This window comes from Micromonospora sp. DT227 (assembly GCF_049841835.1).
Taxonomy (GTDB): Bacteria; Actinomycetota; Actinomycetes; order Mycobacteriales; family Micromonosporaceae; genus Micromonospora.
In genome coordinates, this window is record NZ_JBNCLA010000005.1 from 422,182 (window position 1) to 462,594 (window position 40,413).

Below are 40,413 nucleotides of genomic sequence, written 5' to 3' on the forward strand. Positions count from 1 at the left end.
GCGGGTCGGCGCCGGTGTAGGTGGCGTACCGGTCCAGCAGCATCCGCAGCCGTCGGTCGGACAGGTAGCTGCGGCCCAACCCGCGCAGCGTGCGGCCGGGACCGATGGCGGCGAGGTCACCCAGCCGCCAGGCCAGCGCGGCCAGGTCGCGCGGCGAGTCCACGGTGCGGCGCAGGATGTCCCGGTGCGAGGCCGCCCAGACCCGCTCGGCCCGGCGCCACAGCCGCCGCCAGTCGGCGGCGGACCGGTCGCCGAACACGGCGCCGATCCGCGCGGCGAACTCGTCCGGGTCGGCGCACGAGTCCAGCGCGGGACCGCCGCCGGGGAAGACGTGCCGCACGATCGGGTCCAGCGGGACCAGGTCGAGGTACTCGTCGAGCTTCGCGCCGGTGGCCTCGAACAGGTCGGCGAAGACCTGCGGCAGGGTGACCAGGCTCGGCCCGGTGTCGAAGCGCCACGCCCCCTCCGGGGTGTGGTGCGTGTAGCGGCCGAGTTTGCCGCCGACCGTGCCGGCCCGTTCCAGGACGGTGACCTCGTGCCCGGTGACCGCGAGCCGGGCGGCGGTGGCGAGCCCGCCCACGCCGGCGCCGATGACCACGATGCGCGCCATGGGGTGCCCCTCCTAGGTGACCGGGCGACCCCGCCAGGTGAGCCGGCGTCGCTTCCGCAGATGGTACGACCGGACGGTCAGCCAACCCAGGACCACGACCGACACGGGGTGCGCCAGCGCGTCGGGCCAGGCCCGGCCGCCGGTGGCCCGGGCGCTGACCACGCGTCCCGCGACGCCGGCCAGGTAGGCGCCGAACGCCACCCCGGCCACCGCCGGCGCGCCGGCCACCAGCGCGGCCACGGCCAGCAGCGGCGGCGCGGTGTAGAGCAGGAGCAGCAGGGCCAGCACGACGGCCGCGCCGGCCGGATGCCCGAACGAGGCCCAGAGCGACTTGGTGTAGCCGTCGCGTAGCTGCGGCCAGTCGTCGTACATCCGGCAGGAGGCCAGCCGGGAGCCGTCGGCCAGCGCGATCCGGCCGCCGGACCGCTTCACCGCCCGGGCCAGCTCGATGTCCTCCAGCACCTTGTCGGCCACCGCCGCGTGCCCGCCGGCCCGCAGGTAGCCGGCCCGGTCCACGACCAGGAACTGCCCGCCCGCGGCGGCCAGCGAGGGCCGCCGCGAGCGTTCCATCGCGCGCAGCGGCAGGAACGTCAGCCACAACCACTGCAACAACGGCTGCACCAGTCGGTCGGCCGCCGTCCGCACCACGATCCGGGGGTACGGCGACAGCAGCGTCGCGTCGGCCGCGCGCAACCCGGTCACCGCCGCCGCGACCGCGTACGGGGTGAGCACCACGTCGGCGTCGACGAACGCCAGCACGGTCGGCGCCGGGTCGGCGCGGGTGGCGAGCTGCCAGCAGGCGTGCGGCTTGCCCAGCCAGCCGGGCGGCGGCGCGACGCCGGTGAGCAGCGTGACCCGACTGTCGGCGCCGGCCACCGCGCGGACCACGTCGGCGGTGCCGTCGGTGGACCCGTCGTCGAGCACCACGATCCGCAGCCCGGGCACGCCGCGCTGGGCGAGCAGCGCGCGCAGGCACGGGGTGACCCGGGCGGCCTCGTCGCGCAGCGGCAGCAGCACCGCCACCGGCTCGGTCACCTCGGCCGGGCCGCCGGTCGGGCGGCGCAGCCAGGCGACGGCGTTGACGAGCGTGTGCCCGGTGAGCGCGGCGACCGCCACCACCAGCGCGAGCGCGGCGGTCATGCCGGCGCGTCGACCCGGGGCGCGGGATCCGGGGCGGCGGCGCGGTCGCGTCGGGCCCGCCACAGCACCACCGCCAGCGGCACCGCGGCCACCGCCATGCCGGCCGCGCCCCACAGCGCGGACGCGGGCAGCCGGAGGAAGACCGCGTGCGCCAGCACGCTGGAGGCGTACGTCCAGAGGTAGAGCGCGAACATCGGGCCGTCCCGGCGGTCCACCCGGTCGACGGACGGCCCGGCGAGCGGGGGCAGCGCGGCGGCGAGCAGCACCGCGAAGCCCAGCCAGCCGAGATAGTTGCTGACCGGGATGCCGGGCAGGCCGGGCAGCGCCGGGGTGGCGTCGAGCCAGGTCCAGTAGCCCTCGGCCACCATCTGCGGGTCGAGGAACAGGTCCCACGCGGCGAGCCCCACCGCCGCGAGCGCGACCCGGGCGGCGCGGGAACGGGTGAGCCGGACCGCGGTGAGCCACGCCGGCCAGGCCATCCAGGTCCAGGCCAGCGGGATGATCAGCGGTACGCCGGCCAGCTTCGGGCCCAGCTCGCCGGAGTAGTCGTAGCTGCCGAACGGGAACCCGGTGGCCACGCCGAGCGCCTCGACCGCGAACCCGCCGCCGGTGACGAGCGCGACCAGCGCGGCGGCGACCCGGGTGCCCCGGGTGAGCAGCGCGTGGCCGACGGAGAGCAGCCAGCCGAGCACCACGGTGGCCACGGTCAGCCCGGCGCGGGTCGTGCCGCCGGTGAGCGGGTAGCAGATCTGGGCGAGGACCAGCACGGCCAGCAGCGCCCAGGGCACCCGGGCGCGGCTCATGTCCCCGGCTCGGGGGCGGGCAGCGGCAGGTCCCGGCCGAGCACGCCGAACGGCCGCTCGTCGCCGGGGAAGTGGAAGTGCCGCAGCACGTCGACGAAGCCGAACCGGCGGTAGAGCCGCCACGCCCGCGACGCCTGCTCGTCCGCCTCCGGGGTGGAGAGCAGCGTGGTGTCGCCCTCGGCCATGGTGAGCAGCGCGCGGAGCTGACGGGCGCCCACACCGTGCCCCTGCGCGGGCGGGCGGACGTGCAGCTCGACCACCTCGAACGGGCGGGCCAGCCAGCGTTGCCGGGCCTGCGCGTTCAACGCCCGGTACACCTGGTCGTGCCACCACTGGCCGGTGGCGCCGAGGTAGCCGTACCCGAAGCCGGCCAGGTGCCCCTCGGTGGTCAGGCTGGCGACGGCCCGGAACCCGGGTCGGCGGACGTGGGTGGCGATGTAGCCGCGCCGGGCCTCCAGCAGGTCGGCGCGGTAGCCCATCGCCTCGCCGTAGACGGCGACCACGTCGTCCAGCCGCCGGACCAGGTCGTCCGGCGTCCACCGCACCAGCCTCATGCGTTCCCTCTCGCGGAGTCGGGGTCGCCCTCGGCGGCGACCCAGCCGAGCACCGTACGGTCGCCGCGGACGTCGCCCACCGCGAACCGCGCGAACAGTTCCTCCGCGTACCAGCCCTCGGTGGGGGTACGGGTGATCGCGGCGCGGTGCTCGGGGGAACGGTACGCGAACGCGACGAGGTCCGCCGGATCACGCCACACGCTCACCGTGCCCTGCCAGCCCAGCGGCGCCTCGCCGACGCCGAACCGGGCGAGCAGCCCCGGAGCGGCGTGCAGCTCACCGGCGACCGGCGGGATGGCCCGCCAGAACGTGGCCGCCCGACGGGCCCGCAGTCGGGCCCGGGTCAGCGCCAGCACCGGCCCGGTGACCCGCCCGCCGGCCGGGGCGCCGAACGGCTCCCGGCCGGACCACCGGCCCCGGCTGGTCAGCGGGCGCAGGTCCACCCGGACGGCGGCGTCGGCGATCCGGGCCCAGGAACGGGCGACCGGGGAGGTGTCGAAGCGGGTCGCGTCGGCCGGGGAGTCCCAGACCACCAGCGCGGCCCACCGGGTCAGGTCGGCGTCGCCCGGCCCGAAGCCGGTGCCGGTCCCGGTGCCGAGCAGCTTGGCGAAGCGGACACCGGACAGCCGGCGCAGCCGCGCCGGGTGGGTCGCCATCCGGGCCAGCGCCCCGGGCACGGCCCGCCGGGGGACGCGCCACACGTGCAGCGTGACCAGGTCGGGGTTCACGCCACCCCGGCCGGGTCGCCGCCGGTGATCCGCAGCAGTTCCGCGTACGTGGTGGGGAACACCGCCTGCGGCACGCCGCCGGCCGCCCACAGCTCCGGGTACCCCTCGAGGGCGGTGTCGACCAGGGTGCGCAGCGGCCCGGGGTGGCCGACCGGGGCGACCCCGCCGATCACCTGCCCGGTGTGCCGCCTGACGAAGTCGGGGGTGGCCCGGCGCAGGTGGGTCACGCCCAGCGTGGCGGCCAGCCCGGCGGTGTCCACCCGGTGCGCGCCGGAGGTGAGCACCAGCAGCGGCTTGCCGTCCGCGTCGAAGACCAGCGAGTTGGCGATGGCGCCGACGGCGACGCCGAGCGCCGCGGCCGCCGCGGCGGCGGTGTGCACCGCCTCGGGCAGCAGCCGGACGGCGCTGCCCCGGCCGGACCCGTCCCGTGCTCCCGCGTCGTCGAGCGCCCGCTGCACCGCCCGCACGTTCGGATGTGCCTGTGACTGCATGCCCCGATTCTCCCCCACCCGATCCCCACCCGGTCCCCACCCGGACCCGGGTGTGTTGATCATGAGGTTGGCGGTGTCGCCCCTCGGCGTGTCGGACCGTCAACCTCATGATCGACCGGTGGGTGGGGGTGGGAGTGGGAGTGCGGGTGCGGGTGCGGGGTGCGGGTGTGGAGCAGGGTCTGGATGCCGTCGAGGATGCGGGCTAGGCCGAAGTCCAGGGTGGGGTCGGGGGTGGTGGTGGGGGAATCGCGGGGGGCGGGGGCGGACAGGGCGGCGGCGAGGGCCGGGAAGCGGTCCTCGCGGCCGTGCACCAGCGCGCCGAACGCCGCCTCCCGGCCGGACCCGGGCGGGAGGCCGGCCAGGTTGCGGGCGTGCCCGACCAGCAGCGTGGCCACGTCGAGCCGCTCGGACGCGGTGAGCCCGGTGCCGGCGAGCGCGGCGACGACGCGTTCCACCCAGGCCAGCTCGTTCGGGCCGGGCAGCCGCGCGCCGACGGCTGCCGCCTGCGCCCAGGGATGCCGGCGGAACCGCTCGACCAGCCGCCGGGTCCAGTCGTCGAGCTGCCCGCGCCAGCCCGCCCCGGCCGGCGCCGGAACACCGGGCGCGGCCGGGTCGGCCGTCGGGACCGGCGTCGGCTCACCCAGCGCCCCCGGCGCCGTGACGTCGGGTGCGGCCGGGTCGACGGCCGGGGCCGGGGGCGGCTCGCCCAGCGCCGCGTCCAGCATCAGGGCGACCAACTCGGCCCGGCCCGGCACGTAGCGGTAGAGCGCCATCTTGGTCACCGCCAGCGACTCGGCGACCCGCTGCATGGTCAGCCCGTCGAGCCCGTCCGCGTCGGCGACGGCGATGCCGGCGCGGGCCACGACGGCGGGTGAGAGCGTGGGACGCGGCCCGCGCCGGGGCCCGACGGGGGTGCCCCAGAGCAACTCGAACAGCCGCTTCTTGTCGACCTCACCGGTCCCCACGAGTTCATCCTCCCCGGCATCCGTCCGTCAGCGGAGAAGATACGGCTCGGGAGCCGGGCCAGCCCGGGGTGGCCCGGACCCGGCCGGCGGCGTCCACCAGCAGGGCCGCGTACCCGTCCAGGGTGGCCAGCCAGTCCAGCGCGTCCGTGCCGCGGGCGACGGCCGCGGTCGCGTACACGTCGGCCCAGAGCAGTTCGGGACCGACCACGGTGACCGACCGGACCGCCTCGGCCGGCCGCCCGGCGCGCGGGTCGGTGATGTGCGCGCCGCGCCGCGCGGTGCCGGAGGTGGCGACCGCGCCGGCGGCCCGCTCGACCACGTCGAGCACCAGGTCCGGACGGTCGGGGTCCTCGATCCCGATCCGCCAGGCCGGCCGGCCCGGCCCGGCCCGCAGCAGCACGTCCCCGCCGGCGTTCAGGCACAGGTCGTGGTCGGCCAGGTCGGTCAGGTGCCGGGCGGCCCGTTCCACCGCCCAGCCCTTGACCAGGCCGGACGGGTCGTAGCCGGTGCCGCCCCGCGGCAGCGGCAGGCGGCGGGCGTCGAACCAGCCGCCGGTCCGCACGCGGGCCGTCTCGCAGAGCCCGGCCACCTCGCGCACCAGCGGGTCGGCGGTGGCCGCCGGGCCGGGCGGCGCACCGCGCAGGCGGCCCAGCACGCTGTCCGGCCGGTACGTGCTGAACACCGCGTCGACCGCGCGCAGCTCGGCGAAGAGCCGGGCCACCCGCTCCTCGACCACCCCGGTACGCACCCGCGGGCCGCGCAGGTGCACGCTCACCGGCAGCCCCATCACCTGGGCCACCCAGGCCCGCCGGTCGCTCATCCGAGGTGCGCCGCGTCGATGGCGGACTGGAGTGATTCCCGGTAGCCGTCGCTGGTGACGGTGGCTCCGGAGACGCTGTCGATCCGGGCGCTCTGCGCCGCGAGCGCCTCCTGCCGCAGGATCGGCACCGCGTAGTCGTTGATCTCCTGGTCCCGCCGGTTGCCGTCGGGCACCTGCACGGCGGTGACGTCGGTGATCTTCCCGCCGGAGACGGTGATCTTCACCTGCACCGGTCCCCACCGGGTCTGCGCCACCGACCCGGTGGCCGTGCCGCTGTCGCCGCCGGTGCCAGTGCCGGTGCCGCTGCCGCTGCCGCTGCCGCTGTCGCCGGTGCCGGTGCCGCCGTCGGTGGTGGCGCCGCCGGCGGACGGGTCGGTGCCGGTGCCGCCGTCCGTGCCGCTCCACGAGCCGCCGCCCGGGTCGGTCCTGGCCGCGACCGCGCCGCTTTCCCCGGCGCCCATGGTGCTGGTCCGGTAGCTGAACAGCAGCACCAACGCGGCCACGGTGGACAGCAGCCAGATGGTGATCCGTCGCACGGATCCTCCCTTCGCGCCTGTCACCAGGCGAAACGTTCGTGATGGACGTGCGCGTCGGGCACTCCGGCCGCGCGGGTCGCGGCGCGGACGGCGTCGACCCAGCCGTCCGGGCCGCAGAGGAAGACGTCGTGTCCGGCCACGTCGGGGGAGAGCCGGCGCAACGCCTCGGCCTCGGCGAGCCCCTCGGCGTACGCCGGCAGCCAGGACGGCCGCGCCGCCCGGGGGCCGACCAGGTGGTGCACCACCAGCCCGCGCTCCGCGACGAGCCGGTCCAGCTCGGCGGAGAAGGCCAGGTCCTCCCCGGTACGCGCGCGGTAGGCGAGCACCGCCTGCCCCGGCGCGTACGGCAGCTCCCAGAGCAACGCCAGCAGCGGGGTGAGGCCGACGCCGCAGGCCAGCATGGTGATCCCGCCGCCCCGCCAGTGCTGCCCGGTGAGCCGCCCGTACGGCCCCTCGATCAGCACCCGGGTGCCGGGGCGCAGGGCGGCCACCCGGGCGCTGCCGTCGCCCAGGTCCTTGACCGTGATCCGCATCAGGTCGCCGCGCGGCGGCGCGGACAGCGAGTACGGGTGGGCCCGGGACCAGCCCGGCCCGTCCAGGAACCGCCAGAGCAGGAACTGCCCGGCCCGGACCGGCAGCCGGTGCAGGTCCCGCCCGCGTAGCCAGACCGAGGTGACCCCGGGTGCCTCGGGCACCACCGCGGCCACCTCGATCCGGTGCCGCAGCGAGCGCCAGGCCGGCAGGCCGAGCCGCCAGATCAGCACGCTGGCCAGCGCCAGCAGGTAGACCGTCCACCAGTAGGCGCGGGCGAGCGGCGAGGCGACGAAGTCGGCGCCGGTCCAGAGCTGGTGCGGCAACGCCAGCGCGACGCCCAGGTAGGCGTAGAGGTGCAGCAGGTGCCAGGACTCGTAGCGCAGCCGCCGTCGGGCCGCGCGGACCGAGGTGACCACCACCAGCACCAGCAGCGCCAGCGCCGCGGTGGCCAACAGCATCCCCGGGTACGTGACGACCAGGTCCCAGGCCTCGGCGAGCACCCCCTGGCGGGCGGTGCCGGCGTACCCGAGGACGGTCAGCAGCACGTGCGCCAGGAGCAGGTGGAACGAGGTGAAACCGGCGAGCCGGTGCCAACGGGCGATCCGGTCCTGGCCGAAGCGACGCTCCAGCAGGGGCACCCGGGCCATCAGCACCACCTGGATCAGCATCAGGTCGGCGCTGACCAGGCCGGTGAGCCGGCCGAGCGAGGTGAGCCCGGTGGCCGTGCCGGCCCACAGCTCCTGCACGCCACGGTCGGCGGTCCAGAGGGCGGTGACGACCAGCAGGCTGAGCGCCGCGAGACCGCCGACGACGTCGGCCCACCAGGCGGGGGCGGCCGGCGGGGTGCGGCGCACCGTGCGCCGGTCGGCCACGGCGGCGGTCACCGGAGGAGCTTTTCGGTACGGCTGACGTTCATGGGGGTAACCCTGGTCCGACGAGTTCCGGGCCGCCTTTGCCGCGGCTGTGCGCCGGCTGGGAATCCGGCCGCCCACCCGGCGTGTCCCGGCACGTCACACGTTGCGTTTTCGTCGGTGGGGAGGTGTACTGTCAGGGTAGTTAGAACGAGTGTTCGATTGGATCGCGTTTGACGCGGGTCGCGGTTGACCCCTCCGCACGCGCTCGGGTCGCCCACCCGTTCCCCAGCTCCGGAAGCGGTGTTTCGCGGCGCCGACTTCCGGACAAGGTGCGGCTCCGCGGGCCGCACCGGGCTTCGGACAGTCGCGAGTCCGAGCCCGTCAGGCAGGTCGTCGCCCGCCGCCCACGACCCCCGGGCGGCGGGCGACGGACCCGCCGGCACGTCGGCCGGGTGTGGGTGTGGGGAAGCGTCCACATCCGGCCGGCCGCCACCTGAGGTGCGTCTTCCTCCGCACCGACCGCTCCGGGCGACCGGGCGACGGTTCCCCCGTCGCGCGACCGCCCGCCCCGGCCACACGCGGAGGAGAGACCCATGCCGACCAGTCCGGCCCAGGCGCCCACGGTGCCCGCGCACGTGCTGCCGCACCGCACCCCCGCCCAGTTGCTCGCGGTGGCCCGCGAGGGGTTGGCCGAGGCCGCCCGCACCCGCCCCGACGGTCTCCGGTACGCCGCCGCCCATCTCGCGGCGCTGCGCGCCGCCGCCGCCGTGCTGGCCGCCCGGGCCCGGCCCGCGCCCGCCCGACGCAACCGGATCACCAGCGTCTGGGTGCTGCTCGCCACCGTCGCCCCCGAGCTGGACGAGTGGGCCGCCTACTTCGCCGCCGGCGCCGGCAAGCGAGCCGCCGCCGAGGCCGGCATCCCCCGGGTGGTCACCGCCCGGGAGGCCGACGACCTGCTCCGGGCCGCCGAACAGTTCGTGACCGTGGTGGAGACCGCACTCGGCCGACCGCACCAGCCGGCACTCGACGGCCTGCCCCGGCCCCTGCACCTCGGCGGCTCCGACACCGCGCCGCGCCCCGGGTCGGCCGCCGCGCCGCGCCCCGGGTCGGCTGCCGCGCCGCGAGCCGGGGCGGCCGCCGCCTGAAGTCGTGGCGTCCGGCCGCCATCGGCGGGACCCGGGGGGCCGGACGCCGCACCACACGGTCCAGCGCACCACATGATCCACAGCACCAACCACGGGCCGGCCCGTGGCGAAAACACGACGGGGGGTTGGTCCGATGGCGGGCCGCATGGTGGTCGGCTCCGCCGCCCTGGCCGAGCTGGTGCGTCCGGCGAGCGCGCCCGACGCGGCCGGTGGCCACCGGGTGCTCCCCGTCCGGGCCGAGCTGACCGGGCTGCTGCCCAACCGTGGGCTGCGACGCGGCAGCACCGTCGCGGTCGGCGTCGGCCGACCCCGGCACAGCGGCGCCACCTCGCTGATCCTCGCGCTGCTCGCCGAGGCGTCCCGGGCCGGCTCGTGGTGCGCCGTGGTCGGCGTGCCCACGTTCGGGGCCGGCGCGGCGGCCGAGGCCGGGATCGCCCTGGACCGGCTCGCCCTGGTGCCCGATCCCGGGCCGGAGTGGCCCACCGTCGTCGCCGCGCTCATCGACGGGGTCGACGTGGTGGTCACCGCCGTGCCGGCCGCGGTCTCCGCCTCGGTCTCCGCCCGGCTGGCCGCCCGGGCCCGGCAACGTGGCAGCGTGCTGGTCCCGTACGGCCGGTGGGACGGTGCGGACGTGACGCTCCAGGTGGTCCGGGGCGTCTGGCAGGGGCTCGGGCCGGGGCGCGGGCGGCTGCGCCGCCGCGAGGTGACCGTCTCGGCCCGTGGCCGGGGTGCCGCCGCCCGGCCCAAGGAGATCAAGGTGTGGCTGCCCGGCGACGAGCTGACCCGGGTGATTCCCCGCTCGGTCGGGTCCGGCATCCCCGCCGCCCCGGGCCGCCGGCTGCGCGTGGTCGCCCCGGTGGCCGGGCCGTGAGCGCCCCGGCGCGGGCGCTGCTGCTGTGGTGCCCGGACTGGCCCGTCCTTGCCGCCGAGATCGTCGACGGCGTGCCCGCCACCGACCCGGTCGTGGTGCTGCACGCCAACCGGGTGGTGGCCTGCTCCGAGCGGGCCCGGGCCGAGGGGATCCGGCGCGGGCTGCGCCGGCGGGAGGCCCAGGGCCGCTGCCCGCAGGTCACCGTGGTCGACCACGATCCCGGGCGGGACGCGCGGGCGTTCGAGCCGGTGGTGGCCGCCGTCGAGGAGGTGGTCGCCGGCGTCGAGGTGATCCGTCCCGGCGCCTGCGCGACCGCCGCCCGGGGGCCGAGCCGCTACCTCGGCGGTGAGGAGGCGGCGGCCGAACGGATCGTCGAGCACGTGGCCCAGAGCTGCGCGGTGGAGAGCCAGGTCGGCATCGCCGACGGGGTCTTCGCGGCCGGCCTGGCCGCCCGGGAGGGGCGGATCGTGCCCCCGGGCGGCACCGCGGCGTTCCTGGCCACCCGGCCGGTCGAGGCGCTCGGCCGGCCCGCCCTGGTCGACCTACTGCGCCGCCTCGGCGTACGCACCCTCGGTGACTTCGCCGCGCTGCCCGCCGGGGACGTCCTGGCCCGGTTCGGCTTCGACGGGGCGCTGGCGCACCGGCTCGCCGCCGGGCGGGACGACCGACCGCTCGCGGTCCGGCAACCACCCGCCGACCTGACCGTCACCGCCGAGCACGACGAGCCGATCGACCGGGTCGACGCCGCCGCGTTCGCCGCGCGGACGCTGGCCGAGCGACTGCACGAGCGGCTCGCCGCGTACGGGCTGGCCTGCACCCGGCTCGGGATCGAGGCGGTCACCGCGCACGGCCAGGAACTGCACCGGGTCTGGCGGCACGACGGCCTGCTCACCGCCGCGGCCATCGCCGACCGGGTCCGCTGGCAGCTCGACGGGTGGCTCTCCGGCAGCAACGGCCGGGGTGGGGCCCGCCCGGCCCGCCCGACCGCCGGCATCATCCGGCTGCGGTTGGTGCCGGACGGGGTGCTCGCCCAGGCCGGCCTGCAACCGGGGCTGTGGGGGGAGACCGGCGCGGAGCGGGAGCGGGCGCACCGCGCGTTGAACCGGGTGCAGGGCATCCTCGGCCCCGAGGCGGTGGTCACCGCCGTCCTGGGTGGGGGGCGCTCCCCGGCCGACCAGGTGCGTCTGGTCCCGTGGGGCGACGAGCGGGTGCCCGCCCGTCCCGGCCCGCCACCCCTGCCGGCCCTCCCGCCGCCGGGCGCCACACCATCCGTCGGGTCCGCCGATTCGGGCCGGAGGGCGGTGCGGGCCGGTCGCCGGGCCGGCCGGGCCAGGGCGGTGCCCGAGCCGCCGTGGCCGGGGCGGATCCCGCCGCCGGCGCCGGCCGTGGTGCTGCCCACCCCGTTGGCGGCCGAGGTGCACGACGCGACAGGTGAACCGGTCGTGGTGAGCGCCCGGCTGGCGGTCAGCGCGGCACCGGCCCGGCTGACCGTGGGCACCGGCCGGCCGGCCGAGATCACCGGATGGGTCGGCCCGTGGCCGGTTGACGAGCGCTGGTGGGCGCCGGCCGAGGCGCGTCGCCGGGCGCGGTTCCAGGTCTGCCTGGTCGACGGCACGGCCCTGCTGCTCGCCGTCGAGGGCGGGCAGTGGCTGGTGGAGGCCATCTATGACTGAGCGGCCCGCCCCGGCCCGGTGGCGTGCCGCCGTGCCGCGCCGACTTCCGCTCGCCGGAGGCTACGAACTTGATGGCGTAAACGGATCGCGGTGCCCGGCTGCTGCCGTGCCTGCCGTCACTGTCGCCGTGGCTGCTGTTCCCGCTGTCGCCGTGACTCGTCCGTGCCATCAAGTTTGTAGGCAATCGTGGGTCGGCCTTCGGACGACGCGTCTGGTCGGCACGGGAGATCTTGGAAGTTTGTGGCCCTCCGGGGGGCCGGCATCTTCCAAGATCTCGGCAGGCAGCGGGCGAGGGAGCGTGGGGTGAGCTTCCACAACCCGAAGATGCCCTGGACGACGCTGGAGCGGGTGCTCTCCGGGCGGGGCACGGGTGAGCAGGACACGGGCGAGCAGGACAGGGGTGAGCGGCACCTGCACGTGGTGGACCCGCTCGCGGTCGACGCCGACGGCGGTGACGCCCCGGCCTGGAGCCGCAGCCGTGCGGAGTACCGGCCGCCGGAGCTGACCCGCCCGGACGGCACGGTGCCCTACGCCGAGCTGCACGCGCACTCCAACTTCAGTTTCCTCGACGGGGCCAGCCATCCCGAGGAGATGGCCGAGGAGGCGGCCCGGCTGGGGCTCACCGCGCTCGCCGTCACCGACCACGACGGCTTCTACGGCGTGGTGCGCTTCGCCGAGGCGGCCCGCGCGCTGCGGCTGCCGACGATCTTCGGGGCGGAGCTGTCGCTCGGGCTGCCCGGCCCGCAGAACGGCGAACCCGACCCGCTCGGCCGGCACCTGCTGGTGCTCGCGCACGGCCACGAGGGGTACGCGCGCCTCGCCGCCACCATCTCCCGGGCCCAGTTGCGCGGCGGGGAGAAGGGCCGCCCGGTCTACGGCGAGCTGGAGCAGATCGCCGCCGAGCTGAAGGACCACGTGCTGGTGCTCACCGGCTGCCGCAAGGGGCACGTGCCGGCCGCGCTGCTCACCGACGGGGTCGACGCGGCGGCCCGGGAACTGGACCGGTTGACCGCGTTGTTCGGCGCGGAGACGGTGGCGGTGGAGCTGACCGACCACGGCCACCCGGTCGACGCCGACCGCAACGACGCGCTGGCCGAGCTGGCCGCCGCCGCCGGGCTGCCCACCGTGGCCACCAACAACGTGCACTACGCCACGCCGGGGCGACGTCGGCTGGCCACCACCCTGGCGGCGGTGCGGGCCCGGCGCAGCCTCGACGAGATCGACGGCTGGCTGCCCGCCGCGGCCACCGCCCACCTGCGCAGCGGCGCGGAGATGGCGGCGCGGTTCGCCGCGTACCCGGGGGCGGTGGCGCGGGCCGCCGAGTTCGGCGCGGAACTCGCGTTCGACCTGCACCTGGTCGCGCCGCAACTGCCGGCGTACCCGGTGCCGGCCGGGCACACGGAGATGAGCTGGCTGCGGCGGCTGACCATGGACGGCGCCCGGGAGCGCTACGGCCCGCCCGAGGCGCACCCGGAGGCGTACGCGCAACTGGAGCACGAGCTGCGGATGATCGACGAGCTGGGCTTCCCCGGCTACTTCCTGGTGGTCTACGACATCGTCACGTTCTGCCGCGAACAGGACATCTACTGCCAGGGGCGGGGCTCGGCGGCCAACTCGGCGGTCTGCTACGCGCTGCGCATCACCAACGTGGACGCGGTCCGGCACCGGCTGCTGTTCGAGCGGTTCCTCGCCCCGGAACGGGACGGCCCGCCCGACATCGACGTGGACATCGAGTCCGACCGGCGGGAGGAGGTGATCCAGCACGTCTACGCCCGCTACGGCCGGGAGCACACCGCCCAGGTCGCCAACGTCATCTCGTACCGGCCCCGGTCGGCGGTGCGGGACGTGGCGAAGGCGTTCGGCTTCTCGCCCGGCCAGCAGGACGCCTGGAGCAAGCAGATCGACAGGTGGGGCTCGGTCGCCGCGGTCGACGTGGCGGACATCCCCGAGCAGGTGGTCGCGTACGCGAACGAGTTGCAGACGTTCCCCCGGCACCTGGGCATCCACTCCGGCGGCATGGTGATCTGCGACCGGCCGGTGATCGAGGTGTGCCCGGTGGAGTGGGGCCGGATGCCCGGCCGCAGCGTGCTCCAGTGGGACAAGGACGACTGCGCCGCTGTCGGCCTGGTCAAGTTCGACCTGCTCGGCCTCGGCATGCTGTCCGCGCTGCACTACGGCTACGACATGATCGGGATGAGCCTGGACCTGGGCGGGATGACGCTCGACGACCCCGAGGTCTACGACATGCTCTGCCGGGCCGACTCGGTCGGCGTGTTCCAGGTGGAGAGCCGGGCCCAGATGGCCACGCTGCCCCGGCTCAAGCCCCGCGAGTTCTACGACCTGGTGGTGGAGGTGGCGCTGATCCGGCCCGGCCCGATCCAGGGCGGCTCGGTGCACCCGTACATCCGGCGCAAGAACGGCCAGGAGCCGGTCACGTACGCGCACCCGCTGATGCGCAACGCGCTGGAGAAGACGCTCGGTGTGCCGCTGTTCCAGGAGCAGCTCATGCAGCTCGCCATCGACCTGGCCGGCTTCGACGCGGCCGGCGCGGACCAGTTGCGCCGGGCCATGGGCGCGAAACGCTCGGTGGAGCGGATGGCCCGGATCGCCGACCGGCTCTACGCCGGGATGGCCGAGCGGGGCATCACCGGGGAGCTGGCCGACGACGTCTACCGCAAGCTCACCGCGTTCGCCAGCTACGGCTTCCCGGAGAGCCACGCGATGAGCTTCGCGTACCTGGTCTACGCCAGCTCGTGGCTGAAGCGCTACCACCCGGGCCCGTTCCTGGCCGCGCTGCTCAACGCCCAGCCGATGGGCTTCTACTCGCCGCAGACGCTTGCCGACGACGCCCGCCGGCACGGGGTGGAGGTGCGCCGGCCGGACATCAACGCCAGCGGCGCCAAGGCGGTACTGGAGTCGATGCCGGAGACCCGGTGGGGGAGCCTGCCGGGGGAGCCGCCGCACGCCTGGGGGCTGGGCGGGCCGGCGGTCCGGCTCGGGCTGGGCAGCGTCCGTACCCTCGGCGACGACGCGGCCGAGCGGATCGAGGCGGAGCGGGCCGCGCACGGGCCGTACCGGGACATGCCGGACCTGGCCCGACGGACCGGTCTGACCGCCGCGCAGCTGGAGGCGCTGGCCACCGCGGACGCGTTCGCCGGTTTCGGGCTGACCCGGCGGCAGGCGCTCTGGGCCGCCGGCGCGGCGGCCCAGGACCGACCCGGCCGGCTGCCCGGCACGGTGACCGGCGCGGACCCGCCCACGCTGCCCGGCATGGCGGCGGTGGACCGGCTGGTCGCCGACGTCTGGGCCACCGGCCTGTCCCCGGAGAGCCACCCGGCCCGGTTCATCCGGGGCCGGCTGGACGCGCTGGGCGCGGTGCCGATCGCCCGCCTCGGCCAGGTGCCGCCCGGGCAGCGGATCCGGGTCGGCGGGATCGTCACCCACCGGCAGCGGCCGGCGACCGCCGGCGGGGTCACGTTCCTCAACCTGGAGGACGAGACCGGCATGCTCAACGTCACGTGTTCGCCGGGGCTGTGGCAGAGATACCGTCGAATCGCCCGCACCAGCGGCGCGCTGGTGGTGCGGGGCCGGTTGCAGCGGCACGAGGGCGTCACGAACCTCACCGCGGACCGGCTGGACGCGATCGAGCCGCCCGTCACGCCGGCGTCCCGGGATTTCCGTTGACCGTAGTGATCCACATTACGGTTTCCCGGGGCCGGACACGGGAGACTCCCGGACACGGGTGGGCAGAGCGGCCCACCCGGGTATGGGGGATGAACCAGATGACCTTTCACAGCACGTACCCCGGTGGCGTGGCCAACGCCCGACGGACCCGGCTCGGCGCCGGGTGGGCGCCCACCCACGAGATCGAGCCGCGCGAGCACCAGGTGACCGACGGCCCGGTGGCCAACGCCCAGCGCTCCCGCGCCGAGGAGGACCCGGCCGGCGGCGGCGAGTCCTGACCCCTAGGCTCGGCGGGGTGGAGCAGACCCGAACCCTCACCCCCCGCACCGCCGTGATCTGGTCGGTGCTCCGGGCCGAGCTGAGCCGGCGGGCCGACGAACGGCTCGCCGTGCTCGACGTCGGCGGCGGGACCGGCGGCTTCGCCGTCCCGCTCGCCGAGGCCGGCCACCGGGTCACCGTGGTCGACGCCAGCCCCGACGCGCTCGCCGCGCTGACCCGCCGGGCCGCCGAGGCCGGGGTCGCCGATCGGGTACGCGCGACGCAGGGCGACGCCGACGCGCTCGCCGGGCTGGTCGAACCGGCCTCGGTGGACCTGGTGCTCTGCCACTCCGTCCTGGAGGTGGTCGACGACCCGCAGCCGGTGACGGCGGCGCTGGTCGCCGCGCTGCGTCCCGGCGGCGCGGCCAGCGTGCTGGTCGCCGCGCGGGCCGCCGCGGTGCTCGGCCGGGCGATGAACGGGCAGCTCGACGCCGCCGCCGCGCTCGCCGCCGACCCGCACGGCACCGCCGGGGGCCGGGACACGCTGCGCCGCCGCTACGACGCCGACGGCGCGACCGCGCTGCTCACCGCCGCCGGGCTCGTCGTCGAGGAGATCCACGGCGTACGCGTGCTCGCCGACCTGTTGCCGGCCGCCGTGGCCGACGGTCAGCCGGCCGCCCTGGTGGAGTTGGAACGGGCCCTGGCCGGACGGTCGCCGTACCGGGACCTGGCCGCCCAACTGCACCTGTTCGCCCGCCGCCCGGCATGACCGGCCCGGTCCCGGCCCCACTGGACCGGGTCGCGCCCCGCTACGACGGCGGCGGCCTGGTCGACGTGCTGCCCAGCGCGCTGTCGCTGCTCGGCGTGCCCGGTGCGGTCGACCGGCTCGACCTGACGCCCCGGCTCGCCGGGGTCCGCCGGATCGCCGTGCTGCTCGTCGACGGCCTCGGCTGGCACCAGATCCCCACCGCCGCCCGGTACGCGCCGACGCTGGCCGGGCTGGCCGCCACCACCGGCACGCCGCTCACCGTGGGTTTCCCCTCCACCACCCCGACCAGCCTGGTCGGCCTCGGCACCGGCGCCCCGTCGGGCGCGCACGGCGTGCTCGGCTTCACGGTCCGGGTGCCCGGCACCGACCGGGTGCTCACCCACGTCGACTGGGCCGGCGACCCCGACCCGGTCCGCTGGCAACCGGTCCCCACCTGGTACGAGCGGGCCCGCGCCGCCGGCGTGGCGGTGACCGTGGTGAGCCGCCCCGAGTTCGCCGGCAGTGGCCTGACGCTGGCCGCCAACCGGGGCGGCGACTACCGGGGCGCGGCCGGGATCGACGCGCTCGCCACCCGGATGCTCACCGCGCTGGCCGCCGGCGTCGGGCCCACGCTGGTCTCCGGCTACCACCCCGACCTGGACCGGCACGGGCACCTCAGCGGCGTCGACTCCGCGCCCTGGCGGACGGCGGCCACCGAGGTGGACGCGCTGCTGGCCCGCCTGCTGGACGGGTTGCCGCCGGACGCCGCGCTGCTGGTCACCGCCGACCACGGCCAGCTCGACATTCCCGTGGGGCACCGGATCGACCTGGACGCCGATCCCCGGCTGCGGGCCGGGGTGCGGGTGGTGGCCGGCGAGCCCCGGGTCCGTTACCTGCACGTCGAGCCGGGCGGCGAGGCCGACGTGGTGGCCGCCTGGCGTGGGGTGCTGGGCGGGGCGGCCGACGTGCTGACCCGGGCGGAGGCGGTGGCCACCGGCTGGTTCGGGCCGGTGCCGGAGGCACACCTGGCCCGGATCGGTGACGTGGTGGTGGTCTGCCGGGACACGTACGCGGTGGTCGCCACCCGGTCCGAGCCGCCGATGGTGTCGCGGCTGGTGGCGTACCACGGCGCGGACACCGCCGCGGAGATGACCGTCCCGCTGCTGGTGGTCCGGGGCTGACCGGTCCGGCCGCGCCCGGCCGGACGGGGCTGACCGGCGGGGTTGTCGGACCGGCGGGCTAGCCTGCGGGGCATGGGCCGCAGCCAGTCGTTGCCCCGGGGCGGCGGTGACCCGCGCTTCGGGCCGGACGCCGACGACACCGGCTGTTCCATCCTGCACGTCGACATGGACGCGTTCTTCGCCTCGGTGGAGGTGCGTCGCCGCCCCGAGCTGCGAGGCCGGCCGGTGGTGGTGGGCGGCGTCGGGCCACGCGGCGTGGTCAGCTCCGCCAGCTACGAGGCCCGGGAGTTCGGGGTCCGCAGCGCGATGCCCACCGCCCGGGCGCGGGCGCTCTGTCCGGGCGCGGTCTACCTGCCGCCCGACTTCACCGCCTACTCGGCCGCGTCCCGGGCGGTCATGCAGATCTTCCGGGACGTCACCCCGCTGGTCGAGCCGCTCTCCCTGGACGAGGCGTTCCTCGACGTGGCCGGTGCCCGCCGGCTGTTCGGGCGACCGGCGGCCATCGCCGCGCTGATCCGTCGCCGGGTGGCCGAGGAACAGCGGCTGACCTGCTCGGTCGGGGTGGGGCCGACGAAGTTCGTGGCCAAGCTGGGCTCCACCCGGGCCAAGCCGGACGGCCTGCTCGTGGTGCCCGCCGACCGGGTGCTGGACTTCCTGCACCCGCTGCCGGTGTCGGCGCTGTGGGGGGTGGGGGAACGCTCGGCGGAGGCGTTGCGCCGGCTCGGCCTGCGTACGGTGCGCGACCTGGCGGAGGCGCCGGCCGGTCTGCTGCGCCGGGCGGTGGGCGAGGCGTCCGCGACGCACCTGCACGAGCTGGCCCGGGGGCGGGACCCGCGCGGGGTCTCCCCGGAGCAGGTGGAGAAGTCGATCGGGGCGGAGGTCACGTTCGACACCGACGTCACCGACCCGGTCGAGATCCGGCGCGCGCTGCTCGCCCTGGCCGAGAAGGCGGGCGCCCGGCTGCGGGCGGCCGGTCAGGTGGGTCGCACGGTGTCACTGAAGGTCCGGTTCGCCGATTTCCGCACGATCAGTCGTTCCCGCACGCTCGGCGTGCCGACCGATACCGCACGGGAGATGTTCGACACGGCCTGGGCGCTCTGGCTCGCTCTCGCCCCTGGCGAGGCGGTTCGCCTGGTCGGCGTACGGATGGAGGGGTTGGCCGCGGCGGAGGAGACGCCGCAGCAGCTCACCCTGGGTGCGCCGGAGCGGGGGTGGCGGGAGGCGGAAGCGGCGGCGGACGCGGCGGCCGCCCGTTTCGGGCGGTCCGTCATAGGTCCGGCCAGTCTTCTCGGCCGGCGCGATCCACGACAAGTCGAAAAACCGACCCGGCCGTAGGTCGTCCCGCTTTCCGACGCGCGAGCCCCCTCGTAGACTTGCGGGTAAGCAGCCGGTTGGCTGCCACGGTCTGTCGGCCCGACCGGGCCGACCAACGTGACCGGGGAGGAGTGCCGTGCCGCTCTCGGAGCACGAGCAGCGGCTGTTCGAGCAGATCGAGCGGTCGCTTGCCGAGGATCCCAAGTTCGCCTCGGCCGTGCGCGCCAGCGACCCGCGTTTCCACGCGCGGCGTCGCGTGCTCGTCGCTGCCGGCGTGGTCGTCGCTGGTCTGGCACTGTTGATCTACGGTGCCGTGATCAAGATTCCTGCGGTGGCCGTGGCGGGCTTCGTCGTCATGCTGGCCTCGTTGGGTTACGCGGTGCAGTCGCACCGCAAGTCCCAGTCGCCCGACCTGCACGTGGTGGGCGGCACAACGACAAGTCGGCGTCGTCCCCGTGGCCGCAGTGGCCGCCGGGGCTCCTTCCTCGATCGGATGGAGGACCGCTGGCGGCAGCGCCCGGAGGGCCACCGCTGACCACGCCCCGCCCCTGACCCGGGCGGGGCCGCGACGGACGCTTGCCGGCGTGTGCCGGCAAGCGCATTCGCCGCGTCACCCCCACCCCGTGCGTTGTTCCCCTGATTCACGGAAAGAGTGGTTATCCGGGCCCGGATAACCACTCTTTCCGTGAATCTGCGAGGGGAGGGGAGGGGAGGGGTCAGCGGGCGGGGCGGTTGGCCAGCAGGCGACGTGGGTTCCAGCGCAGCATTCGCTGCCGGGCCTGCCCGGTGACGGTGACCAGGCGGGCCGACCGCTCGGCCAGGGCGTTCTGCCACCGCGCGAGCACCGACGGCGGCAGCACCGCCGCCAGCAGTCGGGTCCGCCGGTCCGCCCGGGCGGCGAGCGCTCCCCGGACCGTCCGCAAGGCCGGCTGCAACTCGGCGTCGGTCAGCGGGTCACGGGCGTACCGGGCCCGCTCCTCGGCCCGACCCAGCAGCCGTACCCCGGTCACCGCGCCGGCGTCCTCGACCAGCGCCTCCCGGCTCAACCGCTCGGCGGTGGCCCGCGGCGTCTCCGTGCCGTCCACCGGCACTTGGAAGTCGACAAGCGTGTCGAGCAGTTCGTCCCACGCGGCGTGCGCGTCGGCGCGGGCCGCCTCGGCGTCCACCCCGACCACCATCTCGGGGTCGCGGCCCCGCTGCCCGGGCACGGCCACCGCGGTGGCCGCCGGCAGGGTCGCCCGGACCCGCCGCCGACGACGCAGCGCGGAGCGGCGCAGGGCCGGCACGGCCAGCAGCGCCAGCAGCGCGAGCACCCCGGCCAGCCACCACGGCCAGACCCGGTCCTGCCGGGTCGGCCCGTTCTCACCGACCGCCAGGCCCTGGTCGGCGTCCTTGTCCAGGCGGTCCGGTTCGTTCGGGCCGGCCGACGGGTCGGTCGCGTCGGGTGCGGCGCTGCTGCCCGGCGCGGGGGTGACCTCCTCCGGGGCGTCGGTGTCCGGGGCCCAGGCCGACCGCACCGAACCCGGGATGCTCGCCGCCGGGGTGGCGTCGAACGGCACCCAGCCGATCCCACCGAAGTAGACCTCGGTCCAGGCGTGCAGGTTCTGGTTGGTCAGCACGTAGGAGCCGTCGCCGCCGTTGCTGCCGTTGGTGAACCCCACCGCCACCCGGGCCGGTACGCCGGCCGCCCGCACCAGCCAGGCCATGGCCGCCGCGTACTGCTGGCAGTAGCCGACCTTGGTGGCCAGGAAGTCGGTGATGTCGTCCCCGCTGCTGCCGGCGCGGGTGGAGAGCGCGTAGGTGAACCCGTTCTCCACCGAGAAGTAGTCGTAGACCGCCCGGACCTTGTCGTAGTCGGTCTGCCGGCCCTTCACCAGCCGTTCGACCAGCCGGTCGACGGCCGGGACCGACGGGGTGACGGTCTGCTGGCGCAGCACCGCGCTGTCCGACGGCAGGGACGGCGCGGCGCGCAGCGCCGCCGGGCTGAACGTCGACCGTACGTAGTCGAAGGAGTAGCGCTTGCCGCGGGCGTTGTCGCGGCTGGAGAACACAATCTGCTGCTGCGGGTCGTAGCGCCAGTTGCCGGCCAGGTCATCGGTCTTCACCGGCTCGGCGTAGACCGGCATCAGTGGCATGTTCAGGTTCTTCGTCACCTCGACGGTGGCGCGGTAGCGCTGCTGCTCGACCCCGCGGGGCGCGCGTTCGGCCGGGTCGGGCAGGCCGCGGGTGACCGGCTGCCCACTGGGCACGCGCGCCTGGAAGCCGCTCGGCCGCAGATCGTCCACCACGCCGAGGCGCAGGTAGAACGGGTTCGGCTCGTTGGTGGTGACCTTGACGAGGTCGAACCGTTCGCTCTGGTTGAGCTGCCCGCTGAGCGCGGCGAACAGGTCGATCCGGCCCGTGCTGCCGCCCTGGCCGGGCCGCCCGTTGCCGTCGCCGGGGCCGGCGCCGAGGTTGTTCATCAGGCCGCCGGTCATCCCCGGCACGGCCAGCGGCAGCGCCACCGCCACCACCACCCCGACCACGGCCAGCCGACGGCCGGCCGCGGCCAGCGGCGACGCCTCCCAGACGTCGACGTCGCGGCCCTCGCCGGTGAACCGGCGACCGAACCGGCGCACCCGGTCGACGTTGTCGGTGACCAGCAGCCACAGGTAACCGGCGGCGCCCACAACGAACGGGGTGGCCGGGACGCTGTCCACGTAGACCGCCACCGGCACCGAGTAGATGGCCAGCATCGGCAGCCCGGCCAGCGCCGGCCGGCGCAGCCCGACCGCGAGCACGTCCACCACCACGGCCACCGCGCCGATGCCGAGCACGGCGAGGAAGAGCAGCGAGTCGACGTCGGGCACCTTGACGCCGTAGCCGCGCATGTCCTGCAACGAGGTCTGGAGCAGGTCACCGAAGTGGGCGAACGTGGCCGGGGTCGGCACGAACGCGAACGCCTCGGTGCCGCCCGGGAAGACCCACGTCAGGCCCAGCGTCAGGCCGGCCAGCATGGCCAGCAGCTGGCCCCAGAGCGGGGCCCGCCCCAGCCGGGCCAGCGTCGCCGCGCCGGCCACCACGGCGACCACGATGGCCGCCTGGACCAGCCAGGTCCAGCGTTCGAAGATCGCCGACAGCGGGGCCGCCGCCAGCAGCGTCGCCGCCGCGGCGACGAAGCCGATGTTGCGGTGCGGGATCACCGAACCACCCTTCCGGTCATCGCATGCCTCCGGCGACGGTCTCGGCCAGCGCCGCCCGCAGGGCGAAGCCCTGGGAGCCGCGCCCGGCCTGCGGCCACAGCGCCGGCAGCCGGCTGCCGTGCTCCACCCCGATCACCCGCCAGCCGCTCTGCAGCAGGGCGAGCGCGGCACTGCCGTGCGCCCGCTCCGCCTCGGCCCGTGCCTTCGGCGCCAGGTTCAGCCAGGTGTTGCTGTCGAGCAGGAACGCCACGCAGGTGGCGCCGTTGCCACGCAGCCCGGCCAGCAGCTCCGCCTCGGCGTCGCCGAGCGTGCCGAGCAGCGCGATGATCAGGCCGCCGTCGGCCCGCTGCCGGACCTGCTGCACCAGCGTGGTGATCTCGCCGCGTCGGTCGAGGTGCACCTCGGCGAGGTGATCGAGGAGCACCCCCTCGCCGCCGGCCTCGGTGGCGCCCACGTCGGCGCCGTTGCCGGTGACCAGGCGCAGCTTGTAGCCGGCCTGGCGCAGGTGCACGGCGATGCTGGCGGCGGCCGAGACGGCCCACTCGAAGCTGGCCGTCGGACCCTCGCCGCGATGCCCGGCGGCGCGGGTGTCCAACACCACCGTCGCCCGGCTCTCCCAGGGCTGCTCCTCGCGGCGCACCATCAGCTCGCCGGTGCGCGCGGTCGACTTCCAGTGCACCCGGCGCAGGTCGTCGCCCATCCGGTACTCCCGGGTGGCCGCGTCGTCCTCGCCGTGCACGGCCACCGAGCGGGCCCGGCTGTCGCCGCTGCCGGCGTACTCGCCGGGCAGCCGCACCGCGGGCAGCGGGGTGACCTGGGGGATCACCGTGAGGTGGTCGGTGCTGGGGAACGAGCGGGTCAGCTCGCACAGCCCGAACGGGTCGGTCAGCCGGATCACCAGCGGGCCCACGTCGTAGCGGCCCCGCACGTCGGCCCGGACCGTGTACGCCACGGAGCTGGCCTGGTGCGCGCCGAGCCGTTCCAGCACCACCCGGGGCCGGCTGCCCAGCGCGTAGGGGAGCCGGTCCTCCAGCAGCAGCGTGCCGGTGGGCAGCCGGGACAGGTTCTGCAACCGCAGCACCACCCGGGAGCTGGCGCCCACCGGCACCCGGTGCGGATCGAGCGTGCGGTTGCAGGCCAGCTTGTAGCGGCTGCGGCCGACGTACGCGGCGGCCAGCAGCGGCAGGACGGCGAGCAGGACGGCCACCCGGAGCAGGTCCTTCTCACCGAGGATGGCGGCGGAGAGCGCGGCGGCGACCGCCGCCGCCAGGAAGGAGCGCCCGCGGGTGGTCAGCCCACGCAGCCCGTCGCGCACGTCACGGCCTCCGCGGCTCGTACGGCCCCCGGCCGTTGCCGTTGCCGGTGCCACCGCCGGGCCGGGTGTCGTACGGGGAGCGCTGCCGGTCGTGCGGCAACGGCAGGCGGTGCACCAGCTCGGCGACGATCGCGTCGGTGGTGCGCCGGGCCAGTTGCGCGTCCGCGGTCGGGATGATCCGGTGTGCCAGCACCGGCACCGCGAGGGTTTGGAGGTCGTCCGGCAGGACGTAGTCGCGGCCCTCCAGCGCGGCCACCGCGCGGGCGGTGCGCAGCAGTTGCAGCGTGGCCCGCGGGGACGCGCCGAGTCGCAGGTCGGGCGCCTCCCGGGTGGCGGTCACCAGGGCGATCGCGTACTGCTTGACGGCGTCGGCGACGTGCACCTGGCGGACGTGGCCGATCAGCCGCCGCACGGTGGCCGCGTCGGAGACCGGACGCAGGCCGGACAGCGGGTCGGTGGCGCCGTGTCCGTCCAGCATGGCCAGCTCGGCGTTCGGGTCCGGGTACCCCATCGCGATGCGGGCGGTGAACCGGTCCCGCTGCGCCTCGGGCAGCGGGTAGGTGCCCTCCATCTCGATCGGGTTCTGCGTCGCGATCACCATGAACGGCGTCTGGAGCTGGTAGGTCACCCCGTCGACCGTGACCTGCCGCTCCTCCATGCACTCGAGCAGGGCCGACTGGGTCTTCGGCGAGGCCCGGTTGATCTCGTCGCCGACCACCAGGTTGGCGAAGACCGCGCCGGGGCGGAACTCGAAGTCGTGGGTCTCCTGGTTGTAGACGCTGACGCCGGTGACGTCGCTGGGCAGGAGGTCGGGGGTGAACTGGATGCGGCGGACCGAGCAGTCGATGGAACGGGCCATCGCCTTGGCCAGCTTGGTCTTGCCGACGCCGGGAACGTCCTCGATGAGCAGGTGGCCCTCGGCGAGCAGCACCGCCAGGGCGAGCCGGACGGTGGCCGTCTTGCCCTCGATGACCTGCTCGATGTTGGCCACGACGGCCTCACTGGCGGCACGGAACTCGTCGTGCGGCAGCAGACCGCCCACCTCGTCCCAGGTCTGTTGTGTCACGGGCCTCCTCCTCGTCGCCGGAACGGCAGCTCTGTATAGAGCACCTGGACCCGCCGTTGGGTTCGCGACGCCGAGCCTCGTCTGCCGCACGCATCTCACTGGCCTCTCAGGCTAACCATGTTTGCCGGGAACGCCGACTCCCGCAGGTGGTCGGTCGGTTACGCCCGGAATATTCGCCGGACGGGGGACCGGGGTACACTGCGACCCATGGCCGGAGTCTTCCTGCTTCTTACCGAGCCGTGCTGATGCGCTGAACGCGCGACAGCACGGCCGCCCCTCCTGCGCGAGGGGCTTTTTTGTGCCCCCAGCAGACCTGAGGAGACGCCATGAGTGAGGCAGCCGCACCGGCCACCGACATTCCCCCGTTCCGGTACACCGCCGCCCTGGCCGAGGAGATCGAACACCGCTGGCAGGACACCTGGGAACGGGAGGGCACCTTCCACGCCCCGAATCCGACCGGCCCGCTGGCCGACCCGGGGCACCCCCGAGCCGGCGCCGAGAAGCTGTACGTGCTGGACATGTTCCCGTACCCGTCGGGCGCGGGCCTGCACGTCGGCCACCCGCTGGGCTACATCGGCACCGACTGCTACGCCCGCTACCAGCGGATGGCCGGCCACAACGTGCTGCACGCGATGGGCTTCGACGCGTTCGGCCTGCCGGCCGAGCAGTACGCGGTGCAGACCGGCACCCACCCGCGGACCACCACGGTGGCCAACATCGAGCGGTACAAGGCGCAGCTGCGCCGGCTGGGGCTGGGCCACGACGAGCGGCGCTCGGTCGCCACCATCGACACCGAGTTCTACCGCTGGACGCAGTGGATCTTCCTGCAGGTCTACAACTCCTGGTACGACGCGGACGCGCGCCGGGCCCGCCCGGTGGCCGAGCTGATCGCCGAGTTCGAGGGCGGCACCCGGCCCACCCCGGACGGCCGCCCCTGGGCGGAGCTGACCGTGGCCGAGCGCCGCCGCGTCGTCGACGACCACCGGCTGGCGTACGTCTCGGAGGCGCCGGTGAACTGGTGCCCCGGGCTGGGCACCGTGCTGGCCAACGAGGAGGTCACCGCCGACGGTCGCTCCGAGCGGGGCAACTTCCCGGTCTTCAAGCGCAACCTGAAGCAGTGGATGATGCGGATCACCGCGTACGGCGACCGGCTGCTGGACGACCTGGACACGCTGGACTGGCCCGAGCCGATCAAGCTGATGCAGCGCAACTGGATCGGCCGGTCCACCGGCGCGCACATCGACTTCCCGACCGACGCCGCCGCGGTGCGGGTGTTCACCACCCGGCCGGACACCATCTTCGGCGCCACCTACCTGGTGCTGGCGCCCGAGCACGAGCTGGTCGACGCGCTGGTGCCGGCGGCCTGGCCGGCGGGGACCCGGGACGCCTGGACCGGCGGGCACGCGGGCCCGCGCGAGGCGGTCGAGGCGTACCGCAAGGCCGCCGCCGCCAAGACGGACATGGAGCGGCAGGCCGACACCCGGGAGAAGACCGGCGTCTTCACCGGCGCCTACGCCGACCACCCGGTCACCGGCGCGCCGGTGCCGATCTTCATCGCCGACTACGTGCTGGCCGGCTACGGCACCGGCGCGATCATGGCGGTGCCCGCCGAGGACGAGCGGGACCACGCGTTCGCCGAGGTCTTCGAGCTGCCCGTGGTGCGTACCGTGCAGCCGCCGGAGGGGTTCACCGGCGGGGCGTACACCGGGGACGGGCCGCGGATCAACAGCGCCGCGCCCGCGGCCGGCCTGGACCTGAACGGCCTGGGGCTGGCCGACGCGAAGGCCCGGGCCATCGGCTGGCTGGAGGCCGAGGGGCGCGGCGTCGGCGCGACCACCTGGCGGCTGCGGGACTGGCTGTTCTCCCGGCAGCGCTACTGGGGCGAGCCGTTCCCGATCGTGTACGACGAGACCGGGGCGCCGATCGCGCTGCCGGAGTCGATGCTGCCGGTCGAGCTGCCCGAGGTGGACGACTTCTCGCCGAAGACGTTCGACCCGGAGGATGCCGCCAGCAACCCGGAGACCCCGCTGTCGCGGCGACGCGACTGGGTCGAGGTGGAGCTGGACCTGGGTGACGGGCCGAAGCGGTACACCCGGGAGACCAACGTGATGCCGCAGTGGGCCGGCTCCTGCTGGTACGAGCTGCGCTACGTCGACCCGACCGCCGCCGACCGTTTCGCCGAGCCGGAGAACGAGGCGTACTGGATGGGCCCGCGGCGGCCCGGCGACTGCGGGGGAACCGACCTGTACGTCGGCGGCGCCGAGCACGCCGTGCTGCACCTGCTGTACGCCCGCTTCTGGCACAAGGTGCTGTTCGACCTGGGGCACGTCTCCTCGTTCGAGCCGTACCGCCGGCTGTTCAACCAGGGCTACATCCAGGCGTACGCGTTCACCGATTCGCGCGGCGCGTACGTGCCGGCCGAGGAGGTCGTCGAGGTCGACGGCCGGTGGTTCCACGGCGAGACGGAGGTCCGGCGCGAGTACGGCAAGATGGGCAAGTCGCTGCGGAACGTGGTCACCCCGGACGACATGTGCGCGGCGTACGGCGCCGACACGTTCCGGGTGTACGAGATGTCGATGGGCCCGCTGGAGGTGTCCCGTCCGTGGGAGACCCGGGCGGTGGTCGGCTCGTACCGGTTCCTGCAGCGGGTCTGGCGCACGGTGGTCGACGAGGGGACCGGCGCGTCGCGGGTCACCGACGCGCCCGCCGACGAGGCGACCCGGCGGCTGCTGCACAAGGTGATCGACGGGGTCCGCGTCGACATGGACGCGATCCGGTTCAACACCGCGATCGCCAAGCTGATCGAGCTGACCAACGGCCTGACGAGGCTGGCGGAGACGCCGCGCGAGGTGGCCGAGCCGCTGGTGCTGATGGTCGCCCCGTTCGCCCCGCACATCGCCGAGGAGCTGTGGCGCCGGCTGGGCCACGACACCTCGCTGACGTACGCGGACTTCCCGGTGGCCGATCCGGCCCTGCTGGTGGCCGAGTCGGTGACCTACCCGGTGCAGGTCAACGGCAAGGTCCGCGGCCGGGTCGAGGTGCCGGCCGACGCGCCCGAGGACGTGGTCCGCGCGACCGCGCTGGAGGCGGTCGCCGGCGTGCTGGCCGGCAAGGAGCCACGCAAGGTGATCGTGGTGAAGGGCCGGATGGTCTCGGTCGTCGCCTGAGGCCGGGTCAGGGCTTGCGGGGACGAGCCCGGCCGGCCGGGTCGGTAGCCGCGTCCTGCAAACTTGATGGCGTGGATGAGTCGCTCTTTCGGCGCGGAGGATGCCGAGCCGGATGACTCACCTACGCCATCAAGTTTGCAGGCGACGCGAGGAAACCCCGCGGGGCAGCCCGGGGCAGGGGGCGACCCGGGACCCGGCGGTGCGGCGGACGGCGGGATCGGGGCGGACCGGCGGTCACCTCGCGCGCAACGCGGCCTCGACCGTCGGGCGGTGCCGGCGCAGCCAGTCGTGCCAGCCGCGTACCGTCTCGACCGCCCCGGCGGCGCGCAACCGGCGCATGCCGGGCGCGTCCCGGTCCGCGCCGGCGTCGATGCCGCGCCAGGTGCCGTCGAGCTGGTCGAGCATGACGCCGACCAGCTCGGGCCGGGGGAGCAGCCCACCGGCCCGGCCCTCGTAGGCGTCACAGAGCAGCCGGCAGCGACGGCCCAGCTCGGCCGGGTCGGCGTCGCCGCCGAGCGTGCCCCAGTGCCAGCCGGCGAACGCCACGTCGTCGATGCGCCGACCCGGACCGGTGAGGTCCCAGTCCAGCAGCGTCACCGGCACCGGACCGACCGGTCCGGCCCGGTACACCGTGTTCTTCGGGGACAGGTCCCGGTGGCAGACCGTCTCCGCGCCGCCGGCCAGCCCGGTGCCGGCGCAGGCGTCGTGCAGCGCCCGGACCAGCCCGGCCAGGCCGGTCAGCGCCGCGTCGGCGAAGAAGGCCGGCTCCTCCCGGTCGCGCCACGGGACCACGCCGTCGATGTGGGAGAGCACCTGCCGGCCCTGTTCGTCCACCCCGAGGTACGCGGGCGCGATCCCGGGCGCGGTCGACGCCAGGTGAACCAGCAGCGCGGCGACGAAGTCGGCGTTGGCGGGCCGGGTCCGGCGGACCGTGTCCCCGACCCGGACCACCTCGGCGATGAATCCGCCGGGCAGCGTCTCCCCGGTGCCGGCCACGTCAGCTCGGACCGAGCCGGCGTTGTCGCTCGGCCCGCCACCAGCGATGGATGATCAGCACGCTGGCGATCAGGCCGAGGCTGGCCGGCGCGGCGGCGTACCAGTTGATCGAACCGGGGCTGGTCACCGCCGCGCCGATCGCGGCGTAGCCGATGGCGGTCGGGGCGGAGGCGATCACGCTGCCGGCCAGGAACGGCAGCACCCGGGCCGCGGTGGTGCCGTAGCCGTAGCTGACCAACCCGAAGCCGGCGATCGGCAGCAGCCGGACGGTGATCACCCCGAACACGCTCTGCCGGGCGAACCAGCCGTCCAGCCGGGCCAGTCGGCCGCGGACCCGCTCGGCCACGAAGTCCCGGCCCAGCAGCCGGCCGACCGCGAAGCCGAGCGCCGCCGCGAGCAGCGCCGCGCCGAGCGCGTACGCGGCGCCCTGCACCGGCCCGAAGATCGCGCCCGAGGCCAGCGTGACGAACGTCCGGGGCACCAGCGCGACCAGCAGCAGCGCGCCGCCGACCACGGCCGCGACCGGGGCGTACCCGCCGAGCGAGTCGGCGAGCCGGGGCAGGTCGGCCGCGTCCGGCCGGGGCACCAGCAGGAGTGTGACGCCGAACCCGGCGAGCAGCAGGAGCAGCAGCCCGAACCGGCGCGCCGACGGCTGCCCCAGCAACCCGACGAGGCGGCGGACCGCCGGTCGCCGCCCCGGCCGGGCGGCCCCGGTCATGCCCGGGCGGCGGCGGCCACCGCGGCGCGGCGCTCGGACCGGAGCCGGTCGGCCCAGGTGTCGTCGAGCGGGGGGAGCTGGTGGATGCCGGTCGCCCAGCGCAGCAGCAGGTCGGCCAGGTCCGGGTTGCGGGCCAGCGCCGGGCCGTGCGAATAGGTGCCGAGCAGCTTGCCCCGCCACGCACCCTCGGTGGCACCGTCGTTGCCGACCCCGGCGGTCACCCGGGCCAGCGGCGACACGCCCGGACCGAGATGGGTGCGGCCACCGTGGTTCTCGAAGCCGGTCAGGTGCGGGATGCCCAGCCGCGGGTCGACCTCGCCGGCCAGCTCGCCGACCGCCCGGGTCGGACCCCGGTCGGAGGAGAGGTCGAGCAGCTCCAGCCCCTGGCAGCGGGTGCCCTTGGCGAAGAAGGACGTGCCGAGCAGTTGGTAGCCGGCGCAGACGCCGAACACCACCGAGCCCTGGGCCACCGCCCGGTGCAGGCCGCCGTCGGCGAGCAGGCGCTGGGCGCCCAACGCCTGCGGGCCGTCCTCCCCGCCGCCGATCAGGTAGATGTCGGCGGTGGCGGGCAGCCGCTGGTCGGAGCGGACCTCCAGCACCTCGACCGGCATGCCGCGCAGCTGGGCCCGGCGGGCCAGGATCAGCGCGTTGCCCCGGTCGCCGTAGGTGGACAGCAGGTCGGGATAGACCCAGACGATGCGCAGGCTCTCAGTTGACACGGTCCAGCTCCGCTCGGATGTCCTGGAAGGCGGTGTAGTTGGCGATGACCTCCAGCCGGCCCGGCGGCACCGCGCGGACCGCCTCGTCGAACGTCCGCACGTGCCGGAACGGCACGCCGTTGACGTCGAGGCGCACCGCGAGGTCGTACGCCCGGTCGCCGGTGATCAGCACCTGCCGGCCGGCCAGCGGGGAGAAGTCGACGTCGAACAGCCACGACGTGTCCAGCCCGTCGGGGTCGCGCGCGTTGATGGAGAGCAGGGTCGGCGCGACGTCGGCCATGTCGAACGCCTCCAGCCAGCTCGCCGGGTTCTTGGCCAGCAGCAGCCGGATGTTGCGCCCGTCCCGGTCGACCTGGGCGTAGCGACCGGCCACCGAGGTGACCGAGCCGAGCCGGGAGACCGCGTCCACCGGGCGGACGCCGAACTCGGCGGCGACCGCCAGCGCGGTGGCCGCGTTGCCGAGGTTGACCTTGCCGGGGAGCTGGAGCTGGATCTTGTGCCAGGCGCCGGTGGGGTCGAGCACACCGTCGTCCTCCACCGTCCACTGCGGCTCGGGGCGGCGCAGCGGGCAACCGGTGCACCACCACTGCCCGCCGGAGCGCTGGATGGTGGAGCCGCACTCGGGGCAGACCCACGAGTCGTCGTGCCAGCGCTGGCCGGCGCTGAACCAGGTGACGTGCGGCGGCACGTGACCCTGGGCCGGGTCGGCCGGCGGGGTGGCGGCCCAGACCACCATCGGGTCGTCGGCGTTGGCCACCACCCGCACGTCGGGGTGCCGGACCAGGGCGGCGCGCCAGAGCTGCGCCATCATGGCGACCTCCTTGGCGCGGTCGAGCTGGTCGCGGGAGAGGTTGAGCAGCGCCACCACGTGCGGCTCGGTCGCCTCCAGCACCTGGGCCAGGTAGTGCTCGTCCACCTCCAGCACCGCGTACGGCGTGCTGCCGGCCTTGGCCAGCGCCGAGGTGTGCCCGGTCGGCATGTTGGCGCCGAAGGCGTTGGAGGCGACCCGGCCGAGCACGCCGACCGCGGCGGTGGTGAGCCGGGTGGTGGTGGTCTTGCCGTTGGTGCCGGACACCAGTGCGATGGCCCGCCCGGCCGAGAGGTGGGCGAGCAGGTCCGGGTCGATCTTGAGGCCGATCCAGCCGCCGATCACCGAGCCGTCGCCACGGCCCGCGGCCCGCGACAGCGCCGCGGCGGTGCGCGACACGGAGCTGGCCACCTTTGCCCGCAAGGGCATCTTCGCGTCCGTCACCCGAGCGAGGTTACCGGACCATGCTTCCCGCCAGATCGCCGCCGACGGCGAACCGTTCGGCCGAGGACGGTCCGGCGGACGGCCGGAGCGCGTTCGGCCGGACGGGGGCGGTCCGATGTCGGGTAACGGACCCCCGCCGGGGGCGGCCACCCCCTCCACTCGGCCCCACCCGCGTTGACGTGCGGTTTTGCGCGCGGAAACGCCGCGCCGACCAGGCGATTCTGGTTGCAGGTGGAGGGAAGTGGAGTAGAGTGGGGCGCGATGGTGAGGCCGGGAGGGCCACACCGGCCCGGGGGGTCAGCGGCGCCGCGAACGCCGCTCAGGGCGAGGGGGTTGGGCCGATGTTCCTCGGCACCCACACCCCGCGCCTGGACGACAAAGGCCGGTTGATCCTGCCGGCCAAGTTCCGGGACGAGCTGGCGGGGGGTGTCGTGATCACCAAAGGGCAGGAGCGCTGCCTCTACGTCTTCCCGATGCCCGAGTTCGAGCGGATCGCCGGCCAGTTGCGCGCCCAGCCGATGACCAGCAAGGCGGCCCGGGCCTACAGCCGGGTCTTCTTCGCCAGCGCGCACGACGAGGTGCCGGACAAGCAGGGTCGGGTCACGATTCCCGGGCACCTGCGGTCGTACGCGGCCCTCGACCGGGAGCTGGTCGTGATCGGGGCGAGCACCCGGGTGGAGATCTGGGACAGGGCGGCCTGGGAGGCCTACCTCGCGGAGAGCGAAGACGACTTCGCCGACATCGAGGAGGGGGTGCTGCCCGGCGGTCTGTAGGGCGTGACGGCGCCCGACGTACTGCGAGATCTCCAGCCGCTTTCGAGTTCCTGGCACCCCTTCCCCGGTGCCAGGCGCACGATCCGAGACGGAGGGCCGCGGCCTCCGGCGGGCGGGAGCGGATGGGGATCTGGCGGTATGGCGAGGCGTCGTGGCGACGACGGACACGTGCACACAGACGGTTTTCGAACGGTGGGGGTCGACATGGGGGAGCTTCGCGGCACGCACGTGCCGGTGCTGCTCGAGCGGTGTCTCGAGCTGCTGGCCCCCGCGCTGGACCGCCCCGGCCGGACCGTCCACGTCGACGCCACGCTCGGCCTGGCCGGGCACGCCGAGGCGGTGCTCACGGCACACCCGGACACGGTCCTGATCGGCCTGGACCGGGACACCGAGGCGCTCGCCCACGCGCGGGTCCGTCTGGCCCGGTTCGCCGACCGGATCCACCTGGAGCACGCCGTCTACGACGAGCTGCCCGAGGTGCTCGACCGGCTCGGCTACCCGGCGATCGACAGCGCGCTGTTCGATCTCGGCGTCTCGTCCCTGCAACTCGACGCGCCCGACCGCGGGTTCGCGTACGCGCAGGACGCGCCGCTGGACATGCGGATGGACCAGACCCGGGGGGTGACCGCCGAGGAGGTGGTCAACACCTACTCCCACCCGGACCTGGCCCGGCTGCTGCGGGTGTACGGCGAGGAGAAGTTCGCCGGGAAGGTCGCCTCGGCGATCATCCGGGAGCGGGAGCGGTCCCGGATCACGTCGTCGGCGCGGTTGGCCGAGCTGGTGCGGGACGCGATTCCCGCGCCGGCTCGGCGAACCGGCGGACACCCGGCAAAGAGAACGTTTCAGGCTTTACGGATCGAGGTAAACAGAGAGCTGGCGGCGCTGGAGACGGCGCTGCCGGCCGCTCTGGACAAGCTCACCGTGGGCGGCCGCCTGGTGGTCCTGTCCTACCACTCGCTGGAGGACCGGCTCACCAAGCAGGCGCTCGCCGACCGGGTCCGCAGCAAGGGCCCGGTCGACCTCCCGGTCGAACTACCCGGGTCGGGTCCGACGTTCCGGCTGCTGAGCCGGGGCGCGGAGCTGCCCGGGGAGGCCGAGGTGGCCGCGAACTCGCGGGCCGCCTCGGTGCGGCTGCGGGCCGCGGAACGGCTCGACCCGGAGGCGACCAGGCAGGGGCGTACCGACCGCGAACGGTACCGCCGCCGGGTGAAGGCGATGCACCAACCGGGGAACGGGACGGACGAGGAGGGGGAGGGGACATGAACGTCGAGAAGCGCGACGGCCGGGGGGCCGTCGGGCAGCGCGCACCGCGGTCGGGGGGCCGGACCACGGCGCGCACCATGCGAGACACCACGACGACCGCGGCCGACCGTCGGGAGGGGACCCGCGCCCGGGGGGCGCGCGAGTACCCGACCGAGGGCAGCGCCGCGCTGCGGCCGGCCGAGCGCACCCGGGTCGCCACGCCGGCGGCGCCGCGGCTGCGGGTCGCCCCGCCGCCGCCGATCCGGGTGCCGCGGGCGCCCTTCGTCGGGCTGATCCTGGTGCTCGTGGTCGGCGGGGTGCTCGGCATCCTGGCGGTCAACACCAAGATCAACGAGAACGCCTTCCGGCTGGAGAAGCTCCAGCAGCAGCAGGCCAAGCTCGACGTGGACGAGCAGGAGCTGAAGAAGGAGATCGCCGAGCAGAAGGCGCCGGGCAACCTCACCGCCAACGCCCGCAAGCTGGGCCTGGTCGAGTCGGCGGACCCGGCCTACATCCGGCTGCCGGACGGGCGGACGATCGGTGTGCCGCACCCCGCCGAGGGTGCGCCCACCGGCGTCGGCCAGCAGGGCAACGGAGGCTGAGCGGTGCCGCCGAGATCGGACGAACCGCGCCGGGACCCCACGGGCTCCCGGCGCGGCTCGTCGCGTGGGGCCGAGCCGCGTGAGCCGGGCGTCGGCGGGATCTCCGACGCGCGGGCGTACACCCCGCGCGGCCGGACCATCCGCGAGGGCGGCGCGGAACAGCGGCGTACCCCCCGCAGCACCCGGTCCGGTGACCCGTTCCGGCCGGCGTTGCAGGTGCTCGACGGCGGCCGGGCCGGGCGGGCCGGCCGCCGGGAGCCGGCCGCCTCCGGCGAGGGCGCCCGCGCCGGTCGCCGGGCGACGGCGGCCGGTGGGCGCGCCGGCGTGGTGCGGACCGTCTCGGCCCGCCCGGTCGGGGAGCCGTTCGACGACGAGGAGGACGCGCCGCCGCGCCGCCGGCCCGGCCCGCGTCGGCCGGCGGCCCGCCGACCGGTCCGCAAGCCACGTCGCCCGCCCCGGCTGGGCGACCCGCGCCGGCGGCTGCGGCTCGCCACCGTGCTGGCGCTGACGCTGTTCGCCAGCATCGGCGTGCGGCTGGTCTACCTCCAGACCGTGGACACCCCGGCGTACGCCGACGGCGGCCTGCCCAAGCGGCTCGCCGTGGTCGAGCTGCCGGCCCCGCGCGGCGCCATCCTCGACCGCACCGGCGAGCCGCTGGCACACAGCGTGGAGGCCCGGTACGTCTTCGCCGACCCGACCCGGGTCAAGGACCGGTTCGCCACCGCGCGGGCGTTGTCCCCGCTGCTCGGCGTGCCGGCCTCCGACCTGGCCGACAGGATGAAGCCGAGCAAGCTGCCCGGCACCGACACCGACCTCCAGTTCGTCTACCTGGCCCGGGGCGTCGAGATCGGCACCGCGAAGCAGATCATGGCGCTCGACCTGGCCGGCATCGACGTGCACCGCGACGAGCGGCGCGAGGTGCCCGGCGGCGACCTGGCCGCCAACCTGCTCGGCTTCGTCAGCCAGGACATGAACGGCCTGGAGGGCCTGGAGGCCAAGTACGACGACCTGCTGCGCGGCCAGGCCGGCAAGCGGACGTACGAGGTGGGCCAGGGCGACCTGGCCGCGCCCATCCCGGGCGGCTACAGCAGCACCACCCAGCCGAGGCCGGGCAGCTCGTTGCAGCTCACCCTGGACCGGGACCTCCAGTTCATGACGCAGCGGATCCTGGCCAAGCAGGTCGCCCAGGTGAAGGGCAGCGTCGCCGCCGCCGTGATCATGGACGTCCCGACCGGTGAGGTGCTGGCCCAGGCCAGCCAGCCCACCTACGACGCGGCCGACCCCACGAAGGTCAACTCGCCGGCCGACCGGGACGACGCGGCCACCAGCTTCGTGGTGGACCCGGGCTCGATCCACAAGGCGATCACCTACGGCGCCGCGCTCCAGGAGGGCGTGATCACGCCGAACACCACGTTCCCGGTGGCGAACACGATCGTCCGGGGCGGGGTCCCGTTCCGCGACACCCACCCGGCGAACGGGCGCACCATGAGCATCCCCGGCATGCTCGCGTTCTCGTCCAACGTGGGCACCATCGAGATCGCCGAGAAGCTCGGCAGGGACCGGCTGATCGACTACCAGAAGCGGTTCGGGCTGGGCCAGCCGACCGGTGAGGGCCTGCCGGGCGAGGCGCCGGGCCGGATCCTCCCGGCCGACCAGTGGAGCGGGTCGGCCTACGGGTCGGTGCCGATCGGGCACAGCGTGGACGCCACGCCGTTGCAGATGGCCGCCGCGTACAACGCGGTCGCCAACAACGGGACGTACGTGCAGCCGCACCTGATCAAGGAGACCATCGGGCCGGACGGCACGCGGACGCCGGGCGCCGCCCCGGCGTCCCGCTCGGTGCTCAGCCCGGCCAACGCCGCCGCGCTGCGCCGGATGCTGGAGGCGGTCACCACTGTCGACGGCCCGGACGGGCGGGCCACCGGCCTGGCCGCCGCCGTGCCGGGCTACCGGGTGGCCGGCAAGACCGGCACCGGCCTGCGCTACGACAACGGCAAGCAGCAGCCCGGCGAGGTCGGCTCGTTCATCGGGATGGCCCCGGCGGAGAAGCCGCGCTACGTGGTGGCGGTCTTCGTCTGGAGCCCCGACGGCGGGGGCGGCGCGGTCGCCGCGCCGGCGTTCCGGGAGATGATGGGCTTCACGCTCCGGCACTACCGGGTGCCGCCGTCGCTGACCGACAAGTCGCCGAAGTTCGAGGTCTTTCCGCGCTGAGCGGGCCGGGCGCGACATCATCGGTGGGTGGCGACGAACCACCGGGGCGGCTGTGCGGTCGGAACCGGACGACCGGGTAGGGTCTGACGCCGTGCCCGGCAATCCACGTCCCGCCACCGTGCTCCCCGTCCGGCTCGGCGACCTCGCCGACCTGCTGGCCGTGGTCCCGCCTCCGGGGGCCGCCGAGTTGGCCGTCACCGGGGTGACCCACGCCAGCCACGAGGTCCGCCCCGGTGACCTGTACGCCGCCCTGCCCGGCTCCCGCCGGCACGGCGCGGAGTTCACCGCCGCCGCGGCCGCCGCCGGCGCGGTGGCCGTGCTGACCGATCCGGCCGGCGTGCCGCTGGCCGCCGACGCCGGCCTGCCCGTGCTGGTCGTCGACGACGCCCGCGGGGTGCTCGGCACGGTCGCCGCCACCATCTACGGCGACCCGACCGCCGGGCTGACCGTGATCGGCGTGACCGGCACCGCCGGCAAGACCTCCACCAGCTACCTGATCGAGTCCGGGCTGCGCGCCGCCGGGCACGTCACCGGCCTGATCGGCACCGTGGAGACCCGCCTCGGCGATCTGGTGGTGGACAGCGTCCGGACCACCCCGGAGGCCACCGACCTGCACGCCATGCTCGCCGTGGCGCGGGAGCGCGGCGTGGACGCCGTGGTGATGGAGGTGTCCAGCCACGCGCTCGTGATGGGCCGGGTCGGCGGCGTCCGGTTCGACGTCGGCGGCTACACCAACTTCGGCTCCGACCACCTCGACTTCCACGCCGACGAGGCGGACTACTTCGCCGCCAAGGCCCGGCTCTTCGACGGGCGCTGCCGGGTCGAGGTGCTCAACCACGACGACCCGGCGCTGCGCCCGCTCCACAAGCCCGGCACGGTGACCTACTCGGCGGCCGGCGACCGGGGCGCGACCTGGTGGGCCGACCAGGTCTCCGGCGAGGGGTACGCGCAACACTTCACGCTGCACGGCCCGGACGCGGTGGCGCTGCCCACCGGCGTGGCGCTGCCCGGCCGGCACAACGTGGCCAACGCGCTGCTGGCCGTCGCCACGCTGGTCGCGGCCGGCGTCGACCCGGACACCGCGGCGCGCGGCGTGGCCGCCTGCGGCGGCGTGCCCGGCCGGCTGGAACTGGTCAGCGGCGACGCCCCGGTGCGCGGCGTGGTCGACTACGCGCACAAGGCGAACGCGATCGAGGCGGTGCTGACGGCGCTGCGCGGGCTCACCGGTGGGCGACTGGTCTGCGTGCTCGGCGCCGGCGGCGACCGGGACCGGGGCAAGCGGCCGGTGATGGGCGAGGTGGCCGCCCGGGGCGCCGACGTGGTGCTGGTGACCGACGACAACCCGCGGACCGAGGACCCGGCCACCATCCGGGCCGAGGTGCTGGCCGGCGCGTACGCGGCGGCCGCCCCGGCCCGCGTCATCGAGGTGCCCGGCCGGCGGGCGGCGATCGAGGAGGCGGTCCGGGTGGCCGAACCGGGTGACGTGGTGGCGGTGCTGGGCAAGGGGCAGGAGCGCGGCCAGGAGATCGGCGGCGAGGTGCTGCCGTTCGACGACCGGGTGGAGCTGGCGGCGGCGCTGCGGGCCCGCTTCGGGGACCTGGTGGGTGGCCGATGATCCCGCTGACGCTGGCCGAGGTGGCCGCCGCGGTCGGTGGCCGGCTGGCCGGGGCCGCCCCGGACGCCCGGGTCACCGGCATGGTGGAGTTCGACTCCCGCAAGGTGACCGCCGGTGGGCTCTTCGTGGCGTTCCCCGGCGAGCGGGTGGACGGCCACGACTACGCGGCCGGGGCGGTGGACGCCGGCGCGGTCGCCGTGCTCGGCTCCCGCGAGCTGCCGGGTGTGCCGATGGTGCTTGTCGACGACGCGCTCGACGCGCTGGGCCGGCTGGCCCGCGTGGTGGTCGACCGGCTGCCCGGACTGACCGTGATCGGGTTGACCGGCTCGTCCGGGAAGACCACCACCAAGGACCTGATCGCCCAGCTCGCGGTCCGGCTCGGCCCGACCGTGGCGCCGCCCGGCTCGTTCAACAACGAGCTGGGTCACCCGTACACGGCGTTGCAGGCCACCCCGGAGACCCGCTACCTGGTGATGGAGAAGGGCGCCCGGGGCGTCGGGCACGTCCGCTACCTGTGCGACGTGGTGCCGCCGCGGATCTCGGTGGTGCTCAACGTCGGGGTGGCGCACCTGGGTGAGTTCGGCTCGGTCGACGCCATCGCGCTGGCCAAGGGGGAGCTGGTCGAGGCGCTGCCCGCGGACGGGCTGGCGGTGCTGAACGCCGACGACCCGCGGGTCGACGCGATGGCGGCCCGGACCGCGGCCCGGGTGGTCCGGTACGGCGAGTCGGCGCACGCCGACGTGCGCGCGGTGGACGTGACGCTGGACGGGCGGGGCCGGCCGTCGTACACCCTCGTTACCCCGGAGGGCAGCGCGTCGGTGCGGCTCGGGCTGACCGGCCGGCACCAGGTGTCGAACTCGCTGGCCGCCGCGGCGGTCGCCCGCGAGCTGGGCCTGCCGCTGACCGAGCTGGCGGCGGCGCTGGGCGAGCTGGGCCTGGTCTCCACGCGCCGGATGGACGTGTTCGAACGCCCCGACGGCGTGGTCGTGATCGACGACTCGTACAACGCCAACCCGGCCTCCACCGGCGTGGCGCTGCGGGCGTTGGCCAGCATGCGCGGCGAGGGGCGTACGGTCGCGGTGCTCGGCTACATGGCCGAGCTGGGCGACTTCGAACGGGAGGGACACCAGCAGGTCGGCCGGCTCGCGGCCGAGCTGGGAATCGACCGGCTGCTCGTGGTGGGCGAGCCGGCGGCGCCGATCCACGAGGGCGCGACAGCGGTAGGCAACTGGGGAGGAGAGTCGGTGCTGCTCACCGATCAGGCGGCGGCCGTCGAGGTGCTGCGGAGCGAGCTGCGTCCGTCGGACGTGGTGCTGGTGAAGGGCTCCCGGTACCGGACCTGGGACGTGGCCGACGCGCTGCGCGCGGACCCCCGGGAGACGGCGACGGAGGGCGGCGCCGCATGAGGGCGGTCATCGTCGCCATCGGCGTCGCGTTCCTGATCTCGCTGTTCTGCACCCCGATCGCGATCAAGGTGTTCGCCCGGCTGAAGGCCGGCCAGCCGATCCGGTCGAACCTCGGGCTGGCCAGCAACGAGGGCAAGAAGGGCACGCCGACGATGGGCGGCGTGGTCTTCATCCTGGCCACCGTCATCGCGTACGTCGCCGGGCACCTGGCCCTGACCACGCTGCCGGACGCGCAGATCGCGCAGGTCGAGCCGACCATCACGGCGCTGGTGCTGCTGGGGCTGATGGTGTTCTCCGGCGCGGTCGGCTTCATCGACGACTTCCTGAAGGTCCGCAAGCGGCACAGCGGCGGCCTGAACAAGCGCGGCAAGCTGGCCGGGCAGATCCTGGTCGGCGCGGTCTTCGGCGTGGTGGCGCTCTACTTCCCGTCGAGCATGACCGACGTCAGCGGCAACGCGACCAACACCGCGACGGTGGGCAGCACCACGCTGAGCTTCATCCGGGACATCCCGGCGCTGGAGATCGGCAAGATCGGTGCGGTCATCGTGATCATCATGGTGGTGATGGCGGCGACCAACGGCGTCAACCTCACCGACGGCCTGGACGGCCTGGCCACCGGCGCCTCGGTGATGGTGCTCGCCGCGTACGCGCTGATCGCGTTCTGGCAGTACCGGCACTGGTGCGCGGACCCGAACTACACCGAGGCGTACTGCTACACGGTGCGTGACCCGCTGGAGATCGCGCTGATCGCCGGCGCGGCGGCCGGCGCCTGCGTCGGCTTCCTCTGGTGGAACACCTCGCCGGCCCGGATCTTCATGGGCGACACCGGCGCGCTGGGGCTGGGCGGCCTGATCGCCGGCATGGCGATGTCCACCCGGACGATCCTGCTGCTGCCGATCCTGGGCGGTCTGTTCGTGATCATCACGATGTCCGTGGTCATCCAGATCATCTCGTTCCGGACCACCGGCAAGCGGGTGTTCCGGATGTCGCCGCTCCAGCACCACTTCGAGCTGGCCGGCTGGAGCGAGGTCAACATCGTGGTCCGGTTCTGGATCATCGCCGGCATCGGTGTGGCCATCGCGCTGGGCCTGTTCTACAGCGAGTTCCTCGCCGCGGTGAGCTAGGTGTGAAGGAGGGGCCCCCTTTTAACAGACGTCTGTTAAAAGGGGGCCCCGCCATAGGCTCCGCCACCCCCACCCGGGGGGTGCGCCACGGGGGGGGGGGGCGCGCCGCCCTGCTT

34 protein-coding genes (1 of these 34 only partly in view) are annotated in these 40,413 nt (G+C 75.3%); 17 read left to right on the top strand and 17 right to left on the bottom strand.

Annotated elements, in window-relative coordinates; translation table 11 throughout:
- The 10 genes in view from ACLQ2W_RS20095 to ACLQ2W_RS20140 are tightly spaced (at most 59 nt apart) and all read right to left on the bottom strand, a layout consistent with a single transcriptional unit that may run on beyond the window.
- On the bottom strand, nt 1-610 hold the 5' portion of the coding sequence (locus ACLQ2W_RS20095) for a phytoene desaturase family protein (RefSeq protein ID WP_425787735.1). Its footprint begins 878 nt before the window's first position; the window shows 610 of its 1,488 coding nt (coding positions 1-610); it begins with the start codon at nt 608-610; the stop codon falls past the left edge of the window.
- A gap of 12 nt (nt 611-622) precedes the next feature.
- Entirely contained in the window at nt 623-1,750 is a 1,128-nt protein-coding gene (locus ACLQ2W_RS20100; protein WP_425787736.1) for a glycosyltransferase, read from the bottom strand.
- On the bottom strand, nt 1,747-2,553 hold the full coding sequence (locus ACLQ2W_RS20105; protein WP_425787737.1) for a carotenoid biosynthesis protein: 807 nt from the start codon (nt 2,551-2,553) through the stop codon (nt 1,747-1,749). Before ACLQ2W_RS20105 ends, ACLQ2W_RS20100 begins: the two co-directional genes overlap by 4 nt.
- Complete coding sequence (locus tag ACLQ2W_RS20110) at nt 2,550-3,107, bottom strand: GNAT family N-acetyltransferase (RefSeq protein ID WP_425787738.1); 558 nt, start codon at nt 3,105-3,107, stop codon at nt 2,550-2,552. Before ACLQ2W_RS20110 ends, ACLQ2W_RS20105 begins: the two co-directional genes overlap by 4 nt.
- Nucleotides 3,104-3,835 carry a monooxygenase gene (locus ACLQ2W_RS20115; RefSeq protein WP_281936635.1) on the bottom strand — a complete coding sequence of 244 codons (732 nt, stop codon included), beginning with the start codon at nt 3,833-3,835 and terminating at the stop codon, nt 3,104-3,106. Before ACLQ2W_RS20115 ends, ACLQ2W_RS20110 begins: the two co-directional genes overlap by 4 nt.
- The gene (locus tag ACLQ2W_RS20120) at nt 3,832-4,326 is read right to left on the bottom strand and encodes a YbaK/EbsC family protein (RefSeq protein ID WP_425787739.1); all 495 of its coding nucleotides are present in this window, start codon (nt 4,324-4,326) and stop codon (nt 3,832-3,834) included. Before ACLQ2W_RS20120 ends, ACLQ2W_RS20115 begins: the two co-directional genes overlap by 4 nt.
- A gap of 59 nt (nt 4,327-4,385) precedes the next feature.
- A complete protein-coding gene (locus tag ACLQ2W_RS20125) occupies nt 4,386-5,291 on the bottom strand; it encodes a TetR/AcrR family transcriptional regulator (protein ID WP_425787740.1) in 906 nt (301 codons plus the stop codon).
- A 4-nt stretch (nt 5,292-5,295) separates the two neighbouring features.
- The gene (locus ACLQ2W_RS20130) at nt 5,296-6,111 is read right to left on the bottom strand and encodes an FAD:protein FMN transferase (RefSeq protein WP_425787741.1); all 816 of its coding nucleotides are present in this window, start codon (nt 6,109-6,111) and stop codon (nt 5,296-5,298) included.
- Entirely contained in the window at nt 6,108-6,647 is a 540-nt protein-coding gene (locus ACLQ2W_RS20135) for an FMN-binding protein (RefSeq protein WP_425787742.1), read from the bottom strand. The genes ACLQ2W_RS20130 and ACLQ2W_RS20135 overlap by 4 nt, the downstream gene beginning before the upstream one ends.
- 20 nt (nt 6,648-6,667) lie before the next feature.
- A complete protein-coding gene (locus ACLQ2W_RS20140) occupies nt 6,668-8,065 on the bottom strand; it encodes a ferredoxin reductase family protein (RefSeq protein WP_425787743.1) in 1,398 nt (465 codons plus the stop codon).
- 563 nt (nt 8,066-8,628) lie between these two features.
- Between ACLQ2W_RS20140 and ACLQ2W_RS20145 the strand changes: the two genes are divergently transcribed.
- The 9 genes from ACLQ2W_RS20145 to ACLQ2W_RS20185 all read left to right on the top strand — a co-directional run bounded on the left by ACLQ2W_RS20145 (nt 8,629) and on the right by ACLQ2W_RS20185 (nt 19,444).
- On the top strand, nt 8,629-9,180 hold the full coding sequence (locus ACLQ2W_RS20145) for an SAV_6107 family HEPN domain-containing protein (protein WP_425787744.1): 552 nt from the start codon (nt 8,629-8,631) through the stop codon (nt 9,178-9,180).
- Nucleotides 9,181-9,313: 133 nt separating this feature from the next.
- Nucleotides 9,314-10,051, top strand: coding sequence for a hypothetical protein (locus tag ACLQ2W_RS20150; protein WP_425787745.1), 738 nt, complete (start codon nt 9,314-9,316; stop codon nt 10,049-10,051).
- Nucleotides 10,048-11,724, top strand: coding sequence for a DNA polymerase Y family protein (locus ACLQ2W_RS20155; RefSeq protein ID WP_425787746.1), 1,677 nt, complete (start codon nt 10,048-10,050; stop codon nt 11,722-11,724). Before ACLQ2W_RS20150 ends, ACLQ2W_RS20155 begins: the two co-directional genes overlap by 4 nt.
- Before the next feature lie 303 nt (nt 11,725-12,027).
- The gene (locus ACLQ2W_RS20160) at nt 12,028-15,408 is read left to right on the top strand and encodes an error-prone DNA polymerase (protein ID WP_425787747.1); all 3,381 of its coding nucleotides are present in this window, start codon (nt 12,028-12,030) and stop codon (nt 15,406-15,408) included.
- A gap of 98 nt (nt 15,409-15,506) precedes the next feature.
- Entirely contained in the window at nt 15,507-15,686 is a 180-nt protein-coding gene (locus tag ACLQ2W_RS20165) for a hypothetical protein (protein ID WP_089157237.1), read from the top strand.
- A 17-nt stretch (nt 15,687-15,703) separates the two neighbouring features.
- Entirely contained in the window at nt 15,704-16,435 is a 732-nt protein-coding gene (locus ACLQ2W_RS20170; protein WP_281936617.1) for a methyltransferase domain-containing protein, read from the top strand.
- Nucleotides 16,432-17,595, top strand: a complete 1,164-nt coding sequence (locus ACLQ2W_RS20175) for an alkaline phosphatase family protein (RefSeq protein ID WP_425787748.1) — start codon at nt 16,432-16,434, stop codon at nt 17,593-17,595. The genes ACLQ2W_RS20170 and ACLQ2W_RS20175 overlap by 4 nt, the downstream gene beginning before the upstream one ends.
- A gap of 72 nt (nt 17,596-17,667) precedes the next feature.
- Nucleotides 17,668-18,930 (top strand): DNA polymerase IV, encoded by a 1,263-nt coding sequence (locus ACLQ2W_RS20180; RefSeq protein ID WP_425787749.1) that lies wholly within the window; start codon nt 17,668-17,670, stop codon nt 18,928-18,930.
- A gap of 115 nt (nt 18,931-19,045) precedes the next feature.
- Complete coding sequence (locus ACLQ2W_RS20185) at nt 19,046-19,444, top strand: DUF3040 domain-containing protein (RefSeq protein ID WP_405090535.1); 399 nt, start codon at nt 19,046-19,048, stop codon at nt 19,442-19,444.
- Between the two features lie 181 nt (nt 19,445-19,625).
- On the opposite strand, the gene ACLQ2W_RS20190 is transcribed toward ACLQ2W_RS20185, so the two are convergent.
- Genes ACLQ2W_RS20190 through ACLQ2W_RS20200 form a run of 3 tightly spaced genes read right to left on the bottom strand, consistent with a single transcriptional unit; the run spans nt 19,626 to nt 24,472 of the window.
- Nucleotides 19,626-22,091 carry a transglutaminase TgpA family protein gene (locus ACLQ2W_RS20190; protein ID WP_425787750.1) on the bottom strand — a complete coding sequence of 822 codons (2,466 nt, stop codon included), beginning with the start codon at nt 22,089-22,091 and terminating at the stop codon, nt 19,626-19,628.
- A gap of 16 nt (nt 22,092-22,107) precedes the next feature.
- Nucleotides 22,108-23,406: a DUF58 domain-containing protein gene (locus ACLQ2W_RS20195; RefSeq protein ID WP_425787751.1), complete on the bottom strand. Its 1,299-nt coding sequence runs from the start codon at nt 23,404-23,406 to the stop codon at nt 22,108-22,110.
- A 1-nt stretch (nt 23,407) separates the two neighbouring features.
- A complete protein-coding gene (locus ACLQ2W_RS20200) occupies nt 23,408-24,472 on the bottom strand; it encodes an AAA family ATPase (protein WP_425787752.1) in 1,065 nt (354 codons plus the stop codon).
- A gap of 326 nt (nt 24,473-24,798) precedes the next feature.
- Between ACLQ2W_RS20200 and leuS the strand changes: the two genes are divergently transcribed.
- On the top strand, nt 24,799-27,639 hold the full coding sequence (gene leuS / locus ACLQ2W_RS20205; protein WP_425787753.1) for a leucine--tRNA ligase: 2,841 nt from the start codon (nt 24,799-24,801) through the stop codon (nt 27,637-27,639).
- A 234-nt stretch (nt 27,640-27,873) separates the two neighbouring features.
- Here leuS and ACLQ2W_RS20210 read toward each other — a convergent pair whose 3' ends face one another.
- The 4 genes from ACLQ2W_RS20210 to ACLQ2W_RS20225 are packed head-to-tail and all read right to left on the bottom strand — an operon-like array spanning nt 27,874 to nt 31,309.
- Nucleotides 27,874-28,635, bottom strand: coding sequence for a phosphotransferase (locus ACLQ2W_RS20210; protein WP_425787754.1), 762 nt, complete (start codon nt 28,633-28,635; stop codon nt 27,874-27,876).
- Nucleotide 28,636: 1 nt separating this feature from the next.
- Entirely contained in the window at nt 28,637-29,353 is a 717-nt protein-coding gene (locus ACLQ2W_RS20215; protein WP_281936602.1) for a TVP38/TMEM64 family protein, read from the bottom strand.
- Nucleotides 29,350-30,072, bottom strand: coding sequence for a type 1 glutamine amidotransferase (locus ACLQ2W_RS20220; RefSeq protein ID WP_396859432.1), 723 nt, complete (start codon nt 30,070-30,072; stop codon nt 29,350-29,352). The genes ACLQ2W_RS20215 and ACLQ2W_RS20220 overlap by 4 nt, the downstream gene beginning before the upstream one ends.
- Nucleotides 30,062-31,309, bottom strand: coding sequence for a MurT ligase domain-containing protein (locus ACLQ2W_RS20225; protein ID WP_343447696.1), 1,248 nt, complete (start codon nt 31,307-31,309; stop codon nt 30,062-30,064). Before ACLQ2W_RS20225 ends, ACLQ2W_RS20220 begins: the two co-directional genes overlap by 11 nt.
- Nucleotides 31,310-31,665: 356 nt before the next feature.
- Here ACLQ2W_RS20225 and mraZ point away from each other — a divergent pair, with 356 nt between their 5' ends.
- The 7 genes from mraZ (at nt 31,666) to mraY (ending at nt 40,297) form a co-directional block, all read left to right on the top strand.
- Entirely contained in the window at nt 31,666-32,097 is a 432-nt protein-coding gene (gene mraZ, locus ACLQ2W_RS20230) for a division/cell wall cluster transcriptional repressor MraZ (RefSeq protein WP_281936599.1), read from the top strand.
- Between the two features lie 204 nt (nt 32,098-32,301).
- Nucleotides 32,302-33,360: a 16S rRNA (cytosine(1402)-N(4))-methyltransferase RsmH gene (rsmH, locus tag ACLQ2W_RS20235; RefSeq protein ID WP_107162627.1), complete on the top strand. Its 1,059-nt coding sequence runs from the start codon at nt 32,302-32,304 to the stop codon at nt 33,358-33,360.
- A complete protein-coding gene (locus ACLQ2W_RS20240) occupies nt 33,357-33,941 on the top strand; it encodes a hypothetical protein (protein WP_425787755.1) in 585 nt (194 codons plus the stop codon). The genes rsmH and ACLQ2W_RS20240 overlap by 4 nt, the downstream gene beginning before the upstream one ends.
- A gap of 3 nt (nt 33,942-33,944) precedes the next feature.
- Entirely contained in the window at nt 33,945-36,152 is a 2,208-nt protein-coding gene (locus ACLQ2W_RS20245) for a peptidoglycan D,D-transpeptidase FtsI family protein (RefSeq protein ID WP_425787756.1), read from the top strand.
- Nucleotides 36,153-36,204: 52 nt separating this feature from the next.
- A complete protein-coding gene (locus ACLQ2W_RS20250) occupies nt 36,205-37,767 on the top strand; it encodes a UDP-N-acetylmuramoyl-L-alanyl-D-glutamate--2,6-diaminopimelate ligase (RefSeq protein WP_425787757.1) in 1,563 nt (520 codons plus the stop codon).
- Complete coding sequence (locus tag ACLQ2W_RS20255) at nt 37,764-39,173, top strand: UDP-N-acetylmuramoyl-tripeptide--D-alanyl-D-alanine ligase (RefSeq protein WP_425787758.1); 1,410 nt, start codon at nt 37,764-37,766, stop codon at nt 39,171-39,173. Before ACLQ2W_RS20250 ends, ACLQ2W_RS20255 begins: the two co-directional genes overlap by 4 nt.
- Nucleotides 39,170-40,297 carry a phospho-N-acetylmuramoyl-pentapeptide-transferase gene (gene mraY, locus ACLQ2W_RS20260; protein WP_343445943.1) on the top strand — a complete coding sequence of 376 codons (1,128 nt, stop codon included), beginning with the start codon at nt 39,170-39,172 and terminating at the stop codon, nt 40,295-40,297. The genes ACLQ2W_RS20255 and mraY overlap by 4 nt, the downstream gene beginning before the upstream one ends.
- Nucleotides 40,298-40,413 lie beyond the last annotated feature (116 nt).

What these genes read in the sequence shown, in the direction of transcription:
- ACLQ2W_RS20100 (WP_425787736.1), bottom strand. Translation starts at nt 1,750, where the DNA reads ATGACCGCCGCGCTCGCGCTGGTGGTGGCGGTCGCCGCGCTCACCGGG.
- ACLQ2W_RS20105 (WP_425787737.1), bottom strand. Translation starts at nt 2,553, where the DNA reads ATGAGCCGCGCCCGGGTGCCCTGGGCGCTGCTGGCCGTGCTGGTCCTC.
- ACLQ2W_RS20110 (WP_425787738.1), bottom strand. Translation starts at nt 3,107, where the DNA reads ATGAGGCTGGTGCGGTGGACGCCGGACGACCTGGTCCGGCGGCTGGAC.
- ACLQ2W_RS20120 (WP_425787739.1), bottom strand. Translation starts at nt 4,326, where the DNA reads ATGCAGTCACAGGCACATCCGAACGTGCGGGCGGTGCAGCGGGCGCTC.
- ACLQ2W_RS20130 (WP_425787741.1), bottom strand. Translation starts at nt 6,111, where the DNA reads ATGAGCGACCGGCGGGCCTGGGTGGCCCAGGTGATGGGGCTGCCGGTG.
- ACLQ2W_RS20145 (WP_425787744.1), top strand. Translation starts at nt 8,629, where the DNA reads ATGCCGACCAGTCCGGCCCAGGCGCCCACGGTGCCCGCGCACGTGCTG.
- ACLQ2W_RS20150 (WP_425787745.1), top strand. Translation starts at nt 9,314, where the DNA reads ATGGCGGGCCGCATGGTGGTCGGCTCCGCCGCCCTGGCCGAGCTGGTG.
- ACLQ2W_RS20165 (WP_089157237.1), top strand. Translation starts at nt 15,507, where the DNA reads ATGACCTTTCACAGCACGTACCCCGGTGGCGTGGCCAACGCCCGACGG.
- ACLQ2W_RS20175 (WP_425787748.1), top strand. Translation starts at nt 16,432, where the DNA reads ATGACCGGCCCGGTCCCGGCCCCACTGGACCGGGTCGCGCCCCGCTAC.
- ACLQ2W_RS20180 (WP_425787749.1), top strand. Translation starts at nt 17,668, where the DNA reads ATGGGCCGCAGCCAGTCGTTGCCCCGGGGCGGCGGTGACCCGCGCTTC.
- leuS (WP_425787753.1), top strand. Translation starts at nt 24,799, where the DNA reads ATGAGTGAGGCAGCCGCACCGGCCACCGACATTCCCCCGTTCCGGTAC.
- ACLQ2W_RS20215 (WP_281936602.1), bottom strand. Translation starts at nt 29,353, where the DNA reads ATGACCGGGGCCGCCCGGCCGGGGCGGCGACCGGCGGTCCGCCGCCTC.
- ACLQ2W_RS20225 (WP_343447696.1), bottom strand. Translation starts at nt 31,309, where the DNA reads ATGCCCTTGCGGGCAAAGGTGGCCAGCTCCGTGTCGCGCACCGCCGCG.
- mraZ (WP_281936599.1), top strand. Translation starts at nt 31,666, where the DNA reads ATGTTCCTCGGCACCCACACCCCGCGCCTGGACGACAAAGGCCGGTTG.
- rsmH (WP_107162627.1), top strand. Translation starts at nt 32,302, where the DNA reads ATGGGGGAGCTTCGCGGCACGCACGTGCCGGTGCTGCTCGAGCGGTGT.
- ACLQ2W_RS20240 (WP_425787755.1), top strand. Translation starts at nt 33,357, where the DNA reads ATGAACGTCGAGAAGCGCGACGGCCGGGGGGCCGTCGGGCAGCGCGCA.
- ACLQ2W_RS20255 (WP_425787758.1), top strand. Translation starts at nt 37,764, where the DNA reads ATGATCCCGCTGACGCTGGCCGAGGTGGCCGCCGCGGTCGGTGGCCGG.
- mraY (WP_343445943.1), top strand. Translation starts at nt 39,170, where the DNA reads ATGAGGGCGGTCATCGTCGCCATCGGCGTCGCGTTCCTGATCTCGCTG.